Source organism: Cellulomonas olei (genome assembly GCF_039548315.1).
Classification (GTDB): domain Bacteria; phylum Actinomycetota; class Actinomycetes; order Actinomycetales; family Cellulomonadaceae; genus Cellulomonas.
In genome coordinates, this window is the sequence record NZ_JBCLVN010000046.1 from 1 (window position 1) to 56643 (window position 56643).

A 56643-nucleotide genomic window follows, 5' to 3' on the forward strand; every position below is an offset into this window, starting at 1 on the left:
CGCCCCGAGGTCGTCCGCCCGCGCCCGCCCGCGGTGCACCGGGGCGGGGCGGTCCGCCGCGGGCCGCCGGTGCCGGTGCCTGCCGCGACCGCCGCCTGACACCCCCCGGCCTGCCGCCGGGCGGGACCGGCCCCGGTCGCGTCGTCCTCGCGCGCCGCCCGTCCCGGGCGCTGCCGCGCGTCCCGTCGCACCCGGAAGGCACCACCATGTCCGCACCTCGCCCTGCCCGCGTCCGCGCGGCGTCCCTGCTCGCCTCGGCCGCCCTGGCCGGCGCGCTCGTCCTCCTGCCCGCCGCCGCCGCGTCCGCCCACGTGCGCGTCGTCCCGGAGTCCACCGCCGCGGGCGGGTGGACGGTCCTCACGTTCCGCGTGCCCAACGAGTCCCCGACGTCGGCGACCACCCGCGTCACGGTCGACCTGCCCACCGCCACGCCCCTGAGCTCGGTGTCCACGCGCCCCGTCGCCGGGTGGACCGCCACCGTGGAGGAGGGGGAGCTGCCCGAGCCCGTCGACGTCGGCGGGGCGACGCTGACCCGCGCGCCGGTGCGCGTGGTCTGGACGGCGCAGGGGGAGGGGATCGGCGACGGCGAGTTCGAGGAGTTCGAGCTCTCCGTCGGCCCGCTGCCGGAGGCGGGGACGCGACTGGTCCTGCCGGCCCACCAGGAGTACGCCGACGGCGAGGTCGTCGACTGGGACCAGGTGGCGGACGGCGACGCGGAGCCCGACCACCCGGCACCCGAGCTCACCACCACCGCCGCGGGGGAGGCGCACGGGAGCCACGACGGGGCGGGCGCGACGGCTGCCGGCGCGGACGACGCCGCGACGGCGGACGCGGACAGGGCCGCCGACGTGCCCTCCCGCGTCCTGGGCGGGCTCGGGCTCGTCGCGGGGGTCGCGGCGCTCGTCGTCGCGCTGAGCGGTCGGCGCCGGGGGAGCGCGCCGCGCTGACCCGGCCGCGGTCGGCGCGGGGCGGTGGCGTCGGGCCCCGGGGTGTCCCGGGGCCCGACGCCTGCCCCCCGGGGCAGACGGCTCGCGGCAGGTCGTCCCGGAGCGCTCGTCCCGGAGCGCTCGCCCCGGGGTGCTCGTCCAGGGGCGCTCGCCCCGGGGGGGTCAGCCCGAGACCGGGCGCTCCACGAGGTACGACCGCCCGTCCGCGCCGGCGACGCGGACGAACTCGGTGCGCAGCGCGAGGTCGCGCTCGCGGTCGGCGTCGGCGACCTCGCGGTCCGGTGCGAGCGGGTCGCCGACCTGCGCGGGGCCGAACACGCTCAGCAGCGCCGCCTCGCGCTTGTCCTGCGCCCTGCCGATGGTCGCCATCGCCGTCCCTCTTCCGTGCGTCCCCGGGTGGTGCCGGTCGTGCCGTCCGCGCACCTCCGCGCCGCGGGAGCGGCGCCCGGCCCATTGTGCCCCGGCGCGGCGTGCGACCGGCCGGGGCGTCCGGCCTCAGCCGCCGAGCGCCTGCTCGACGACGGCGCAGGGGTGCTCGTCCGGGTCGCGGTACCCGCACGCCGCCCGGCGCAGCAGGGCGCAGACGGTGCCGCGCTCGGACGGGTCCAGGGCGCCGAACACCGCGTCCTCCGCGTGGGCCACGCGCTGCTCGAGGTCGGCGAGCAGCCCCTCCGCCTCGGGGGTGGCCAGGACGCGCCGCTGGCGGCGGTCGACCTCGGCGACGCGGCGCGTGACCAGCCCGGCGCCCTCGAGGTCGTCCAGCAGGTAGGTCATCACGGTGCGGTCGATGCCGAGGCTGGCGGCGAGGGCGGCCTGGCTCGGGTGGGCCCCGCGCACCACCTCCCGCAGCACGAGGAACCCGCGGAACCCGTGCGGCACGTCCGCGAGCGCCGACGCGAGCCCGCGCTCGTACGCCCGGAGCAGCACGCCCAGCGACCAGCCGAGGTCGGACTGGCGGGTCTCGGTCCCGGTCTCGATCGCGGTCATGGTCGCCGATGGTACGCCGGTCGCGTGGTTGTGCCAATGATCTGTACGACATACGATCGTGTGAGCCGACGAGCGTCGGCGCGCGGAGGGAGCACGATGACGGACTACGGCCACGACCTGCTGTTCGGGTCGTTCATCACGCCGACGAACGCGGACCCGGACCGCGTGGTGGGCCTGGCACAGCTCTCGGAGCAGGTCGGCCTGGACCTGGCGACCTTCCAGGACCACCCGTACCAGCCCTCGTTCCTCGACACCTGGACCCTGCTGTCGTGGGTCGCCGCGCGGACGACCACCATCCGGCTCGCGCCGAACGTCGCGAACCTGCCGCTGCGCCCGCCCGCCGTGCTCGCCCGGGCCGTCGCCAGCCTGGACCTGCTGTCCGGCGGGCGCGTCGAGCTCGGGCTCGGGGCGGGCGGCTTCTGGGACGCGATCGAGGCGATGGGCGGCCGCCGGCTGACGCCGGGCCAGGGCGTCGACGCGCTGCGCGAGGCGGTCGCGGTCGTCCGGGCGCTGTGGGACACGGGCGACCGGTCGCGCGTCGACCTGCCCGGGGAGTACTGGTCCGCCGTGGGTGCGCGGCGCGGGCCGGCCCCCGCGCACCCGGTCGGCATCTGGGTCGGTGCCTACAAGCCGCGGATGCTCCGGCTCACGGGGGAGGTGGCCGACGGCTGGCTGCCGTCGCTCGCCTACCTGAGCAGCCTCCAGGACCTCGACGACGGCAACGCGCGCATCGACGAGGCCGCGCTCGCGGCCGGTCGTGAGCCCGCCGCGGTCCGCCGGCTGCTCAACGTCGGCGGCCGCCTCACGCCGCAGCCCACCGGCGAGCTGCTCGTCGGTCCGCCGCGCCAGTGGGTCGAGGAGCTCGCCGCCCTCGCGATCGAGCACGGGGTGAGCGCCTTCGTCGTCGCGGGGGACGACCCCACGCTGCTCGCCACGGTCGGCCAGGAGATTGCGCCGGCCGTCCGCGAGCTCGTGGCCGCCGAGCGCGCGCAGGCCCCCGCGCCGGGGGTGGGGGCGTGACCGCCGACCTCGGGCACCCGCTCCGGCTCGGCGTCCTGCTGCCCGTCGACCCCGCCGACCCCGGCGCGGCCGCCCGCCTCGCGGCCCGCGCCGAGGACGAGGGCCTCGACCTCGTCGTGGTGCCGGACGGGGGCGACGCGGCCCTGGAGCCGTGGACGCTGCTGGCGCACGTCGCGTCCGGGACCCGGCGCGTCGGCGTCGCGACGCTGGGCCTGCGGACCACGGGACGGCCCCCGGCGGTGCTGGCCCGCGCGGCGGCGCACCTCGACCACCTGTCGTCGGGCCGACTCGCGCTCGGCCTGGCCGCCGAGGAGGTCGACGCCGACGGGACCGACGAGGCCCTCGAGGAGGTCGCGGCCGTGCTGCGCGGGCTGTGGGACGCCGCGGACCCGCGACCGTTCGGGCTGGCGGGCCGGCACCACGTCGTCCCCGGGGCGGCGCGCGGTCCCGCCCCGGCGCACAACCTCCCGCTGTGGCTGGGCGCGCCCGGTCCCGGCCGCGCGGTGGCGTCGGCCGCGCGCGCGGCCGACGGGTGGTGGCTGTCCGCCACGTCCCCGGACGCCCTGCTCGCCGAGCAGCGCGCCCTCGACGCCGCCCTGGCCGCCGAGGGCCGCGACGCGCGGGAGGTCCGGCGCGGCGTGGTGGTCCCGGCGCCGGACGCCAGTGTCGACGCGCTGGCGGACCTGGTGCTCGAGGCCGGCGTGGGCACCGTCGTCGTCGGCGCGGCGGACGAGGCCGCCGTGTCCCGGTTCGCGGCCGAGGTGGCCGGGCCCGTGCGCGAGAGGGTCGCCGCCGTGCGGGCGGCCCGCGGCACCGTGGTGGGCACGACGCGCAGCGCCGCCGTGCGCGCCGCCCGCCGCCCGGGCATCGACTACGACGCCGTGCCCGCGGCGCTCGCGGACGCGGCGGTCGAGCCGGGCGACGCCGGCTACGCGGCGGTCCGCTCGACCTACCTGCGCGGGGGACGGCCGGGGCTCGTGCTGCGTCCGGCCGACACCGCGCAGGTGGTCGAGGCGCTGCGCTGGTCACGCACCCAGGACGTCCCGCTCGCGATCCGCTCGGGCGGGCACGGCATCAGCGGACGCTCCACCAACGACGGCGGCATCGTGCTGGACCTGTCGCGGATGTCGGCGATCGAGGTGCTCGACCACGCCGCCCGCCGGGTGCGCATCGAGCCCGGGGCCCGGTGGGGCGAGGTCGCCGCGGCGCTGCAGCCGCTCGGGTGGGCGCTCACCTCCGGCGACTACGGCGGCGTGGGGGTGGGCGGGCTCGCGACCGCGGGCGGCATCGGCTTCCTCGTGCGCGAGCACGGGCTCACGCTCGACCACCTGCGCGCCGCCGAGGTCGTGCTCGCGGACGGCTCCGTCGTGCGCGCCTCGGACGCCGAGAACCCGGACCTGTTCTGGGGACTGCGCGGGGCCGGGGGCAACCTGGGCGTCGTCACGTCCTTCGAGTTCGAGGTCGACGAGGTCGGGGACGTCGGGTTCGCGCAGCTCGTCCTGGACGCGTCCGACACGCAGCGGCTGCTCGTCGACTGGGGTGCCGCCGTCGAGGCCGCGCCGCGGGACACGACGGCGTTCCTCCTCATGGGCCCGCCGCGGGGCGGGGTGATGGTCGCGCAGGTCATGGCGATGGTCGACTCGGACGACCCGGACACGATCATCGAGCGGCTGCAGCCGTTCGCGCGGATCGCCCCGCTGCTCCAGCAGCAGGTGCAGCTCCTGCCGTACAGCGCGGTCGTGTCCGTGCCCGACCAGCGGCACACCTCCGAGGGGGAGCCCGTGACGCGCAACGCGATGGCCGAGCACCTCACCCCGGCGCTCGCGGCCGACCTCGCCCGGCTGGTGCGGAGCGGGGTCACGCCGTTCTTCCAGATCCGGGCCGCGGGCGGCGCGGTCCACGACGTCCCGCGCGACGCCACGGCGTACGCCCACCGCTCGGCGAACTTCAACCTCGCGGCGTTCGGCACCGACCGGCGCAGTCTCGACGCGGCGTGGGACGTGCTGGCGCCGCACGTGGACGGCCTGTACGTGTCGTTCGAGACCGACCCGCGGCCCGAGCGCGTCGCCGAGGCGTTCCCCGGTGCGACGCTCGAGCGCCTGCGCGAGCTCAAGCGGCGCTACGACCCGCAGGACGTGTTCCGGCACAACGTCTCGGTGGCCGACCGTCCGGCGCGCACCGTGCCCGCGCGGGACGGCGCCGCTCAGGGTGCGCCCGGGGTCGCGGAGGCGTCCGCGTAGGCGTCCGGGTGGACCCCGCGACCCCCGGTGTACGCCGTTCGTCGTACGCGAGGATACGGCGGGCGGGCGATCCGCCGAGGGGGTCCGGCGGGCCACGATGGTCGTGCCAGCCAGCCGGAACCGCAGGAGAGAGCAGCATGACCCCCCAGGTGTTGATCGTCGTCGTCGGCCTCGTGGCCGTGATCGCCGTCGTCGGCCTCGGGGACCTCGTGCAGCGCGCCCGCGGGACCCGGCACCGCGTCCACCGCTGAGGAGAACCCCGTGCCCGCACCCGTGAAGGTCGTCACCGCCATCGCCGCGACCGGCGCGCTCATCGCGCTCGGCCGCAAGATCGCCGCCTCGCGGCGCACCCCGGCCTGAGGGCCGGCACCTGACGCCCCGGCCCCGTGAGGGCCGGGGACCAGCTCGCGGCCCCGCGCCGCCGGCTCGCAGGGGGACACGGAGGGGGACCGGGCCAGGGAGGGTGGCCCGGTCCCCCTCCGCTGCGTCCGCCGATCAGCGGGGCGCGGTGACGAAGACGTCCAGCAGGTGCGGGTGGTGCGCGTGCACGAGCACCCCGAACACCACCAGGTCGAACAGCAGGTGGACCGCGAGCACGTAGGTCAGCGAGGCGCTGCGGGCGAAGATCCAGCCCTGGACGAGCGCGAACGGCACGGTCAGCAGCGGGCCCCACTCGCGGTAGCCCAGCTCCCACAGGAACGACACGAACACCGTCGCCTGCAGGACGTTCGCGGTCCAGAGCCCGAGGTGCCGGCGCAGCAGCGCGAACACGGTGCAGATGAAGAACAGCTCGTCCCAGATGCCCACGGCGTTGACGCCGACGAACAGCCGGGCGATCTCGGCGCCGCCGGTGACCTCGGGCCAGTTGCGGTATGCGCCCGACCCGATGAAGTAGAACGGCAGGATCAGGTACCCCGCGACGACGACCACGGCGAGGTAGACGAGCTGCGCCCGCGTCCACCGCCGGCCGGTCGCCACCGGGAACACGATCGTGCGCTGGCCGAACACGTACCGGGACAGCGCCCACGGCACGAGCACCGCCAGCGACAGCGCGACCGTGAACCGCGCCATGCCCGCGTCGGACAGGTCGGCCTCGAGCGAGATCGCCGAGATGATCGCCATGCCGGTCGCGACGAGGCCGAGGTCGCGCGCGAGCCCCCGGTCCACCGCCAGGGCCACCAGCACGCCGGCGACGAGCGGCACGTAGCCGAGCGGGCGGGTGTGCACCGCGAACAGCAGCACCGCCGAGCCGCAGACCAGCGCGGCGGCCAGGAGCCGGGCGGGGGAGCCGGTGTCCCAGGGGGCTCGGGCGACCGGCGCGGCCGTCGTCGTCATGCCCGCACGCTGCCACGACGGGGCGCCCCCCGCGCGCTGGACGGTCAACCCACCCAAAACGGGTGAATCGGGCGAAAGCCACCCGGTCGGCGGTCCCCGGACGCGCCGCCGCCCGCCACCCTGGCCGCTCGGCCCGCGACCCGCCGGCCCCGACCCGGAGGTGCCGATGCCCGTCCCCGCCGACGTCGACGGCCGTACCGGCACGTCGCCCGGGCGCCTCGCCGCGCTCGACGGCCTGCGCGGCGTCGCGGCGCTCGTCGTGCTCGTGCACCACTCGCTGCTGCTCGTCCCCGCGCTCATGGCGGCCTACGACGACCCGGGTGCCCCGCGCAGCGCGCTCGTCCTGGCGGTCACCGCGACGCCGCTGCACCTGCTGTGGGACGGCGAGGTGGCCGTGCAGGTGTTCTTCGTGCTCAGCGGGTTCGTGCTGACCGTCGCGGCGCAGCGCGCCCGGCACCGGTGGGGCGCCTACTACCCGCAGCGCCTGCTGCGGCTGTACCTGCCGGTGTGGGCCGCCGTGGCGCTCGCGGTCGCCCTGCGCCTCGCCGTGCCCCGGGGCGAGACCGCCGGGCTGAGCCCGTGGCTCGTGTTCCACGGGGACGTGGGCCGGGCCGGCGTGCTCGCGGACCTCACCCTGCTGGCCGGCCCCGTCGGCTCCACGATGACGGCGCTGTGGTCGCTGCGCTGGGAGGTCGTGTTCTCGCTGGCCCTGCCGCTGTTCGTGTGGCTCGCGACCCGCCTGCGCCGCCACGCCGTGGTGGCGGGTGCCGCCCTGGCCGTCGTCGCGTGGGTCGGCGCCGCGACCGGGCCCGTCGACCGGCCGTACGCGCTGGGCGCGCTGTACCAGCTGCCGCTGTTCGGCCTGGGCTGCCTGCTGGCGGCCGACCGTGAGCGGCTCGGTGCGGCGGTCGCGCGCTGGGGCGGGGTGACGCGGGCCGGGGTGCTGGCCGGGGCCGCGCTGCTCGCGAGCGGCCCGTGGCTGCTCGACCTCGGGGGGCTGCGCGCGGGGCTGCCGGTGGGGGTGCTCGCGCTCGCCCGGGTGCTCCAGGCGGGCGGCGCGGCGCTGCTGGTCGTCGCGGCGCTCGGGCCGCTCGACCGGCCGCTGCGGCACCCCGCCGTGCACTGGCTCGGCACGCGCTCGTTCAGCCTCTACCTGGTCCACGAGCCGGTCGTCGTCGCGGTCGGCTTCCTCACGGGCTGGGTGACGCCGGCCGTGCTGCTGCTGACGGTGCCGGCGTCGCTGCTGCTGGCGGAGGTGTTCTTCCGGGTCGTCGAGGGGCCGTCGCACCGGCTGTCACGCCGGGTCGGCGCCCTGGTGGGCCGGAGGCCGGGCCCGCACCGCGCCGACCGGCCGGAGGCGGCGCCCGTCCCCTGAGGCCGTCGGCGGGAGCCACCGTGGCTTCGTGGCATGATGGATCCATCAACCCATCATCCGTCGGGAGTCCGGTGCCCACCCCGCAGCCGCTCAACGAGATCAAGGCGAACCTGTTCAAGGGCCTCGCGCACCCCGTCCGCATCCGGGTGCTGGAGCTGCTCGCCGCCGCCGACGAGGTGCCCGTCGCCGAGCTCCTCGAGGAGACCGGGCTGGAGGCGTCGCACCTCTCCCAGCACCTCGCGGTGCTGCGCCGCTACCAGCTCGTCGACTCCGAGCGCCGGGGCAGCGCGGTGTCCTACCGGCTGGCCTCGCCGCACGTCGCCGAGCTGCTGCGCGTCGCCCGGGCCCTGCTCGAGGAGGTGCTGCGGACGACGCAGCGGCAGCTCTCCGAGGCTCGGGAGCAGCAGCCCGCGCTGCCGGGCGCCGCGCGGTGAGCGCGCTCGCCGGCGTCCGCTCGCTGCTGCCCTCGGCCCGGGACTACGCCGACCTGCGCACGTCCTGGCGCGGTGACCTCGTGGCCGGCGTGACCGTGGGCGTGGTCGCGCTGCCGCTGGCGCTCGCGTTCGGCGTCAGCTCGGGTGCGGGGGCGGCCGCCGGGCTCGTCACCGCGGTCGTCGCCGGCGTCGTCGCCGCGGTGTTCGGCGGTTCCCCCGTCCAGGTGTCCGGCCCCACGGGCGCGATGGTGGTGGTGCTCGCGCCGATCGTCGCGCGGTACGGGTCGGGGACGCTCGCGCTGGTGGGGCTGCTCGCCGGCGTGCTCGTCGTGCTCGCCGGGGTGCTCCGGCTCGGGCGGGCGGTCGGCCTGATCCCGTGGCCGGTGATCGAGGGGTTCACCCTCGGCATCGCCGTCATCATCGCGCTCCAGCAGGTGCCGGCGGCGCTCGGGGTCACCGCCGGCGGGCACGACGCGAACGCGGTCGTCGCGGCCTGGCAGGTGCTGCACGAGGTCAGCGGCCCGCGGGCGTCGTGGTCGCTCGCGGTGGTGGGCGCGGTCGCCGTCACGATGTCGCTGGCGCCGCGGGTCCACCGTGCGGTCCCCGGGTCGCTCGTCGCCATCGTCCTGGTGACGGTCGTCGCCTCCGCGGCCGGGCTGCCGCTCGCGACCATCGGCGAGCTGCCCGCCGGGCTGCCGGCGCCCGCCCTGCCCGCGGTGGACCTCGGCGCCCTGCCCGCCCTCGCCGCACCCGCGGTGACGGTCGCGGCGCTCGCGGCGATCGAGTCGCTGCTGTCGGCCCGCGTCGCCGCCGGCTACCCCGGAGCCGGGCCGTACGACGGCGACCGGGAGCTCGTCGGGCAAGGGCTGGCGTCCGTCGCCTCCGCCCTGTTCGGGGGCATGCCCGCGACAGGCGCGATCGCCCGGACCGCCGTCAACGTGCGCTCCGGCGCCCGGACGCGCGCGGCCGCGGTGGTGCACGCGCTGGTGCTGCTGGGCGTCGTCGCGCTGGCCGGCCCCGTGGTCGCCCGCATCCCGCTGGCCGCCCTGGCGGGGGTGCTGCTCGTGACCGCCGTGCGCATGGTGTCCGTGCGGACGGTGCGCTCGGTGCTCGGGTCGACCCGCGCGGCGGCGCTGCTGCTGGTGCTGACCGCGGTGGTCACCATCACCGTCGACCTGGTCTACGCGGTGGGGCTCGGCATGGCGGTCGCGGCCGTCATCAGCCTGCGCAGCCTCGCACGGGCCGCGGGCGTCCACCGCCTGGAGCTGCCCGGCCCGGCCGCTGCCGGCGACGAGCGCGTCGCGCTGCTGCGGGTGGAGGGCTCGCTGTTCTTCGCGGCGGCGGAGCGGGTGCTCGACCACGCGGCGTCGGTCCGCGGTGCGGACGTGGTCGTCCTCGACCTCGCGCGCGTGCACCACATCGACGCGACCGGCGCGCAGGTGCTCCAGGAGCTGGTCACCGGCCTGGAGCAGCGCGGGGTCGCGGTGCTGATCACGGGCCTGCGCGTGCACCACCGCGCCCTGGTCGGCCGGGTCGGGGTGCTCGCGGCCCTGCGCGACGAGGAGCACGCGGTGGACGACGTGGCGGTCGCGGTGAGGCGGGCGCGGGCGCTCGTGCGCCCCGCTCCCGGGGAGGACACCCGGCCCGCGCCGCAGCCGGTGCCATGATGGGCCGTCCGGCGTCCGGGACCGCCTCCTGACGCCGGTCGGTCCGGGCCTGGACCTGTTAACGTTCACTATCGTCCCGCGGGCGGGACGGCGGCCGGGGCCCGTGTCCGACCGGTGGATCGAGAGAGGTGGACGGGCGATGGAGTCCGGTGGCGCCGAGCCGCAGCGCGCCGCGACGCAGGGCGTCGTCGAGCAGGGCGCCGCGACGCAGGGCGGGCAGGTCGGGCGAGGCCGCGGCGGCAAGCCGCGCCGCCCGGGCATCCTCGACGTCGCCCAGCGCGCGGGCGTGTCCCACCAGACCGTCTCGCGCGTCCTCAACGACCACCCCAACGTCAGCGACCGCACGCGCGCGAAGGTCGAGGCCGCGATCAGCGAGCTGGGCTACCGCCGCAACTCCGTCGCCCGCGCCCTGGTCACGCGGCGTACCGGGTCGATCGGCGTGGTCACGGAGGACTCGCCGCTGCACGGCCCGACCATGACGCTGATCGCCGTCGAGAACGCGGCCCGCAGCTCCGGCATGTACGTCTCGGTCGCCACGGTGACGCAGTGGGACGTGGCGTCGGTGCGGGGCGCGCTCGGGCACTTCCTGGAGCAGGGCGTGGACGGGGCCGTGGTCATCGCGTCGCACGACGAGGCGGTGCACGCCGTGCAGGGCTTCGCGGACGAGCAGCTCCCCGTGGTCATGCTGGGGCCGTCCGACCTGGGGCCGGGCGTGTACACGGCCGCCGTGAACCAGTACGCCGGCGGCCGGATGGCGGCCCAGCACCTGCTGGACCTGGGTCACACGGACATCCTGCACGTCACCGGCCCCGAGTCCTGGCTGGACGCCCGCTCCCGGTCCCGGGGCTGGCGGGACGCGATGCGGCAGGCGGGCGTGACGCCGCGCGAGCCGGTGCCGGGGGACTGGCGCGCGAGCACCGGCTACCGGATCGGCCAGGAGCTGGTGGAGAAGTGGCGCGCGGGGGCGGAGGAGCTGCCCACGGGCGTGTTCGCCGCGAACGACCAGCTCGCGCTCGGTCTGCTGCATGCCTTCGCGGAGGCCGGGGTGCGGGTGCCGGCCGACGTCTCGGTCATCGGGTTCGACGACGTGGAGGGCTCGGCGCACTTCTTCCCGCCGCTGACCACCGTCACGCCCGACTTCGCCGAGCTGGGCCGGCGCTGCCTCGAGCAGATGGTCGCGGCCATCCAGGGCGCCCGGGCGGTGGACGGCAGTGTGGGCGCGTCCGTGCGCGTCCGGGCCAGCACGGCCGCTCCGCGACGGGGCTAGTTACCGGATTGTGATCGTTCACTCTTGACCCTCACAGTTGTGAACGATCACAATTTCGGAGCCGACACTGCCGTCGGCCCACGTGCTCAAGGAGGAGTTCATGTTCGGACGTCAGTCCCGGCGGGCCGCAGTCGGCGCCGTCTCCCTCGTGGCCGTCCTCGGCCTCGCCGCATGCGGCTCCAGCTCCGACAGCGGCAGCGGCGGCGGTGAGGACGGCGACCTCATCCGCGTCGGCTTCTCGCAGCTCGGTGCCGAGAGCGGGTGGCGCACCGCCAACACCGAGTCGGTCAAGGCGAGCCTCACCGAGGACGCCGGCTTCGACCTCAACTTCGTCGACGCCCAGCAGAAGCAGGAGAACCAGATCAAGGCCCTGCGCGACTTCGTCGCCCAGGACGTCGACGTCATCGCGTTCTCGCCCGTCATCGAGACCGGGTGGGACGAGGTGCTCCAGGAGATCAAGGACTCCGGCATCCCGGTCGTGCTCGTCGACCGCACCGTCGACACCACCGTCGAGGACCCGTACGTGACGTGGATCGGCGCCGACTTCAAGCAGGAGGGCACCACCGCGGGCGAGTGGGTCAAGGAGAACGCCCCGGACGCCAAGATCTTCGAGCTCCAGGGCACGCTCGGGTCCGGCGCGCAGGTCGACCGCGAGGAGGGCTTCGACGCCGTCGTCGGCGACCAGGTCATCGGCAAGGCCAGCGGCAACTTCACGCGCGCCGAGGGCAAGACGGCCGTCGAGGCGGCGCTGCAGGCGTACCCCGAGATGACGATGATCTTCACGCACAACGACGACATGGGCCTCGGCGCCATCGAGGCCATCGAGGCCGCCGGCAAGGTGCCGGGCGAGGACATCCAGATCGTGTCCGTCGACGGCGTGCGCGACGGCCTCCAGGCGCTCGTCGACAAGAAGTTCAACTACGTCGTCGAGTGCAACCCGGTGTTCGGCGACCAGCTCGCCGAGCTCATCACCCAGGTGGCGAACGGCGAGGACGTGCCGAAGGAGACCATCGTGGTCGACCAGGCGTTCGACCAGACCATCACCCAGGCCGACGTCGACGCCCGCGCCTACTGAGCCAGGCGGGCGGGGTGGGTTCCCGGCCCCACCCCGCCCGTCCGACAGCCGGGACCAGGAAGGACGCCGATGTCCGCAGCGACGCACGCCGACGAGCGTGCGGTGGTCCGCATGACCGGCATCACCATCACGTTCCCGGGGGTCAAGGCCCTCGACGGGGTCGACCTGATCCTGCGGGCGGGCGAGGTGCACGCCCTCATGGGCGAGAACGGGGCGGGGAAGTCGACCCTCATCAAGGCGCTCACCGGGGTGTACCGGGTGGACTCCGGGGGCATCGAGGTCGAGGGCGAGGAGTTCGTCTTCGACGGCCCGGACGAGGCGCAGCGCGCCGGCATCAGCACGGTGTACCAGGAGGTCAACCTCTGCACGAACCTCACCGTGGCGGAGAACGTCATGCTCGGCCACGAGGTCCGGCGCGGCCCGTTCATCGACTGGCGGGCCACCCGGCGCGCCGCGCGCGAGGCGCTGCAGCGGCTGAACCTCGACATCGACCCGCGCTCGCAGCTCTCCAGCCACAGCATCGCCGTCCAGCAGCTGTGCGCCATCGCCCGTGCGCTCGTCGTCGACGCCCGGGTGCTCATCCTCGACGAGCCGACGTCGTCGCTCGACAAGGCCGAGGTCGCGGAGCTGTTCCGCGTCATCGGGCGGCTGCGGGAGTCCGGCGTCGCGATCCTGTTCGTCTCGCACTTCCTGGAGCAGGTCTACGCGATCTCCGACCGCATGACCGTCCTGCGCAACGGCCGGTTCGTGGGGGAGTTCCGCACCGCCGAGCTCAGCCGGCGCGACCTGATCTCGCACATGATCGGGCGCGCCGAGGAGGACCTCGCCGGCATCGAGGAGCGCGCCCGCGACGCGGTCACCGAGCACTCCGGGCAGGAGACCCCGCTGCTGCGGGGCGTCGGCCTCGGCTCGAAGGGCGGCGTCGAGCCGTTCGACCTCAGCCTGTACCCCGGGGAGATCGTCGGCCTCGCCGGGCTGCTCGGCTCCGGGCGCACCGAGGCCGCGCGCCTGCTCACCGGCGCCGACCGGCCCGACCACGGCGAGATCGCCGTGCAGGGCGCGCCCACCCGCCTCGCGACACCCCTCGCCGCGCTCCAGCAGGGCATCGCCCTGTCGAGCGAGGACCGCAAGAAGGAGGGGATCATCGGCGACCTGACGGTGCGGGAGAACATCGCCCTCGCGCTCCAGGCCCGCCGCGGCACGCTCCGGCGGCTGCCCCGGCGCCAGCTCGACGAGCTGGTCCAGAAGTACATCGTCGCGCTCAACATCAACCCGCCGAACCCGAACGCGCTCATCAAGAACCTGTCGGGCGGCAACCAGCAGAAGGTGCTGCTCGCCCGGTGGCTGGCGACGTCGCCGCGGCTGCTGGTCCTCGACGAGCCGACGCGCGGCATCGACATCGGGGCGAAGGCCGAGATCCAGCGCCTCGTCACCGAGCTCGCGGCCGACGGCATGTCCGTGCTGTTCATCTCCTCCGAGCTCGAGGAGGTGCTGCGCCTCAGCCAGAGGATCGTCGTGATGCGCGACCGGCAGAAGGTCACCGAGCTCGAGAACGACGGGACCCTGACCACCGAGGACGTCCTGGAGACCATCGCGACCACCGGGGAGAAGGCCTCATGAGCACGCCCACCGCCACCCCGCCCCCCACCCGGGGCCTGAGCGTGCAGGCGCTGCGCCGGGTGACCGACCACGGCATCTTCTGGCCGGTCGTCGCGCTGCTCGTCCTGCTGCTCGCGTGCGGGCTCAAGAGCCCCGGGTTCCTGGACGTCACGCTGCGCGACGGGCACCTGTTCGGCCAGCTCATCGACCTGCTGCGCAACAGCGCGACCCCGCTGCTGCTCGCGCTCGGCATGTGCCTCGTCATCGCGACCGGCGGCATCGACCTGTCCGTCGGCGCCGTGATGGCGATCGCGCTCGCGGTGTCGCTCACGTACCTCGACGGGTCGCCCGACCCGGGGTCCGCCGCCACCGTCGCGGTCGCGGTCGCCCTGGGCCTCGTGGTCGGCGTCGTCGTGGGGGCGTTCAACGGGTTCATGGTCGCGGCGCTCGGCATCCAGCCGTTCATCGCGACGATGATCCTCATGGTCGCCGGGCGCGGCATCGCCATGCTCATCACGCAGGGGCAGATCACCACGGTCACGAGCCCGCCGTTCAAGTCCATCGGCTCCGGCTTCGTGCTCGGCGTCCCGACCCCGGTCGTCATCGCCGCCGTCGTGTTCGTCCTCGTCACGCTGCTGGTCCGGCGCACCGCGCTGGGCATGTTCCTCGAGTCGATCGGCATCAACGGGGAGGCCAGCCGGCTCGCCGGCGTCCGGGCCCGCACCACCACGTGGAGCGTCTACGTCATCGCGGGCGTGCTGGCCGCGCTCGCCGGGCTGGTGTACGGCGCCCCGACGATGGCCGCCGACGCCAACAACATCGGCCTGCTCAAGGAGCTCGACGCGATCATGGTCGTCGTCCTCGGCGGCACCAAGCTCGACGGCGGGCGGTTCAACCTCGGCGGGCTCATCGCCGGCGCGCTGCTGCTGTCGACGCTCGAGCGCGCGGTCATCATCTTCGAGCTCCCGTCGCAGACGACCCCGCTGTTCAAGGCCGTCGTGCTCATCGCCGTGTGCGTCGCGGCGTCGCCGTTCCTGCGTTCCCGGCTCGACGCCCGCCGGCTGCGGGCCGCGCAGCCCCGACCCGTGGAGGTCGTGCGATGACCGGCCAGCTCACCCAGGCGCCCGCCCCCGCGCCCGCCACGCCCGCGCGCCGGCCCTGGTGGCGCGCGCTCGGGAACCTCGACCGCCGGTTCCTGCCGGTGCTCGGCACGCTGCTGACGCTGGCGCTCATGCTCGGCGTCGGGCAGAGCCGCTACAGCACCTCCCGGTCCGACTTCATCAGCATGAAGCTGTTCTCCAACCTCATGGTGGACAACTCCTACCTGCTGGTGCTCGCGGTCGGCATGACGTTCGTGATCCTCACCGGCGGCATCGACCTGTCCGTCGGAGCCGTCGTCGCCCTCGTCGGCCTCGCCGTGGCCCGGCTGTTCCAGGTCGGGCTGCCGCTGCCCGTCGTGCTCGTCGTCGGCGTGCTCATCGGCACCGCCTGCGGCCTGCTCATCGGCGTGCTCGTGCAGGTGTTCGACATCCAACCGTTCATCGCCTCGCTCGCCGTCATGTTCCTGGCGCGCGGGCTCGCGAACGTCGTCAGCACCAACTCCCTCGCCATCAAGGACGAGGGGTTCGCGAGCCTCGCGTCCTGGAGCATCACGTTCGGCGAGGGACGCTCGCTGTGGCGCATCAACGCCAGCATGCTCATCGCGGTCGCCGTGCTGCTCGTCGCGGTCTACCTGCTGCACTACACGCGGTTCGGCCGCTCCGTGTACGGCCTCGGGTCCAGCGACCGCGGCGTCGCCGTCAGCCTCATGGGCCTGCGCCCCGCCCGCACCCGCATCTGGGTGTACGTCATCAGCGGCACCTGCGCCGGCATCGCCGGCATCCTCTTCGCGCTCTACACCAAGTCCGGCTACAACCTCACGGGCATCGGCATGGAGCTCGATGCGATCGCCGCGGTCGTCATCGGCGGCACCCTGCTGTCCGGCGGCGTCGGGTTCGTGCTCGGCACCGGCGCCGGCGTCCTCGTGTACGGCCTCATCCAGGTGCTCATCGCCCGCGAGGGCCTCGACTCCTGGTGGACCCGGGTGTTCATCGGGGCGGTGCTGCTGGCGTTCGTGATCCTCCAGCGGGTGATCGTGACGCGGCGGCGGTAGGGGGCGACGGGGCGGGTGCGCGTCGCCGAGCGCAGGGGGCCGGCGACGCGCACCCGTCCCGAACCGCCCGGTGACCGCGCCGTTCGGGTGACGCGGACCGGTTTGCCGCACGCTGCTGATCGCCCGCCCCTAGGTTCCTCCGCAGGCGGCTCATCCTGGAGGAACCTGTGGCGCCCTGGGGCGTTTCCGGCGTCGGCAGGCGGCGCGAGCACCAGATCTGGCCCTGGTTGACCGGCGGGGTCCTCGTCGCGGTCGTGGTCCTGCTCGCGGCCCTCGCCTGGACGGCGCTGCACGGGGGGCCGTCACCGCACCTGGCGACGCTGGAGCGGGAGCCGATGCTCGACGCACCTGTCCCCGCCACGATGCTCGGCCAGGTGTCGCAGGAGTCGTCCTGGGGTGTGGGATTCGGGCCGGACAGCGTCGCGCGCATCGTGAAGGTGTACGAGGTGGACCTCACCCCGCAGGAGGCGCTGGACGCGTGGCGGCTGGGGTACGAGGACCACTACGGTCCGCCCGATCGCGAAGAGAGCGCGGTGGTGCCGATGCTCGCCTGGTTCCCGGACGAGATGATCGTCACCGTTCGGGCCTCGGACGAGGTCGAGGACGCGGCCGCGCGTGCCGTGGTGCGTCAGCCGACCGCGGGGCGCACGGTGGTCACTGTCGCGGTCAGCGGCGCGGGCTGACGTCCCGACCACCGCTGCCCGCAGGCGACACCGTGCGTCCCGGAAGCACGACGTTCACGGCCCCGTGCTGTCACGACGGCGACACGTCCCGGCCGACGACGCCGTCTGACGTGCGTCGCCGCGGACGCAACGAAGGCCCGGCATCGGGAAGATGCCGGGCCTCGTTCTGCGTGCCCTCGATAGGATTCGAACCTACGACCTTCTGCTCCGGAGGCAGACGCTCTATCCACTGAGCTACGAGGGCGTGCGCGCGGCCGTCGGACCGGCGCGGTGCACGAGACTACCAGGCCGCGGGCGGTGTCAGTCCTCGCCGAGGAGTCCCGACAGGTACGTCGCGGTCTCGTCGACGGCGCGGCTGTCGTCGCCGGCGGCGATGGCCTCGACGAGGCCGTCGTGGTGGTCGCCGTCCTGGAGCACCTGCGCGAAGTTGAACCGGATGTTGTCGGTGATCGCGTCGATGAGGTTCTCGTACAGCGACAGCAGCACGGGGTTGCGGGCAGCGCGGGCGATGGCCCGGTGCAGCGCGAGGTCGGCGGAGACCATGCGGTCGAGCTGGCCGGACCGCCACGCCTCGGCGCGGGCGTCGCGCAGCGCGGTGATGGTGGCGACGTCGGCGGTGGTGCGGCGGCGTGCGGCGAGGCGGGCGGCCTCGACCTCGAGGCTGCGGCGCACCTCGATGACGTCGCGCTGGCGGGCGTCGGCGATCTGCCGGCCCATGCTGACCGCGAGCTCGGACGCCGACAGCACGTAGGTGCCGGAGCCCTGACGGCGCTCGACCAGGCCGGCGTGCACGAGCGACTGGACGGCCTCACGCACGGTGTTGCGGCCGACGCCGAGCATCTCGACCAGCGCGGGCTCCGGGGGGATGCGGGTGCCGACGCGCCACTCGCCGGAGGTGATCCGTGCCCGGAGCTGGGCCACCGTCGCGTCGATGAGGCCGGTGCGTCGCGTCATGCGGGGTAGTCTCCCTGGTCAGTTGTGCCGCGATTCAACACGAAGCCGGCACCCGTCCGCCAGCGCCCACCGCCGCGCGCCCTCCGCTCCCGCTCCTGAGGTCGCATGCCGTCTGCCTCCGCTCCTGTGGGTCCTGCCGCGCCGTGGCGGGGTCGCCGCGTCGTCCTGCTGGGCGTCGTCCTCGTCGCGCTCAACCTGCGCATCGCGGTCGCGTCCGTGTCGCCCATCCTCGACCTGGTGCGCGCGGACGTGGCGCTGTCCGCCACGGAGGCCGGGCTGCTCGGCACCATCCCGGTGGTGTCGTTCGCGGCGTTCGGCTCGGTGACGCCGCTGCTCGCCCGCCGCATCGGCCTGGAGCCGCTGCTGGTCCTCGCCATGCTGCTGTCGGCGACGGGCGAGGTGGTGCGCTCGGGCACGTCGACGTCGACGGGGTTCCTGGCGTGGTCGGTGATCGCGCTCGCCGGTATGGGCATGGGCAACGTCCTGCTGCCGCCGGTGGTGAAGCGCTACTTCCCGGACCGCATCGGCGTGGTGACGTCCGTGTACTCGGTGACGATGACGTTCAGCACGGCCCTGCCGGCGCTGCTCGCGGTCCCCGTGGCGGAGCGGCTCGGGTGGCGGGCGTCGCTGTCGGTGTGGTCGGCGGTCGGGGTCGTCGCCGCGCTGCCGTGGCTGGTGGTGATCGTGCGGTCCGCCGCCGCGCGGGCCGAGCTCGGCGGGCTCCTGCGGCGCGCACCGGCGACGACGCCCGCGCTGACGTCCCGGCACCGCTCCGGCGGGCGGGTCTGGCGCAGCCCCCTCGCGTGGGGGATGGCGCTGACGTTCGCCATGAACTCGCTGGACTCCTACGCGATGTTCGCCTGGCTGCCGCAGATCCTCGTGGACGGCGGCACGTCGCCGCACGCGGCGGGGGTGTGGCTGTCGGTGTTCGCGATCCTCGGGCTGCCGCCCGCGCTCGTCGCGCCGATCGCCGCGTCGCGGATGCGGAACCCCATCGGCCTCGTCGTGTTCTTCGTCGCGTGCTTCATGGCGTCCTACCTCGGCCTGCTGCTCGCACCCGGCGGCCCGGTGTGGCTCTGGATCCTGCTGGGCGGCTTCGGTCCCGGGGCGTTCCCCGTCCTGCTCGCGCTCATCAACCTGCGGACGCGGACGTCCGCCGGGGCGGCGTCGCTGTCCGGCTTCACGCAGGGCGTCGGCTACGCGATCGCCGGCACCGGCCCGCTGCTGATGGGCGTGCTCTACGACGCGACGGGCACCTGGACGGCGTCGCTGCTGTTCCTCATGGGGACTCTCGTGGTCCTGGTGGCGGCGGCGACCGTCGCCTGCCGGCCCGGGATGCTCGAGGACTCGTGGGGGCCGCGGGCTCGGGGCTGACCGCCGGGTCCTCCCCAGCGGCACCGGCCGCGCGGGCTGTGGACGACGGACGGGGCAGCGCCGGGGCGTCGCTACGCTTGTCCGGTGACCCCCGCTGAGCTCTCCGAGTCCCTGCGCGCCGCCCTCGCGGGCGCCGTCGCCGACGGGACCTTCGCCCTCGACGCCGCCGACCTGCCCGCGACCGTGCACGTGGAGCGACCCCGGCAGCGCGAGCACGGCGACTGGGCGACCAACGTCGCGCTGCAGCTCGCGAAGAAGGCCGGCACCAACCCGCGGGCCTTCGCCGAGGAGCTCGCCCGCCGGCTCGCGGACGCCCCGGGGGTCGCGAAGGTCGACGTCGCCGGTCCCGGCTTCCTCAACATCACGCTCGACACCGCCGCCGCGGGCGAGCTCGCGCGCTCGGTCGTCGAGGCCGGCACGGGGTACGGCCGCAACGAGACGCTGACCGGGCAGAGCATCAACCTGGAGTTCGTCTCCGCCAACCCGACCGGCCCGATCCACATCGGCGGCGTGCGGTGGGCCGCCGTCGGCGACAGCCTGGCCCGCGTCCTGGAGGCGTCCGGCGCCCGCGTCGGCCGCGAGTACTACTTCAACGACCACGGCGCGCAGATCGACCGGTTCGCGCGCTCGCTGCTCGCCCGCGCCCGCGGCGAGGAGGCGCCGGAGGACGGCTACGGCGGCCAGTACATCGCCGACATCGCCGACGCGGTCATCGCGCAGGCCGCCGAGGCCGGCGAGCCCGACCCCCGCACGCTGCCCGACGCGGAGGCGCAGGAGGCGTTCCGGTCCCGGGGCGTGGACCTGATGTTCGCGGAGATCAAGAAGTCGCTGCACGACTTCGGCGTCGACTTCGACGTCTACTTCCACGAGGACACGCTGCACGAGAACGGCGCGGTCGACCGGGCCGTGGCGCGCCTGCGCGAGCTCGGGCACGTCTACGAGGCCGACGGTGCCACGTGGCTGCGCACCACCGACTTCGGCGACGACAAGGACCGCGTCATCATCAAGTCCGACGGGGACGCCGCCTACATCGCCGGCGACCTCGCGTACTACCTGGACAAGCGTGAGCGCGGCTTCGACCGCGTCATCATCATGCTCGGCGCCGACCACCACGGGTACATCGGCCGGATGATGGCGATGTGCGCCGCGTTCGGCGACACCCCGCACGTCAACCTCGAGATCCTCATCGGGCAGCTGGTGAACCTCGTCAAGGACGGCACCCCGGTCCGGATGAGCAAGCGCGCGGGCACGGTCGTCACCATCGAGGACCTGGTCGAGGCCGTGGGCGTCGACGCGGCGCGCTACTCGCTGGCGCGGTCGTCGGCGGACTCCTCGATCGACCTCGACCTGGACCTGCTGAGCCGGGCGACCAACGAGAACCCCGTCTACTACGTGCAGTACGCGCACGCCCGCACCTGCTCGGTCGCCCGCAACGCCGCGGACGCCGGCGTGCGCCGGGAGGACGGCTTCGACGCCTCGCTGCTCGACCACGAGACCGAGTCCCTGCTGCTCGGCCGGATCGCCGAGATGCCGCGCGTCGTCGCGCAGGCCGCCGAGCTGCGCGAGCCGCACCGTGTCGCCCGCTACCTGGAGGAGGTCGCCGGGGCGTACCAGAAGTGGTACGAGCAGCGCCGCGTCCTGCCGTTCGGCGACGAGCCGGTCTCCGACGTGCACCGCACCCGGCTCTGGCTGAACGACGCGACCCGGCAGGTGCTCGCGAACGGCCTGGGGCTGCTCGGGGTGAGCGCGCCGGAGCGGATGTGACCGCCCACCCCGGCTCGGAGGCGGCCGCGGCCGACGCCGCGGCGCGCGACGCGGTGGCGGGTGCCGGGACCGACGGCGCCCCCGGGTCCGGCGCGCTGGGGCTGCCGTGGCCGGCGCACGCCGTGCGGGGCGCCGACGGCGCCGTGCGCGTCGCGGGCGTCGACCTGCGGGACCTCGCCGCCGAGCAGGGCACGCCGGCCTACGTCCTGGACGAGGCCGCGTTCCGGTCCCGCGCGCGGGGGGTGCGCACCGCGTTCGAGAAGGCGTTCGGGCACCTCGGCGCGGGCGTCGACGTGTACTACGCGGGCAAGGCGTTCCTGTCGGTGGCCGTGGCCCGCTGGGCGCACGAGGAGGGTCTGCGCGTCGACACGTCCACGGGTGGCGAGCTCGCGGTCGCGCTGCGCGCCGGCGTCCCGGGCGCGGAGATCGGCCTGCACGGCAACAACAAGTCGGACGCGGAGATCGCCCGGGCGCTCGACGCCGGGGTCGGCCGGATCATCGTCGACTCCCTCGGGGAGCTGGACCGCCTCGTCGCGGCCGTGCGGGCGCGCACCGCGGACGGTGCCGAGCCCGCGCCCGCCCCGGTCATGGTGCGCGTCACCACCGGCGTCCACGCGGGCGGCCACGAGTACATCTCGACCGCGCACGAGGACCAGAAGTTCGGCCTGTCCGTCGCGACCGCCGCCGACGGCACCAGCCCCGCGATGACCGCCCTCGAGCGGGTCGTCGCGGCGCCGGAGCTCCGGCTGCTCGGCATCCACTCCCACATCGGCTCGCAGATCCTCGACCCCGGGGGCTTCGCGGTCGCCGCGGGCGCGGTGCTGCGGCTGCGCGCCGAGCTCGCCGCCCGCACCGGGTACCTCGTGCCGGAGGTCGACCTCGGCGGCGGCTTCGGCATCGCGTACCTGCCGGGGGAGGTGCCCCTGGACCCCGAGCGCATCGCGAAGGACCTCGCCACGACGGTCGACGCCACCTGCGCCGAGCTCGGCACCCCGGTGCCGCGGCTGTCGTTCGAGCCCGGCCGCGCGATCGTCGGCCCGACCACGCTGACGCTCTACACGGTCGGGACGGTCAAGCCCGTCACGCTCGAGGACGGACGGGTCCGGCTGTACGTCTCCGTCGACGGCGGCATGAGCGACAACATCCGGCCCGCCCTGTACGGCGCGCCGTACCACGCGGCGGTCGTCTCCCGGACGGGCGCGGCGCGGACCGTCCTGGCTCGGGTGGTGGGCAAGCACTGCGAGAGCGGCGACATCGTCGTGCACGAGGTGCAGCTGCCGGCCGACGTCGCGCCCGGGGACCTGCTGGCCGTCGCCGCCACCGGCGCGTACGGCCGCTCGATGGCCTCCAACTACAACCACGTCCCGCGCCCGCCCGTCGTGGCGGTGCGCGACGGCGCCACCCGGGTGCTGGTCCGGCGCGAGACCGAGGACGACCTGCTGGCGCTCGACCTGGGCTGAGCGGCCGGCGCCCCGCCCTGCGGCCGGCGCCCCGCCCGGCGCCCGCGCCCCGCCCAGGGTGTGGATGCGCCCCCGGCACCCACGGCACGGCCCCTATCCTGGGGCTCGTCCCGGCGGCGACGCCCCGGGACGCACCCCACCAGGCCCGGGGCACCCGGGCGTGATCGAGAGGCGCACGCGGTGACAGCACGCGACGAGACCGTCGGACCCGCCACGCCCGCCGCCGGCGACCGTCCCGCCGTGCGGGTCGCGCTGCTCGGCTGCGGCGTCGTCGGCACGGAGGTCGTGCGGCTGCTCACGACGCAGGGCGCCGACCTGGCCGCGCGGGTCGGGGCGCCGCTGGAGCTCGTCGGCATCGCGGTGCGGGACGTCGACGCCGAGCGCGACCCGGTCGTCGACCGCGCGCTGCTCACCTCCGACGCCGAGGGGCTCGTCGCGAAGGCCGACGTCGTGGTCGAGGTGGTGGGGGGCATCGAGCCCGCGCGCTCCCTGCTGCTGCGCGCCGTCGAGCACGGCGCCGCGGTCGTCACCGCGAACAAGGCGCTGCTCGCCCAGGACGGCCCGACGCTGTACGCGGCGGCGGACGCCGCGGGCGTGGACCTGTACTTCGAGGCCGCCGTCGCCGGCGCGATCCCCCTGGTCCGGCCGGTGCGCGAGTCGCTGACCGGGGACCGCGTCCAGCGGGTGCTCGGCATCGTCAACGGCACCACCAACTACGTGCTCGACCGGATGGCCGCGGACGGCCTGGACCTCGACGCGGCCGTGGCGGAGGCGCAGGCCCTGGGGTACGCGGAGGCCGACCCGACCGCCGACGTCGAGGGCTACGACGCCGCCGCGAAGGCCGCCATCCTCGCGTCGCTGGCGTTCCACACGCGGGTCTCGCTCGACGACGTCGACCGGCAGGGCATCACGGGCGTCACCGCCGACGACGTGGCCTGGGCCGGTCGCACGGGCCACGTCATCAAGCTGCTCGCGATCGCCGAGCGCCGCACCGGCGAGGACGGCCGCGAGGGCGTGCAGGCGCGCGTGCACCCCGCGCTCGTGCCGCTGTCCCACCCCCTCGCCGGCGTCCGGGGGGCGTTCAACGCGGTGTTCGTCGAGGCCGAGGCCGCGGGCGAGCTCATGTTCTACGGCCGCGGCGCCGGCGGCGCCCCGACGGCGAGCGCCGTGCTCGGCGACGTCGTCTCGGCGGCCCGGCACCGGGTGCACGGCGGCCGCGGCCCGGCGGAGTCCTGGTACGCGGACCTGCCGGTGCTGCCGGCGCAGTCCGCCCGCACCCGCTACCAGGTGCGGCTCGAGGTCGACGACCGCCCCGGCGTGCTGGCCCAGGTCTCCGCGGTGCTGGCGGAGCACGGCGTCTCGATCGAGGCGGTCCGGCAGTCGCCCGCGGACGCCGACGCCACGCCGGGCGTCGCCCGCCTGGTCATCACCACGCACGAGGCGCCGGAGGCCGCGCTGGCCGCGACCGTCGCCGCGATCGGCGGCCTGGACTCCGTCCGCGAGGTCGTCTCCGTCCTGCGAGTCGAGGGAGCCTGATGGCACAGCAGTGGCGCGGCGTCATCCGCGAGTACGCGGACCGCCTGCCCGCGCACGTCCAGGAGCACGTCGTCACGCTCGGCGAGGGCGGCACGCCGCTCGTCGCCGCGCCGGCGCTGTCCGCGCTCACGGGGGCGGAGGTGTTCGTCAAGGTCGAGGGCATGAACCCCACGGGCTCCTTCAAGGACCGCGGCATGACGACGGCGATCTCCGCGGCCGCCGGGCGCGGCGCGCGCGCCGTCGTGTGCGCGTCGACGGGCAACACGTCGGCGTCGGCCGCGGCGTACGCCACCGCCGCGGGCATGGTCTGCGCGGTGCTCGTGCCGGACGGCAAGATCGCGATGGGCAAGCTCAGCCAGGCCGTCGCGCACGGCGCGAAGCTGCTGCAGGTCGACGGCAACTTCGACGACTGCCTCGTCGCGGCCCGCAAGCTCGCGGAGGCGTACCCGGTCGAGCTCGTGAACTCCGTGAACCCCGACCGCATCGAGGGGCAGAAGACCGGCGCGTTCGAGATCGTCGACGCCCTCGGCGACGCCCCGGACATCCACGCGCTGCCGGTCGGCAACGCCGGCAACATCACCGCCTACTGGAAGGGCTTCCGCGAGTACGCGGGGCTCGACGCCGGCGCGGACCTGCCCGCGGTCGCCACCCACACGCCGGCGATGTGGGGCTTCCAGGCCGCCGGCGCCGCGCCGATCGTGCGCGGCTACCCGGTGACGGAGCCCGAGACGATCGCCACGGCGATCCGCATCGGCAACCCGGCCTCCTGGGTGCAGGCGGAGGCGGCGCGCGACCTGTCGGGCGGCCTCATCGAGGCGGTCACGGACGACGAGATCCTCGCCGCCCACCGCGTCCTGTCCTCCCAGGTCGGCGTGTTCGTCGAGCCGGCGTCCGCGGCCGGTGTCGCCGGCATCCTGCGCCTGGCGGGAGAGGGCCGCGTGCCGGCGGGGTCGCGCATCGTCGTGACGGTCACCGGCCACGGGCTGAAGGACCCGCAGTGGGCGCTGCGCACCGCGGACGGCGGCGAGGTCGAGACCACCCGCGTGCGACCCGACGTGGTCGAGATCGCCGCGGCGCTCGGCCTGGGCTGACGACCGTGCGACTGGGTGCGGACCGGGCGCGCGTGCGCGTGCCGGCGACGAGCGCGAACCTCGGGCCGGGGTTCGACGCGCTGGGCCTGGCGCTCGCCCTGCACGACGACGTCGAGGTGCGGGCGCTGGGCTCCGCCGAGGTGGTCGTGGACGTCGTGGGGGAGGGCGAGCAGGAGGTCCCGTCGGGCGAGGACCACCTCGTGGTGCGGGCGCTGCGTCACGCGCTCGACCACGTCGGGGCGCCGCAGACCGGACTGCACCTGACGTGCCGCAACCGGATCCCGCACGGCCGGGGCCTCGGCTCGTCCGCCGGCGCGGTCGTCGCGGGCCTGCTCGCCGCTCGGGCCCTGGTCGCCGAGCCGGAGTCGCTCGACGACGACGTCGTCCTCGCGCTCGCGACGGAGCTCGAGGGCCACCCGGACAACGCCGCGCCCGCGCTGCTGGGCGGGGCGACCGTCGCGTGGTGCGACGACGCCGCCGCCGGGGGAGCGGTGCACGCGGCGCGGCTCCCGGTCGACCCCTCGATCGCCCCCGTCGTCGTCGTCCCCGGCACGCGCCTGGCGACCTCCCACGCGCGCGGCGTGCTGCCGGCGACGGTCCCGCACGGCGACGCGGCGTTCCAGGCCGGGCGGTCCGCGCTGCTGGTCGAGGCGCTCGGGCGCCGGCCGGACCTGCTGCTGCCCGCCACCGAGGACCGCCTGCACCAGGGCTACCGGCGCCCGGTGATGCGGGAGAGCATGGCGCTCGTCGACGCGCTGCGGGCCCGGGACGTGGCCGCCGTCGTGTCCGGCGCCGGCCCGACGGTGCTGGTGCTGGCGCGCTCCGAGGCGGGTCCCGGGACGCCGGCGGCGACCGACGCGGACGCGGCGCTGGCCGCCGTGTTCGGCGGCTCGATGGGCGGCTGGCGCATCGTGCGGCTGGCGATCGACACCGACGGTGCGACGTGGCGGAGACTGCCCTGACGGCACCTCCCCGGTGGTATGCTGGCGCCGTTCCCCGGACTTCGTCCTGATATCCGCTCAGCCTCATTCGGGTGCAGCGCCGCGCGTGCCAGCGCCCCGAAGGCACGGGTCCCATGAGATCCGAGACCGGGAACGCACCAGCCCACCGACGTCGACGCTTCCGCGCGACCGGTGAGGCCCCACCGACGCGACGGCCCCGACCCGAGGGCTGGACGCAGACCGCGCCCCGACGGAGGGTGGCGGTCCCCGACGAGGGGGAAGGGTCCTTCGTGACAGACACCATCGAGCCGGCCGTGAGCACCAGCTCCGGCGGTTCCGCCCGTGGCGGCGCGATCTCCGCGATGCGCATGCCCGAGCTCCAGGCCCTCGCCGCGCAGCTCGGCGTGACGGGCACCTCCCGGATGCGCAAGACCGACCTGGTCGACGCGATCCAGGCGAAGCGCTCCGGCGCGGGCACCGGCAAGGGCGCGGGTGCCGAGAACGGCGCCGCCGCCGAGCCGCGCGCCCGCCGTGCGGCGTCCCGCGCCGCCGGACGGCCCGCCGCGGCCGCCGACCCGGCCGGCGACGCGCCGACCGCGAGCACGCCGGTCGCGGACGCCCCGCCGGCGCCCACCGGGCGTGCGGGCACCGCACCCGCCGAGGCCCCGGTCGTGGACGGCGACACCCGCCGCCGCGACGGCTCCCGCCGCCCCGTGCGCGCGCAGGGCGAGCAGCGCGCCGAGGGCGAGGACGCCCCGGGGCAGCGCCCCGGCCGCGCCGTGGACGTGCTGGCGGGCCTCGAGGCCGTCGAGCGCTCGCTCGACAGCCGCCAGGGCGCCCAGCAGCACGACGTGCGCGACGACCGTGCCGCGCGCGCCGCGGACGCCGTCGGCTCCGTGACGGGCGAGCGCCGCTCGCGCCGCGCGGGCCGGGGCGCCGGCGCGCCCGCGGTCGACGTGACCCTGCCCGAGGGCCCGACCGGCGACGGCCAGCGGCAGCGCCCGCAGCAGGAGCAGCAGGGCGACCAGGACCGCGCGCGCTCCGACCGCCAGCAGGACCAGGGCGACGACGACGAGCGGGGCGGACGCCGCCGCCGCTCGCGCGACCGGTACCGCGACCGTGACCGCACCAAGCGCGGCCGCGGCCAGCGGGGCCCCGGCGACGCCGCCTACGAGGAGGTCGAGCTGAGCGAGGACGACGTCCTCGTCCCGGTCGCCGGCATCCTCGACGTGCTCGAGTCCTACGCGTTCGTGCGCACCAGCGGGTACCTGCCCGGACCGAACGACGTCTACCTGCCGCTCGGCCAGGTCCGCAAGGCGGGTCTGCGCCGCGGCGACGCGATCACCGGCGCCGTCCGCGCGCCGCGTGAGGGCGAGGCGCCGGCGCAGCAGCAGCCCGGGCGGCCGAACAAGGCGAACGCGCTCGTGCGGCTCGACACGGTCAACGGCATGGCGCCCGAGCAGGCGCGGCAGCGGCCCGAGTTCTCGAAGCTGACGCCGCTGTACCCGCAGGACCGGCTCCGCCTCGAGAACGAGTCGAACCACCTGACGCCGCGGGTCATCGACATCGTCGCCCCGATCGGCAAGGGCCAGCGCGGCCTCATCGTCGCGCCCCCGAAGGCCGGCAAGACGATCATCATGCAGCAGATCGCCAACGCGATCACCGCGAACAACCCCGAGGTCCACCTCATGGTCGTGCTCGTCGACGAGCGCCCCGAGGAGGTCACCGACATGGAGCGGACCGTGAAGGGCGAGGTCATCGCCTCGACCTTCGACCGGCCCGCCTCGGACCACACGATGGTCGCGGAGCTTGCGATCGAGCGCGCCAAGCGGCTGGTCGAGCTCGGCCAGGACGTCGTGGTGCTGCTCGACTCGCTGACCCGCCTGTCCCGCGCGTACAACCTCGCGGCCCCGGCGTCCGGGCGCATCCTGTCCGGCGGCGTCGACGCCTCGGCGCTCTACCCGCCGAAGCGGTTCTTCGGCGCGGCGCGCAACATCGAGCACGGTGGCTCGCTGACGATCCTCGCCTCGGCGCTCGTGGAGACCGGCTCCAAGATGGACGAGGTCATCTTCGAGGAGTTCAAGGGCACCGGGAACATGGAGCTCCGGCTCTCCCGGTCGCTCGCGGACAAGCGGATCTTCCCGGCGGTCGACGTCAACGCGTCCGGCACGCGCCGCGAGGAGATCCTCATCGCCCCGGACGAGCTCAAGATCATCTGGAAGCTCCGCCGCGTCATGGGTGCGCTGGACCAGCAGCAGGCCATCGAGCTGCTGCTCGGCAAGCTCCGGGAGACCCGCAGCAACGTCGAGTTCCTGCTCCAGGTCCAGAAGACGACGCCCGGGGTCGGCGCGCACGGCCACGACGAGGCCCAGACCCGCTCGATCGTCTGACGCCCGTCCCTCGACATCGCGGTAGGTGCGGGGTTCCCGACCCGGAAGCCCGCACCTACCGCGATGTGGACGACCGACGGCCCGGTCGGGTCAGGGTCGGCGGGACGCGATCGCCTGCGCGTACCAGGCCAGCGTCTGCCGGGTGATCTCCCCGGCCTCGAACCGCTGCGCCGCCGCGCGCTGCGGGCCGACGGCCGCGAGGCGAGCACCCGGGTCGTCGATCCACCGCGCGAGCGCCCGGGAGAAGGCCGCCGTGTCGCGGGGGTCCACGAGCTGCGCCTCGAGCCCGGCCATCGGCGTGCGGTAGCCCGGGTTGTCGCCGGCGAGCACGACACCGCCCGCGTCGGCGAGCGCCTCCACCACGGAGATGCCGAAGCTCTCCCCGCCGGTCGACGGCAGCGCGACCACGTCCGCGCCGGCCAGCAGGGCGGCCTTGTCCTCCTCCGCCACGAACCCGGGGAACTCGACCCGGTCGGCGATCCCGGCTGCGGCCGCACGGGCCCGCAGGTCCTCGAGCAGCGGGCCGCGCCCGGCGAGCGTCAGCCGCCACGGCCGCACGGTCGCCGGCAGCGCCGCCATCGCCGCGAGGAGCTCGCGCGGCCCCTTGCGCTCCACGAGCCGCCCGAGGAAGACCACGTGCACGGGCGCGTCGTCCGCCCGCCCGTCGCCGCCCGCCGGAGCGGCCCCCAGCTCCACGGGCCCGCCGATCACCGGCACGTCCCGCCCGTACGCCTCGCGCACCGACTCCCGAGCCGCCTCGGACAGCGCGCTGATGGCGTCGAACCGCCGCAGCCGGCGTCGCTCGGCCAGCCCGAGCGCGCGGATGCCCCACCGGGCCACGGCGTCCTGCGGGTAGATGACGAACGAGCCGACGACGGCCGTGCGGGGCGACGCCGCCGACACCACCCGCCCGGCGAGCAGCGGGCTGTACGGCATCGTCACGTGCAGCACGTCGAAGGGCACCTCCGCCAGCAGCCGCCGGATGCGCGCCCGCGACGCCGGCAGGGGGCTGCGCAGCCGGTTGCCGTTGAACCGCACCGACACGGTGCGGCCGAGCACGTGCAGGTTCGCCAGGTCCGTGCGGTCGGTGCCGGACGTCAGGTAGTGCACCTCGTGGCCGAGGTCGGCGAACCGCCGGCCGAGCGTGAGCACGATCTGCTGGACGCCGTCCGGCTTGTCGAGGCCGTCGTCGATCACCAGGCCGATGCGCATGGCCGCCATCGTAGGGACCCCCGCGGGACCGGGAAGATTTCGTCCGGGCCCGCTGTTCTGGCAGACTGTTCCGTCGGTCTGCGGTTCACGTGCGCGGCTCGCGCGCACGACCCGGAGGCCCAACCCGAGGAGAACACCTGTGAAGACTGACATCCACCCCGAGTACGTGGTGACCCAGGTGACCTGCACCTGTGGCAACACGTTCACCACGCGCTCGACCGCGACCTCCGGCGAGATCCGCGCCGACGTCTGCAGCGCCTGCCACCCGTTCTACACGGGCAAGCAGAAGATCCTCGACACCGGTGGCCGCGTGGCCCGGTTCGAGGCGCGCTACGGCAAGCGCCCGGCCAACTAGCACCCCCGACGCCGGTGACCGGCGGTCCGTCACGGACCGCGGTCACCGGCGTCGTCGCATGTCCGGACGGTGCGCGCCCGCCGCCGTCCCGGCCGCGCCGGGCCCGTGCCCGCACCTCCCGGAGGTTCCCCGCCCATGACCGACCCGTTCGCGGCGGCGCGTCCGCTGCTCGACGAGCACGCGAGCATCGAGCAGCAGCTCGCCGACCCGGCGGTGCACGCCGACCAGGCGCTCGCCCGCCGGCTGGGGCGCCGGTACGCGGAGCTGGGCCGGGTCGCGCAGGCGCACGCCGCCTGGCGCGCGGCGGCCGAGGACCTCGCCGACGCGCGCGAGCTGGCGGAGTCGGACGACGCGTTCGCGGCGGAGCTGCCCGCGCTGGCCGCGGCGGAGGCGGAGGCCGCCGAGCGGCTGCGCCGGGTGCTGGTCCCGCGGGACCCGGACGACGCCCGCGACGCGATCCTGGAGATCAAGGCGGGCGAGGGCGGCGAGGAGTCGGCGCTGTTCGCCGGCGACCTGCTGCGGATGTACCTGCGGTACGCCGAGCGGCGCGGCTGGCGGACCGAGACGCTCGAGTCCACCGAGTCGGACCTCGGCGGCTACAAGGACGTGCAGGTCGCGATCAAGGCGCGCGGCGCCGTCACCGACCCGGCGGACGGCGTGTGGGCGAGCCTCAAGTACGAGGGCGGCGTGCACCGCGTGCAGCGGGTGCCGGTGACGGAGTCCCAGGGCCGGATCCACACGTCGGCGGCGGGCGTCCTGGTCTTCCCCGAGGTGGAGGACGAGGGCGAGGTCGAGATCGACCCGAACGACCTGCGCATCGACGTGTACCGGTCGTCTGGCCCGGGTGGCCAGTCGGTGAACACCACCGACTCGGCGGTGCGGATCACGCACGTCCCCACGGGCATCGTCGTGTCGATGCAGAACGAGAAGTCGCAGCTGCAGAACCGCGAGCAGGCGATGCGCGTGCTGCGGGCGCGGCTGCTGGCGGCCCGCCAGGAGGAGGCCGCCGCGGCGGCGAGCGCGGCCCGGCGCTCCCAGGTCCGCACGGTCGACCGCTCGGAGCGGATCCGGACGTACAACTTCCCGGAGAACCGGATCGCGGACCACCGCACCGGCTACAAGGCGTACAACCTGGACGCGGTGCTCGACGGCGACCTCGGCCCGGTCGTGCAGTCGGCCGTCGACGCCGACGAGGCCGCGCGCCTGGCCGCCGCGGGGCAGTCGTGACCGAGGCCCCGGCCCCGACGGTCCGCGCGCTCGTCGAGGGCGCGACGCGCGTGCTCGCGGACGCCGGCGTCGGGTCGCCGCGGCACGACGCGGTGGCGCTGGCGGCGTACGCCCTGGGGCTGCCGCGGCTGGACCTCGTGATGGCGCCGCCCGCGCCCGACGGGTTCACCGAGGAGTACGCCGGGCTGGTGGACCGCCGCCGGCGCCGCGAGCCGCTGCAGCACATCGTCGGCTCGACGGTGTTCCGCTACCTGAGCCTGCGCGTGGAGCCGGGCGTGTTCGTGCCGCGGCCGGAGACCGAGACCGTCGCGCAGGTCGCGGTCGACGAGGCCGCGCGGCTCACGGCGGAGGGGCGGTCGCCGCTGGTGGTCGACCTGTGCTGCGGCGCCGGGGGCATCGCGCTGTCGGTCGACACCGAGGTGCCCGGTGCGCGGGTGGTCGCGGTCGACGCGTCGCCGGAGGCTGTGGCCCTGACGCGGCACAACCACGGCGCGTCGGGCTCCGGGACGATGCGCGTGGAGCTCGGCGACGTGCGGGACCCGGCGCTGCTCGCGGAGCTCGACGGCACCGTCGACGTCGTGGTGTCCAACCCGCCGTACATCCCGCCGGACGCCGTGCCGGTGGACCCGGAGGTCCGGGACCACGACCCCGACCTGGCGCTGTACGGCGGCGGCGCGGACGGCCTGGACGTCCCGCGTGCCGTGCTGGCGGCGGCCGCGCGGCTGCTCGTCCCCGGCGGCCTGCTCGTCATGGAGCACGCCGAGGTGCAGGACGCCGCCTCCCGGGCGGACGCCGAGGCGACCGGCGCGTTCGAGGCGGTCGCGACACTGCCCGACCTCACCGGCCGCCCCCGGATGCTCGTCGCCCGGCGGCGCGGCCCGGCCCCGGTGCCGCGGGAGCCGGGCGAGCCGCCTCCGGGCGCCCAGGCCGGCGTGGGAGACTCGCAGCCGTGACTGCCCACGCCCTGGACGCCACCGATCCCGCCACCTGGGGGCCGGCGCTCGACGCCGCCGTCCACACGGTCGAGCGCGGCGGGCTGGTCGTGCTGCCGACGGACACCGTGTACGGGATCGGCGCGGACGCGTTCACGCCGCCGGCGGTCGCGGCCCTGCTCGCCGCGAAGGGCCGCGGCCGGCAGATGCCGCCCCCGGTGCTCATGCCCGACGCGCGGACGCTGGACGGGCTGGCGATGGGCGTCCCGCAGGCGGCCCGCGACCTCGCGGAGGCGTTCTGGCCGGGCGGGCTCACGATCATCCTGGTGGCGCAGCCGTCGCTGGCCTGGGACCTCGGTGACACGCACGGCACGGTCGCCCTGCGGGTGCCCGACCACCCCGTCGCGCTGGCCCTGCTGCGCCGCACCGGCCCGATGGCGGTGTCGAGCGCGAACCGCACCGGTCAGCCGTCGGCCCTGGAGGTCGGCGAGGCGGTCGCCCAGCTCGGCGACCGCGTGCAGACGTACCTCGACGGCGGCCGCACGCCCGGTCAGGTCGCCTCGACCATCGTCGACGCCACCGGCGACGAGCTGCGCGTCGTCCGCGAGGGCGCCCTCTCCCTCGAGCGCCTGCGCGAGGTCGCACCCGTGGTGGGTGGACCCGGCCGGTGAGGGCGTACCTCCTGCTCCTGCTCATCGCCGCGGCGGCCACGTACCTGCTGACGCCGGTGGCGCGGTGGTGCGCGCTGCGGTGGGGCGCCATCACGGCGGTGCGGACGCGGGACGTGCACTCCATCCCGACGCCGCGGCTCGGGGGGCTCGCGATGTGGGCGGGCATCCTCGTCGGCCTGGCGATGGCGAGCCGGCTGCCGTTCCTCGACGCCGTGTTCGAGAACCCCCGGCCGATCATCGGCATCGCGGCGGCGGCGACCATCGTGTGCGCGCTCGGCGTCGCGGACGACATCTGGGACCTCGACTGGATGACGAAGCTGGTCGGCCAGGTGCTGGCCGCGTTCGTCATGGCCTCGCAGGGCGTGCAGCTCTACCAGCTGCCGATCGACGGCGTCGTGCTCGGCTCGGACCGGATCTGGCTCGGCCTGACGGTGCTGACGGTCGTCGTCGCGATGAACGCCGTGAACTTCGTCGACGGCCTCGACGGGCTGGCGGCGGGCCTCATCGCGATCGGCGGGGCGGGGTTCTTCGTCTACTCCTACCAGCTCACGCGCGAGGCCAGCCCGGGCGACTACTCGAGCCTCGCGACGCTGATCGTCGCGCTGCTCGTGGGCGCCTGCGTCGGGTTCCTGCCGCACAACTTCCACCCGGCGCGCATCTTCATGGGCGACTCCGGGTCGATGCTCATCGGCCTGGTGATCGCCGCGGCCGGCATCCGGGTCACGGGGCAGATCGACCCGGCGATGACGCGGCAGTCGTTCCCCGCGTTCCTGCCGATCCTGCTGCCGCTGGCCGTCCTGCTGCTGCCGCTGCTCGACATGGGGCTGGCCGTGGTGCGGCGGGTCGGCACCGGCAAGTCGCCGTTCCACCCGGACCGCATGCACCTGCACCACCGGATGCTGGCGATCGGCCACTCGCACCGGCGCGCGGTGATCATCCTCTACGTCTGGACCGCGCTGTTCACGGGTGCCGCGGTCGCGCTGGTGTGGTTCTCGACCACCGCGGTGCTCGTCGGCCTCGCGGCGGGCGTGCTCGTCGCGCTGGCCCTCACGCTCGGACCGCTGCGGGGGCGCAGCGGTCCCGGACCGGCCGGCACCGCGGGGCCGTCCTCCGGGCCCGTGCACCCGCACCCGGGGGAGCCGGGCACCGGACCGCACGGCGGCACCGCGCCCGCGCGCCACGCCGCCGACGCCCGCCGGCACGCCTGGCACCCCGCCGCCGACCCGGGCGGCAGCCCTCCGGTGGCGCTGCACGCCTCCCTGACCGCCCTGACCGACACCGACCCGAGGACGGACCGATGACCGACCCCACGCCCGAGACGACCCCCCGGGGCGACAGCCCGGAGGTGGCGGCCGTCTTCCGCCGCGCCCTGCGCGACATGGTGGTGCTGGTCGCGGGCGTCGCCGTGCTCGGCGTCGGCGTCGGCTGGCTCGTCGCGGGGGTGCCGGGCGTGTGGGGCGCGCTCGTCGGCGCCGCCATCGCGCTGGTGTTCTCCGGCACCACGACGCTGTCCATGCTGCGGACCTCCCACACGGCGCCCGGGAAGATGATGGCCGTCATCATGGGCACCTGGCTGGGCAAGCTCGCGGTGGTCGTCGTCGTGCTCGCGGTGCTGCGCGGCATGGACTTCTACGACCGCTACGTGCTGGCCGTCGTCGTCGCCGTGGCCGTCATCGGGTCGGCCCTGCTGGACTACCGCGCGGTGCAGCGGGGCAGGGTGCCGTACGTGTCACCCTCGGGTTCTGGGCCGAAGGTCCCGAATCGGGATGAGCCGGACGGCGACAGCCCGACGATGGGCTAGGCTTCCCCCGAACCACCCACGACGGCCGGGTCCCGGCGGAGTGACCCATACCTGGGATCGACCGCCGGCGCCTTCGACCTACAGGAGACTGCTCTGTCCAGCCTTGCGACGATCCTGCCGCTCGCTGCCGAAGGCGAGTCCGGGTTCCACAAGCCGTCGATCGCCGAGTTCTTCCCGCCGGCCATCTGGTTCGAGGGCACCGTCTTCGAGATCAACCGGATCCAGCTGGTCCGCTTCGTCGCCGTCGCGGTGCTGCTGACCCTCATGGTGATCGCGGCCCGGCGGGCGCGGCTCGTCCCGCGCCGCGGCCAGAACATGGCCGAGTTCCTGCTCGACTTCGTGCGCGTCAACGTCGCCGAGGACATCATCGGCAAGGAGAAGGCCGGCAAGTACGTCGCGCTCCTGACGACGATCTTCTTCGCGATCTTCGCCTTCAACATCACCGGCGTGATCCCCGGGCTGAACATCGCCGGGACGTCCCTCATCGGCCTGCCGGTCATGCTCGCGCTCTGGGTGTACGTCATGTACCTCGGGGCCGGCGTGAAGGCCCACGGCGTCGGCGGGTTCCTCAAGAACAGCCTGTTCCCGCCGGGCGTCCCGCCGTTCCTCTACGTGCTGCTGACGCCCGTGGAGTTCCTGCAGGTGTTCGTCCTGCGGCCCCTCACGCTGGCGATCCGGCTCATGGCCAACATGGTCGCCGGTCACCTGATGCTCGTGCTGTGCTTCTCGGCCACGCAGTTCCTGCTGTTCGAGGCCAGCGGCGGCCTGAAGCCCTTCGGGGCGCTCACCCTGGCCGGCGGCTTCGCGATCACGCTGTTCGAGGTGTTCGTCGCGGCGCTGCAGGCCTACATCTTCGTCGTCCTCACGGCCGTCTACCTCAGCCAGTCGGTCGAGGACGAGCACTGACCCTGCACCACCCCGGGCGGTCACGGACCTCCCGGCACTGAACGACCGCCGGCCGACCGGTCGGCGGCCAAACGGAAGGAACGAGCAAGCGTGTCTCTTCTCGCGGACCCCAGCGTCATCCTTGCGGCCGAGAACGCCGTCTCCGGCAACATCGCGACCGTGGGCTACGGCCTCGCGGTCCTCGGCCCGGGCATCGGCCTCGGCATCCTCATCGGCAAGACGGTCGAGGGCATGGCCCGCCAGCCCGAGGTCGCCGGCCAGCTCCGGACCACGATGTTCATCGGCATCGGCTTCGTCGAGGTGCTCGGTCTCCTCGGCCTGATCACCGGCTTCCTCTTCTCGTGAGCACCGCCGCGCTCACCGCGGCGAGCGTCCTGGCCGCGGAGACCGAGGAGGTCGAGGGCTGGCGGCTGCTGGTCCCGGCCTCGTACGACCTCCTGTGGTCCTTCGTCATCCTGGTCGTCATCGCGGTCGTCTTCTACAAGCTCGTGCTGCCGAAGTTCACGGCGGTGCTCGACGAGCGCACGGAGAAGATCGAGGGCGGGCTCGCCCAGGCGGCCCACGCCCAGGAGGAGGCTGCCGCGGCGAAGGCCGAGTACGAGCAGCAGCTCCAGGAGGCCCGGACGGAGGCCGCGCGCATCCGCGAGGACGCGCGCGCCGAGGCCGGCCAGATCGTCGCCGAGGCCCGTCAGAAGGCCACGGAGGAGCAGGCCCGCATCACGGAGACGGCCCAGCGCCAGATCGAGGCGGAGCGCCAGCAGGCCGCCGTCTCGCTGCGTGCCGACGTCGGCGCGCTGGCCACCGAGCTCGCGTCGAAGATCGTCGGCGAGTCGCTCGCGGACGAGGCGCGCCGCTCGCGCGTCGTCGAGCGGTTCCTGGACGAGCTGGACGCGCAGACCACGGCCACCGCGGGTAAGGGGAGCTGATGCGAGGGACGAGCCGGGCGTCGCTGGTCGCCGCGGAGGGCCGGTTCGAGCCGGTGCTGCGTGAGGCCGGCGCCGAGGGGCGGCTGCTCGGCGAGCAGCTGTTCGCGCTGGTGGACGCGCTGGACTCGTCCGGCTCGCTGCGGCGCACCCTCACCGACCCGTCGGCCGCGGCGGACCGCAAGGCCGCCCTGGCCGTGCGGCTGCTCACCGGCGCCGACCCGCGCGTGGTCGAGGCCGCGCAGGGGCTGGTGCGGGCGCGCTGGTCCGCCGAGGAGGACCTGGCGGACGCCGTCGAGCACCTGGCCTTCGCGGCCGTGCTCGCCTCGGCGGAGGCCGACGGCACGATCGAGCAGGTCCAGGAGGAGCTGTTCCGGCTCGGCCGGGCGCTCGCCGGCCAGCGCGAGGTGCGCCGGCTCCTGTACGAGGACTCGGTGCACGCCGAGGCCCGCGGGGAGCTCGTCGACCGCCTGCTGGGCGGACAGGGCGCTCCCGCGACGCGGGTGCTGGCCCGCCGGGCGGCCGTCGCGCCGCGCGGCCGCCGGTACGTCGCCACGCTCGGGCACCTGACCGACCTCATCGCCGAGCGGCGCCGCCGCACGGTCGCGACGGTCGTCAGCGCGGCCGAGCTGGACGGCGGCCAGCAGCGCCGGCTCGCGGAGATCCTCGGACGGGCCTACGGCCGCGAGATGCAGGTGCAGGTCCAGGTGGACCCGCACGTCCTGGGCGGCCTGCGCGTGCAGGTCGGCCCCGAGGTGATCGACGCGACCGTGCTCGCACGGCTGGCGGACGCCCGACGACGACTGGCCAGCTGACGGGCTCTGCGAGCCCGACCCGGAACCACGTGGGAGCGCACGCGGCGAGCGTGCGACACGACAGGAGAGATGCCATGAGCGAGCTGCAGATCCGGCCGGAGGACATCCGCGCCGCGCTGGACAGCTTCGTCACGACGTACGAGCCCACCGGCGCCGCGTCCGAGGAGGTCGGCCGCGTCACCCTCGCCGGCGACGGGATCGCGCAGGTCGAGGGCCTGCCCGGCGCGATGGCCAACGAGCTGCTGCGCTTCGAGGACGGCACGCTGGGCCTGGCCCTGAACCTCGACGTCCGGGAGATCGGCGTCATCGTGCTCGGTGAGTTCACCGGCATCGAGGAGGGCCAGGAGGTCCGCCGGACCGGCGAGGTGCTGTCCGTGCCCGTCGGCGACGACTACCTGGGCCGGGTCGTGGACCCGCTCGGCCAGCCGATCGACGGCCTGGGCGAGATCGCCGCGGAGGGCCGCCGCGCCCTGGAGCTGCAGGCCCCGGGCGTCATGGCCCGCAAGTCCGTGCACGAGCCGCTGCAGACCGGCATCAAGGCGATCGACTCGATGATCCCGATCGGCCGCGGTCAGCGGCAGCTCGTCATCGGCGACCGCCAGACCGGCAAGACCGCGATCGCGATCGACACGATCATCAACCAGAAGGCCAACTGGGAGTCGGGCGACCCGAACCAGCAGGTCCGCTGCATCTACGTCGCGATCGGCCAGAAGGGCTCGACGATCGCCGCGGTGCGCGGCGCGCTCGAGGAGGCCGGCGCGCTCGAGTACACGACGATCGTCGCCGCCCCCGCGTCCGACCCGGCGGGCTTCAAGTACCTGGCGCCCTACACCGGCTCGGCCATCGGCCAGCACTGGATGTACGGCGGCAAGCACGTCCTCATCGTGTTCGACGACCTGTCGAAGCAGGCCGAGGCGTACCGCGCCGTGTCCCTGCTGCTGCGCCGCCCGCCGGGCCGCGAGGCGTACCCCGGTGACGTGTTCTACCTGCACTCCCGCCTGCTGGAGCGCTGCGCGAAGCTCTCCGACGAGCTCGGCGGCGGCTCGATGACCGGTCTGCCGTTCATCGAGACCAAGGCGAACGACGTCTCGGCGTACATCCCGACGAACGTCATCTCCATCACCGACGGGCAGATCTTCCTGCAGTCGGACCTGTTCAACGCGGACCAGCGCCCCGCCGTCGACGTCGGCATCTCGGTGTCCCGCGTCGGCGGTGCCGCGCAGGTCAAGGCGATGAAGCAGGTCTCCGGCACGCTGAAGCTGGACCTCGCGCAGTTCCGGTCGCTCGAGGCGTTCGCGATGTTCGCCTCCGACCTGGACGCCGCGTCCCGCGCGCAGCTCACCCGGGGCGCCCGCCTCATGGAGCTGCTCAAGCAGCCGCAGTACTCGCCGTTCCCGGTCGAGGACCAGGTGGCGTCGATCTGGGCCGGCACCAAGGGCAAGCTCGACGACGTGCCGGTGCCGGACGTGCGCCGCTTCGAGTCCGAGCTGCTCGACCACCTGCGCCGCAACACCGACGTGCTGACCTCCATCGCGGAGACCGGCAAGCTCGGTGACGACCTGGAGGAGAAGCTCGCGGCCGCGGTCGACGAGTTCCGCCACGGGTTCCTCAAGGCCGACGGCACGCCGCTCGTCGGTGCCGAGGAGCCCGAGGAGGAGACCCCGGTCGAGCAGGAGCAGATCGTCCGCCAGAAGAAGGCCTGACGCATGGCCGGCCAGCAGCGGATCTACCGGGCCCGGATCAGGTCCACGCAGTCGCTGAAGAAGATGTTCCGCGCGCAGGAGCTGATCGCGGCCTCGCGGATCGGGCGCGCCCGTGACCGCATGGCCGCGGCGTCCCCGTACGCCCGCGCCATCACGCGGGCGGTGTCGGCCGTGGCGACCCACTCCGACGTGCGGCACCCGCTGCTCGCGGAGCGGCACGACACCAACCGGGTGGCCGTGCTGCTCATCGCGTCGGACCGCGGCATGGCGGGCGCCTACTCGGCGTCCGTGATCCGCGAGACGGAGCGGCTCGTCGAGCGCCTGGAGCAGGAGGAGGGCAAGGAGGTCGCGCTGTACGTCAGCGGCCGCCGCGCCGAGTCGTACTACCGGTTCCGGCACCGCGAGCTCGCGGGCGTCTGGACCGGCCAGTCCGACGCCCCGACGTCCGACCTCGCCGAGGAGATCGCGAGCACGCTGCTCGAGGCCTTCGCCGCGGCGCCCGAGGACGGCGGCGTGGGGGAGCTGCACATCGTGTCGACGCAGTTCGTCAACATGGTGAGCCAGCGCCCCCAGGTCATCCGGATGCTCCCGCTGGAGGTCGTCGAGGGCGTCGCGCCCGCCGGCGAGCAGGGTGCGCTGCCGCTGTACGAGTTCGAGCCGGACCCCGACCAGGTGCTGGACGCGCTGCTGCCGCGGTACGTGCGCACCCGGATCTTCGCGTGCCTCCTGCAGGCCGCGGCGTCCGAGCTCGCCGCCCGGCAGCGCGCGATGCACACCGCGACGGAGAACGCCGAGGACCTCATCCGCACCTACACGCGGCTGGCGAACCAGGCCCGCCAGGCCGAGATCACCCAGGAGATCAGCGAGATCGTGTCGGGCGCCGACGCGCTCGCCTCCTGACCCCGCCCGCAGCACGAGCACGACCCGAACCAGCCCGCCGGACACCGGCGGACGACCGAAGGCAGGCAGACATGACCGCGACCACCGTCGACGCGAAGGACACCACGGCCACGCCGGGCGTGGGCCGCGTCGCCCGTGTGATCGGGCCCGTCGTGGACATCGAGTTCCCCGCGGACCAGATCCCGGACATCTACAACGCGCTGACCGTCGAGATCGACCTGTCCGGTCAGGGCGAGGGCGAGGCCAGCGGCGGCTTCACGATGACGCTCGAGGTCGCGCAGCACCTCGGCGACTCGCTCGTGCGCGCCATCGCCCTGAAGCCGACCGACGGCCTCGTCCGCGGCGCGCTGGTGACGGACACCGGCTCCCCGATCAGCGTGCCGGTCGGCGACATCACCAAGGGCCACGTGTTCAACGTGACCGGTGAGGTGCTCAACCTGACCGAGGGCGAGACGTTCGAGGTCACGGAGCGCTGGCCGATCCACCGCAAGCCCCCGGCCTTCGACCAGCTCGAGTCGAAGACGCAGATGTTCGAGACCGGCATCAAGGTCATCGACCTGCTCACCCCGTACGTGCTCGGCGGGAAGATCGGCCTGTTCGGCGGCGCCGGCGTCGGCAAGACCGTCCTCATCCAGGAGATGATCCAGCGCGTCGCGCAGGACCACGGCGGTGTGTCGGTGTTCGCCGGCGTAGGCGAGCGCACCCGCGAGGGGAACGACCTCATCGTCGAGATGGAGGAGGCGGGCGTCTTCGACAAGACCGCCCTCGTCTTCGGCCAGATGGACGAGCCGCCGGGCACGCGTCTGCGCGTCGCCCTGTCCGCCCTGACGATGGCGGAGTACTTCCGCGACGTGCAGAAGCAGGACGTGCTGCTGTTCATCGACAACATCTTCCGGTTCACGCAGGCCGGCTCCGAGGTGTCGACGCTGCTCGGCCGCATGCCGTCCGCGGTGGGCTACCAGCCGAACCTCGCCGACGAGATGGGCCTCCTGCAGGAGCGCATCACCTCGACGCGCGGCCACTCGATCACCTCGCTGCAGGCGATCTACGTGCCGGCCGACGACTACACCGACCCGGCCCCGGCCACGACGTTCGCGCACCTCGACGCGACGACGGAGCTCTCCCGCGAGATCGCGTCCCGCGGTCTGTACCCCGCGGTGGACCCGCTGGCGTCGACGTCCCGCATCCTCGACCCGCGCTACGTGGGCCAGGAGCACTACGACGTCGCGACCCGCGTGAAGTCGATCCTGCAGCGCAACAAGGAGCTCCAGGACATCATCGCGATCCTCGGTGTCGACGAGCTGTCGGAGGAGGACAAGACGGTCGTGGCGCGGGCGCGCCGCATCCAGCAGTTCCTCTCCCAGAACACCTACATGGCCGAGAAGTTCACCGGCGTCGTCGGCTCGACGGTCCCGGTGTCCGAGACGGTCGAGGCGTTCAAGAAGATCGCGGACGGCGAGTTCGACCACATCGCCGAGCAGGCCTTCTTCAACATCGGCGGCCTCGAGGACCTCGAGCGCAACTGGGCCCGCATCCAGAAGGAGTACGGCGTCTGACCCAGGCGCCCGCCGCTCCACCCCGCCCTCGTCCCCACCCCGGAGGTTCTCGTCCCATGGCCCACCTCGAGGTCGACCTCGTCGACACCGACGGCACCATCTGGTCCGGTGAGGCGCGCATCGTCAGCGCGCCCGCCTCGGACGGCGAGATCGGCATCCTGGCCGGGCACACCCCGGTCCTCTCCGTGCTCCGGCACGGGGAGGTCCGGGTGACCGAGACCGGGGGCACCGTCCACCGGTGGACGGTCGAGGGCGGCTTCCTGTCCGTGGACGCCGACCAGGTGACGGTCGTGGTCGACGCTGCCGAGGCGGTGGCCTCCGGCGCCTCCGCGCGCTGACGGGCCGGCGGTGAGCGGGACCCAGGTCGCCCTCGTCGCGCTGCTCGTCGTCCTCGCGGGGTTCGTCGTGCTGGGGCTGGGGCTGTCGCGGTGGCACTCCCTGACCCGGCGGGTCGGCTCGTTCCGCTGCTCGCTGCGGGTGCGCGGCCGCTGGACCCGCGGCATCGCGCACTACGGGGCCCGGCACCTGTACTGGTGGCGGCTGCAGTCGCTCGCGCCGCGCCCGGAGCACGTCTGGCCGCGCGGCGGCATCGAGGTCGTCGAGCGCACCGCAGCGGACCCGGCGTCCCCGGGCGGGGCGTACCTCGTGCGCTGCCGCGTCGGGTCCGGACCGGGTCCGCGCCCCGAGGTGGAGCTGCTCATGACCCCCGAGGCCTACGCGGGTCTCACCTCGTGGCTCGAGGCCGCGCCGCCCGTGCCGCACCACGTCATCTGACGCACAGCACCGAAGGACGTCCCCCATGCGCCTGCTCGTCGCGCGCTGCTCGGCCCGGTACAGCGGGCGGCTGAACGCCCACCTGCCGCTGGCGACCCGGCTGGTGGTGGTCAAGGCCGACGGCTCGGTGCTGTTGCACTCCGACGGCGGCTCGTACAAGCCGCTGAACTGGATGAGCCCGCCGTGCACGCTGCGCACCGAGGACGCCGCCGGCGAGGCCGCCGAGCGCGGGGTGCGGCAGGTGTGGACCGTGCAGCACACCAAGAGCGACGACCGCCTGGTGATCGAGGTGCACGACGTGCTGCACGACTCGGAGCACGACCTGGGCGTCGACCCCGGCCTCGTGAAGGACGGCGTCGAGGCGCACCTGCAGGAGCTCATGGCCGCGCAGATCGAGGTGCTCGGCGCCGGGCACACGCTGGTACGCCGGGAGTTCCCGACGGCGATCGGCCCGGTCGACATCCTCGCGCGGGACGCCTCGGGGTCGACGGTGGCGGTGGAGATCAAGCGCCGCGGCGACATCGACGGGGTCGAGCAGCTCACCCGCTACCTGGAGCTGCTGAACCGGGACCCGCTGCTCGCCCCGGTGCGCGGGGTGTTCGCGGCGCAGGAGATCAAGCCGCAGGCGCGCGTGCTCGCGACCGACCGCGGCATCGCCTGCCTCGTGCTCGACTACGACGCGATGCGCGGCGTCGACGACGTGGACTCCCGCCTGTTCTGAGTGCGCCATGATGGGGGTCGTGACCACCGCCGAGACCGCCCCCGCCGACGTCGTCCTGCGGGGGGAGGTCGTGACCCCCGCGGAGGTCCTCCCGGACGGCGTGGTCGTCCTGTCGGGCGGCTCGATCGCCTGGGTGGGACCGGCCGCGCAGCTCCCGGGCACGTGGGCGGACGAGCTGCCGCCGGTGCCGGCTCCGGGGACGACCCTGCTGCCCGGGCTGGTCGACGTGCACGACCACGGCGGCGGCGGGTCCAGCTTCCCGGACGCGACGACGCGCGAGGAGGCCCTGGTCGCGGCGCGCGAGCACCTGCGCCACGGCACGACGAGCCTGGTCGCGTCGCTCGTGACCGCGCCCCGTGACGTGCTGCTGGAGCGTGCGGCGCTGCTGGCCGACCTGGTGGAGTCCGGGGACCTCGTGGGCATCCACGCCGAGGGGCCGTTCCTGTCGGCCGCGCGCTGCGGCGCCCAGAACCCGCAGGACATGCTCGCGGGCGACCCCGTCCTGGTGACGGACCTCGCGGCGGCGGCCCGGGGCCATCTCGTGACGATGACCGTCGCGCCCGAGGTGCCGGGTGTCGCGGACGGCCACGGGCGCGGCGACGACGGGGAGCCGGCCGACGACGTGCTCGCGGCGCTGGTGCGCGCGGGTGCGGTGCCGTCGGTCGGGCACACGGACGCGTCCGCCGAGCAGGTGGACGCCGCCGTCGCCCGCGCGCGGGCGCTGCTCGGGGGCGGCCGCCGGTCCGCGGCCGCCGGCGGGGGAGCGGGCGCGGGACGGTCCGCGCGACCGACCGCGACGCACCTGTTCAACGGCATGCGCCCCCTGCACCACCGCGACCCCGGGCCGGTCGCGGCGTGCCTGGCGGCGGCGGCCCGGGGCGAGCTCGTCGTCGAGCTCGTCGCCGACGGCACCCACCTCGCCGACGGCACGGTGCGGGCGGTGTTCGACCTCGTCGGGGCCGGCTCGATCGCGCTGGTGACCGACGCGATGGCCGCGGCCGGCATGGCGGACGGCGACTACCAGCTCGGGCCGATGGCGGTGCGCGTGGGCGAGGGCGTGGCGCGCCTGCGCGACGAGGACGGCACGGCCGGCGCCATCGCCGGCGGCACCGCGCACCTGCTGGACGTCGTGCGCAGCGTCGTGTCCGCGGGCGTCGGCCTCGTCGCCGCCGTGCGGTCGGCGTCCGCGACCCCCGCCGAGGTGCTGGGGCGGCCGGACCTCGGCGCGCTGGCCGTCGGCCGGCGCGGGGACGTCGTCGTGACGGACGGCGACCTCGCGTGCGTGGCGGTCTACCGCGGCGGGGCGCTCGTCGAGGTGTGACCCGGCAGCGGTACGGTGCGATCGTGCCGCCCGTGCCCCCTGCCCGCCGGTTCCGCCCCGCCGGCCCCGCGGCCCGCGCCCGCTACGCGAAGCGCCGGCAGCGCCGGCTCTCCCGCGTGGAGAACGACCTCACGTCCGCGCAGTGGGCTGCTCTGCTCGCGGCGTGGGACGGGTGCGCGTACTGCCGCGCGCCGGGTCCGGGGCTCCAGCGGGACTGCGTGATGCCGGTCGCGCGCGGCGGCCGGTACACGGTCGAGAACGTGGTCCCGGCCTGCGCCTCCTGCAACGCGAGCAAGCACGACGACGAGGTCACCGGGTGGCTGCGGCGCAAGAAGCTGGACGAGCAGGCGTTCCTGCTCCGGCACGCGCTGGTGCTGCGGTCGCTGCGCGCGGCGACGGCCGATGCGGCGGCTGCGGACGAGCCGGGAGCAGCGGGGGAAGACGGGTCCGTGGCCGGCGGGAGCGCCGTCGCCGGCTAGTGCGGTGGCGACATCGCGCGCTACGGCGTCTCGGCTCGGCCCCCGCTCGGCGGTGGCGGTGTGCCGTGCTCGTGCGAGCGGCGAGGTGGCCGCGTCAGACGGCCGCGACGCTGCCGTGGTCCGTGTACGCGGGGGCGACGAGCCGGGTCTCGGCGAGGTCCTCGCCGGCGAGGCGGGCCATCGCCATCTCGACCGCGAGCCGGCCGATGCGGTTCCCGGGAACCTCGATGATCGAGACGGGGACGGGCAGGGCGGCGGCGACGTCGGCGGGGCTGACGGCGACGACGGACAGGTCCTCCGGGATCCGCAGCCCCCGGTCGGCGGCGCGCGCCAGCACGCCGCCGAGCGCCGCCTCGTTGTGGACGACCAGCCCGGTGGTGCCGGGGTGCTCGTCGAGCACGCGGTCGAGGGCCTGCGCGCCGCCGGTGAAGGTCGGCTCGGCGGGCACGACCGCGACGTCGGCGCCGCTGGTGGCGGCCTGCTCGAGCACGCCGTGGCGCATGCGGACCGCGTAGTTCGCACGGTGGTCGAGGCGGTCCTGCGACGCGGCGACGAGTGCCAGCCGACGGTGCCCGTGCCGGGCGAGCTCCCGCACCGCGAGCCGGCCGGCCCCGGCGAAGTCGAGGTCCACGCAGCTCAGGCCCGTGGTGTCGTCGGGCACACCGATGAGGATGCTCGGCAGCGTGAGCGACCGCAGCGCCGGCAGGCGGGCGTCGTCCGCCTCGATGTCCATGACGATGAGCGCGTCGGCGGTCGAGCTCGCGGCGATGCGGGTCATGCCCTGCGGGTCGTCCTGCGTGAGCACCAGCACGTCGTGGTCGTGCTCACGGGCGGTCGTGACAACCCCTCCGACGAACTGCATGATGATCTGCACGTTGATGCCGGGCCGGAACGGGACCATCAGCGCGAGGACGTTGCTGCGGCTGGAGGCCAGGGCGCGCGCGCCGGCGTGGGGGCGGTAGCCGAGGTCGGAGATCGCCTGCTGCACCCGCTCGCGCGTGGGGGCGGAGATGGTGCGCTTGCCGCTCAGCACGTAGCTGACGGTCGAGACCGAGACCCCCGCCGCCCGGGCCACGTCCCCGATGGTCGCCATGCAGCACAGGGTAGTGGCGTGCCGGTGCGGGGCGTGCCGACCGGCCCTCCGGGGTGCGGCCGGCGCGTGCTCGAGGTGGTCGAACACGCAGGTCAGAAGACGTTCTCCATTGGGTGAAGCGCTTCGACTGTCGTGGATCGCCGAGGGGCGACCGAGGTCCGATCTGCCCGCCCACCCTGGGCGCACAGCCGCATGAACACCGCCGCCACGACATCGAATCGCTTCGACCCGTTCCGTGACCATTTCGATATCTCCACCCCTGGACGCCGCCGCCCCCGGCTGCCTAGAGTGACGACCGCGCGAAGCGCTTCGACTCTCATCGACGAGAGTCACCGCTCGAGGAGGAGGGGAGACCGGTGGTCGTGACGATGCAGGACGTCGCACGCCGGGCCGGCGTCGCCCTGTCGACCGTCTCCGCGACGCTCACCTCCGCCCGGCCGGTCTCCGCGGCCACCCGGGCGCGGGTGCAGGCGGCGATGGACGAGCTCGGCTACCGCCCGAACGCCCTCGCCCGCGGCCTCGCGTCGCGCCACAGCCGCGTGCTCGCCCTCACGTACCCCGTCGGGGCCTCCGGCCTGAGCAGGACGTCCGCCGAGTTCGTGCTCGGCGCCGCGGCCGGTGCCCAGGAGCGCGGGTACCAGCTCGTGCTCTGGCCGTTCGCGGTGGACGACGAGGCCGGCGTGCTGGAGGTAACGCGGCAGGGCCTGGCCGAGGGCGTGCTCGTCATGGAGGTGCACCTGGAGGACGCCCGGGTGCGCGGCCTGCGCGCCGCCGGCGTGCCGACGGCGCTCATCGGGCGGACGGCCGGCGACACCGACCTGCCGTCCGTCGACGTGGACTTCGAGGCCACCCTGCACGACGCGGTGGAGCACCTCGCCGCGCTCGGCCACCGCCGCATCGCGTTCGTCAACCACGCGGCGCACCGGGTGGCGGAGGGGCACGGGCCGACCGTGCGCGCCGCGGCCGCCTACGAGCGCGCGATGCGGCTGCGCGGGCTGACGTCCCGGCAGGTGCACGCCGACGAGTCCGTGACGGGCGGGCGGGTCGCCGTCCGGCTCCTGCTGGCCGACGCCGAGGCGCCCACCGCCGTGGTCACCATGAACGAGGACGCCACCTTCGGCGTCGTCGCCGAGCTCGGCGCGCGCGGCGCCGCGGTCCCGGGCGACGTGTCCGTGCTCGCGGTCGTGTCGTCGCCCGCCGTGACGGGCCAGTCGGTCCCGCCGCTGACGACGCTGCACGCGCCGGGTGCCGAGCTCGGTCGCGCCGGCGTGGACGTGCTGCTCGCGCTGCTCGGCGTCGGCACGCCCCCGCCCCCGGCGGTGCTGGCCTGCCGGCTCGTGGACTGCGGCAGCACCGGCCCCGCGCCCACGGGGACGCCGGCCCGCCCGGTCGGCGTCGTCGCCCCGGCGGTCGCGGCCGCCGCCCCCTAGACCCACCCGAACGGGCCGGCGACCGCCGCGCCCGGACAGCACGGAGCAGGAACTCGACGAGGAGGACGTGTGATGGCAGTGCAGCGGAAGACGGTCGTGGCGGGTGCCCTGGCGCTCGCCCTGCCGCTCGCCCTGGCGGCGTGCGGCGGTGACAGCAGCGGTGGGGGCGGCGGTTCCGACGCCGACACCCTCACGATCTGGCACTACGAGAACGACGACTCGGCCATGGGCCAGGCGTGGAACAAGGCCATCGAGATCTTCGAGGACGAGCACCCCGACGTCACCGTGAACGTCGAGAACCAGACGTTCGAGCAGATCCAGAAGAACGCCAAGATCTTCCTGACCGGCGACGACGTGCCGGACGTCATGGAGTACAACAAGGGCAACGCCACGGCCGGGCAGCTCGCGTCGCAGGGCCTCATCACGCCGCTGACGGAGGAGGCCGAGTCGCGCGGCTGGGACTCGACGCTCCCGGCGTCCATCCAGACCACGGCGCGCTACGACGAGCAGGGCCTCATGGGCTCCGGCGACTGGTACGGGGTGCCGAACTACGGCGAGTTCGTCGGCGTGTACTTCAACCAGGACATGCTCGACGAGTACGGCATCGCCGTGCCGACCACGTTCGACGAGTTCGAGGCCGCGCTCGCGACGTTCCAGGAGAACGGCGTCACCCCGCTCGCCGAGGCCGGCGCGGAGTACCCGATGGGCCAGCTCTGGTACGAGCTCGTGCTCCACTACGCGGACCGCGAGCTGGTCGACGACTACCAGCTGTTCTCGGCCGACGTGGACTTCCACGGCGACGCCTTCACGCAGGCGACCGAGAAGCTCGACGAGTGGATCAAGGCCGGCTACGTCGCCGCGGACTCCGCCGCGCTGACCGCGGAGGACATGGGCGTGTCGTTCATCAACGGCACGTACCCGTTCATGGTCTCGGGCTCCTGGTGGTTCGGGCGCCTGACCGAGGAGATCCCGTTCACCTGGGGCCAGACGCTGTTCCCGGAGAACACGATGCACCCGGGCTCCTCGGGCAACCTCTGGGTCGTCCCGGAGAACGCGGTCGCGAAGGACCTGGCGTACGACTTCATCGACATCACCCTGCGCCCCGAGGTGCAGGAGGTGCTCGGCCAGGCCGGCGGCCTGCCGGTCGCCGGTGACTCGTCCGCGATCACCGACCCGAAGACGAAGGAGCTCACGGAGAACTTCGAGGCGATCCTCGACGACGACGGCCTGGCCTACTACCCCGACTGGCCGGTGCCGGGCTTCTACGACGTGCTGGTCTCGGAGTTCCAGTCGCTGATCAACCAGTCGAAGACCCCGTCCGAGGTGCTCGACGGCCTGTCCTCGGCGTACGAGTCGGGCAAGACGGACCTCCTCGAGGGCTGACCCCGACCGCCCGGCCGGCGCCCCGCGTCCCCCTGCGGGGCGCCGGCCGGGACCCTCCCGCCGCCTTCACCGAGGAGCCGCTGTGACCACCGTCGATCGACCGCGGGTACGCAACCGCCGCTCGCGCGACTGGCTCGGGTATCTCCCGTACCTCGTGCCCGGCCTCGTCGCGTTCACCGTCGTCATCCTCATCCCGTTCGGGATGAACATCTACTACAGCCTGCACAAGTGGAAGGGCGGCAACGCCCCGCTGCGCTGGTACGGGCTCGGCAACTACACCGACCTGCTGGCCGACGAGCAGTTCTGGACGTCGTTCCGCAACTCCGTCGCGATGATCGTCGCGATGGTGCTGGTGCCGACCGTGATCGGCCTGCTGCTCGCCACCACGCTGTTCGACGTGCTCGGCAAGCGGTTCGGGCCGCGCGTCGCCTCGGTGCTGCGCGCCTCGTACTACCTGCCGCAGATCCTCCCCGTCGCCGTCGCGGGCGTGCTGTGGAACTGGATCCTCAACTCCCAGACGGGCGCCCTCAACGTGCTGCTGCGGGAGGTCGGCGTGACGGACCCGCCGAACTGGCTGGGCTCGACGTCGACCGCGCTGCCGACCGTGATGCTCGTGCTGATCTGGATCCAGATCGGGTACCCGGTGGTCATCTTCATGTCCGCGCTGCAGCGGGTCGACCCGGAGCTGTACGAGGCCGCCGAGCTGGACGGCGCGGGCTGGTGGCACCGGTTCCGGGCCATCACGATCCCGCAGATCAAGCCGGAGACGTTCGTCATCACGCTGACCTGCACGGTGGCCGCGCTCAAGGTCTTCGGGCCCATCTACGTGCTCACCCGCGGCGGCCCCGAGTCGTCGACGCTCGTGCCGAGCTACTACTCGTACCTGAACTTCTTCGACAAGTCGAAGGTCGGCTACGGCGCCGCGATCGCCAACGTCCTGACGGTCCTCATCATCGTGGTGGCCGTCGTGATCATGGTGCTGCAGGCCCGCAGCGCCCGCCGTGAGGAGGAGGGTCGCTGATGGCCGCCCCGATCGAGACGCTGCCGACGCCCGTCGCCGCCGGCCGGCCGCCGCGCCCGCCGCGCGCCCGGGCCACGGACACCGACCGCCGGCACCGCCGCGGCACCGCCCGCTGGTTCGTGCTCGCCGCCGCGGTCCTGGTGGCCGTGCTCATGCTCGTGCCGTTCGTCATCATGGTGCTCAACGCGTTCAAGGCGCCGGCGGACTACTCGCAGAACGGCCCGCTGTCGTGGCCGGCGGAGTTCTACACCGAGGGTCTGCGGAGCTTCTGGACCCGCGTGAACTTCCCGGAGAAGCTGGTCAACTCGGTCTGGATCTCCGGCACCGTGGCCGTGTTCGGCGTGACGCTGTCGCTGCTGTCGGCGTACGCCCTCGGCGTCGGGCGGGTCAGGGGCCGGATGTGGGTCGTCACGCTGTTCCTGCTGGCGAACATGCTCCCGCAGGAGGTGCTCGTCTACCCGCTGTTCCAGATGGCGCAGGAGGTGGGCCTGTCCAACAACCAGTGGTCGGTCATCATCATCTTCACCGTCATCCAGGCGGCCTTCGGCACGTACCTGCTGTCGTCGGTGCTCGGCACGTTCCCGCGGGCCCTGCTCGAGGCGGCGTCGCTCGACGGTGCGGGCCGGTGGCGCACGCTGTGGGGCGTGGTGTTCCCGGTGGTGCGGCCCACGCTGAGCGTCCTGCTCATCTTCTTCTTCATCTGGACGTGGAACGAGTTCTTCATCCCGCTGGTCATGCTCACGACCAACGCCACCCAGACGATCCCCGTCGCGCTCGCCTCCCTGCAGGGCGACCGCATGATGGACGCGCCCACCACGAACGCGGGCGCGCTCGTCTCGATGGTCCCCGCGATCATCTTCTTCCTGATCTTCCAGCGGACCCTCACCCGCGGCATCACCGCGGGCGCGGTCAAGTAAGGGCAGCGCATCCATGAAGTTCACCGACGGCTACTGGCAGAACCTGCCCGGGGTCGACATCCTGCGTCCGCGAGCGGTCGACGAGGTCGTGGTCGGCGAGCGGGGTCTGACCGCGTACGCCGGCGTGCGCCGGCTGGAGACCCGCGGCGACTCGCTCAACCACCCGCTCGTCACGATCACGCTCGACTCGCCCGCCGAGGGGGTGCTGGGGGTGACCATCGAGCACCACCAGGGCGGGGTGGAGCGCGGCCCGGCGTTCGCGGTCGCGGACGCCCGCCCGGACGTCGTCGTCACCGGGCCCACCGCGGACGACCCGCGCGCCGCCCTCACCACCGGCAACCTCACGGCCCGTGTCGCGACGACGGGGGAGTGGGCGCTCGACGTCGAGGTGGACGGGCGCGTCGTCACGGGGGCGACCTCCCGCGGCGTCGGGATCGTCACGGACGCCGACGGCCGGCAGTTCGTGCGCGAGCAGCTCGCCCTCGGGGTCCGCGACCACGTCTACGGCCTGGGGGAGCGGTTCACCGCGTTCGTGAAGAACGGGCAGGCGGTCGACGTCTGGAACGCCGACGGCGGGACGTCGTCCGAGCAGGCGTACAAGAACGTGCCGTTCTACCTGACCGACGCCGGGTACGGCGTGTTCGTGGACCACCCGGGCCACGTCTCGTTCGAGGTCGGGTCCGAGGTCGTCTCGCGCACGCAGTTCAGCGTCGAGGGGCAGCGGATGCGCTACTACGTCATCGCCGGGCCCGACCCGAAGGACGTGCTGCGCCGGTACACCGCCCTGACCGGACGGCCCGCGCGGGTCCCGGACTGGTCGTACGGCCTGTGGCTCTCGACGTCGTTCACCACCGACTACGACGAGCAGACGGTGACGTCGTTCGTCGACGGCATGGCCGAGCGCGGCATCCCGCTGTCGGTGTTCCACTTCGACTGCTTCTGGATGCGCCGGTTCCACTGGAGCGACTTCGTGTGGGACCCGGCGACGTTCCCGGACCCCGAGGGGATGCTGGCGCGGCTGCACGAGCGGGGCCTGCGGGTGTGCGTGTGGATCAACCCGTACATCGCGCAGCGGTCGCACCTGTTCGCCGAGGGTCGCGAGCGCGGGTACCTCGTGACCCGCGCGGACGGCTCGGTGTGGCAGTGGGACCTGTGGCAGGCCGGCATGGCGCTCGTGGACTTCACGAACCCGGACGCCGTCGCCTGGTACCAGGGCGAGCTCCGGGCGCTGCTCGACATGGGCGTCGACTGCTTCAAGACCGACTTCGGCGAGCGGATCCCCACGGACGTCGTCTGGCACGACGGCTCGGACCCGGAGCGGATGCACAACTACTACACGCACCTGTACAACAAGGCGGTCTTCGACCTGCTGACCGAGGTGCGCGGCGAGGGCGAGGCGGTGCTGTTCGCCCGCTCGGCGACGGCGGGCGGCCAGCAGTTCCCCGTGCACTGGGGCGGCGACTGCGAGTCGACGTTCGTCTCGATGGCCGAGTCGCTGCGGGGCGGGCTGTCGCTCGCGTCGTCGGGCTTCGGGTTCTGGTCGCACGACATCGGCGGGTTCGAGGGGACGCCGGACGCCGCGGTGTTCAAGCGCTGGCTGGCGTTCGGGATGCTCTCCTCGCACTCGCGGCTGCACGGGTCCGGGTCGTACCGGGTGCCGTGGGCGTTCGACGAGGAGTCCGTCAAGGTCACCCAGCGGTTCACGGAGCTCAAGCTCTCGCTGATGCCGTACCTGTCGGCGGTCGGCCGCGAGGCGCACACCGACGGGCTGCCCGCGATGCGCCCGATGGTGCTGGAGTTCCCGGACGACCCGGGTGCGGCGACCGTCGACACCCAGTACCTGCTGGGGTCGTCGGTGCTCGTCGCGCCGGTGTTCTCGGCGGAGGGCGACGTGGACGTGTACGTGCCGGAGGGGGAGTGGACCTCGCTGCTCGACGGGTCGCGGGTCCGCGGCCCGCGCTGGCACCGCCAGCGCCACGGGTTCGACTCCCTGCCGGTGCTGGTCCGGCCGGGCACGGTGCTGCCGGTCGGCGCCCGCACGGACCGGCCCGACTACGACCACGCCGAGGGCGTCACCCTGCGGCTGTTCGGGCTGGCCGACGGGCACGAGTCGGTCACGCGGGTGGCGCGCCCGTCGGGCCGCGAGGCGGTGTTCCGGGTGACCCGCTCGGGCGACCGCGTCCGCGCGGAGGCCACCGGCGACGTGCCCGGTGCGTGGGCCGTGGCCCACGGGCTGGGTGCGCCGGTCGCGGCCTCCGGCGCCGTGCTGGAGGTCCCCGCGACCTGACCGCCGCCCCGCCGTCCGGCGGCGGGGCGTGGCCGGCTCGCCGCGCCCCGCCACCGGGAGCACCCGGACGGCGTCGACCCGCCCGTCCCGCGGCAGGAGTCGCGGGAGCGCTCCCACACCGTGTATCGTATCGATTCGACAGGGTTGTCCCCGGACGGCCCGCCACCCGACCCCCGAGGACAGCCATGCCGACCACCCGTCCGTCCGGACGACAGTTCCCCGCCGACTTCCTGTGGGGCTCCGCCACCGCCTCCTACCAGATCGAGGGCGCCGCCAGCGAGGGCGGGCGCGGCCCGTCCATCTGGGACACGTTCTCCGCGCGCCCCGGCGCCGTGCTGAACGGCGACACCGGCGACGTCGCCGCCGACCACTACCACCGGGTGCCCGAGGACGTCGCGCTCATGCAGCAGCTCGGCCTCCAGGCGTACCGCCTGTCCATCGCCTGGCCGCGCGTCCAGCCGGACGGCTCCGGCGCGTGGAACGACGAGGGCATCGCGTTCTACGTCGACCTGGTGGACCGTCTCGTCGAGGCCGGGATCGCCCCCGTCGTGACCCTGTACCACTGGGACCTGCCGCAGGCCCTCGAGGACGCCGGCGGCTGGGGCAACCGCGAGACCGCCTACCGGTTCGCCGAGTACGCCCGGAAGATGGCCGAGGTGCTCGGCGACAAGGTCACGGTCTGGACGACGCTCAACGAGCCGTGGTGCTCGTCCTACCTCGGCTACGCCTCCGGCGTCCACGCCCCGGGCCGCACCGAGCCGGCCACCGCGCTCGCCGCGGTGCACCACCTCAACCTCGCGCACGGCCTCGCCGCGCGCGCCGTGCGGGACGTGCTCGGCGACGCCGCGCAGATCTCCATCACCCTGAACCTCCACGTGACCCGCGCGGCCTCCGACGCCCCCGAGGACGTCGCCGCCAAGCGCCAGGTCGACCTGGTGGCCAACGAGGTGTTCCTGCAGCCGCTGCTCGAGGGCCGCTACCCGCAGGAGGTCCTGCCCCAGACCGCGCACCTCACCGACTGGTCGTTCGTGCAGGACGGCGACCTGGAGCTGATCCGCGTGCCCATCGACCTGCTGGGCGTCAACTACTACTCCACCGGCAAGGTGCAGCGCCTCCAGGGCGAGCCGGTCGTCGGCGACGGCACCCCCGGCCCCGACGGCCACAAGTCCTCGGTCGTCAGCCCGTGGGTCGGCTGCGACGACGTCGAGTGGCTGCCGCTGCCCGGCCCGCACACGGCCATGGGCTGGAACATCGAGCCCGAGGGCCTCACCGAGCTGCTGCTCGACCTGCACCGCCGCTACCCGGGCCTGCCCATGGCGGTCACCGAGAACGGCGCCGCGTTCTACGACGAGGTGTCCGCCGACGGCCGGGTGCACGACCTGCCGCGCGTCGAGTACCTGCACGACCACATCGACGCCGTGGGCGCCGCGATGGACGCCGGCGCCGACGTGCGCGGGTACTTCGTCTGGTCGCTGATGGACAACTTCGAGTGGGCGTACGGCTACGACCGCCGGTTCGGCATCATCCGCGTCGACTACCCGACGGGCGAGCGCACCCTGAAGGACTCCGCGCTCTGGTACCGCGACCTCGTCGCGACCCGGACGATCGCGCCGGCGGAGACGGCCGCCACCCTGTCCTGACCCACGCCGCCGCGCCGGGGGCGGTCACCGCGAGGTCGGTGGCCGCCCCCGGGCGCGTCCGGGATCATGGGGACGTGCCCTCGACCCGTCGCTCCGGCAAGCGCCCGTACACCGCCGAGCACGTCCCGCTCGACCTCGAGCGCGTGCGCGGCGGGCGCACGTCCGAGGAGGGCCCCGACGGCACCTGGACGGTGCAGCGCGTCGCCGGGTCCGAGCGCACGTACCGCTGCCCGGGCTGCGACCAGGAGATCGCGCCCGGCACGCCGCACGTCGTCGCCTGGGCCGCCGACGGGATGTTCGGGCCGGACGCGGCGCTCGCCGACCGGCGGCACTGGCACGCGGCGTGCTGGTCGGCGCGGGGACGCCGCAGGCCCACCCGGCGCTGACGGCCGGACCGCACGCCCCCGGACTACGCTCGACGGCGATGACCACCGACGCCGCCTCCACCGCCATCCGCTCGCTGACCGTCCTGCCCGCCCACCGCGAGGACGTCGAGCTGCACACCGCCGACGGCCTCACGCTCGTCGGCGAGCTCGCCCTCCCCGTCCACCCCGACGGGACCCCCAGGACGCCCGCCGCGACGCTGGTCACCCTGCACCCGCTGCCGACCCACGGCGGCTACATGGACTCGCACGTGCTGCGCAAGGCCGCCTGGCGCCTGCCGGCGCTCGCGGACATCGCGGTGCTGCGGTTCAACACCCGCGGCACGTCCAGCCCCCGGGGCACCTCGCAGGGGTCCTTCGACGAGGGCCGGTCGGAGAAGCTCGACGTGCACGCCGCCATCGAGCTCGCCGAGTTCCGCGACCTGCCGCACCCCTGGCTCGTCGGGTGGTCCTTCGGCACGGAGCTCGCGCTCATGCACGGCCTCGACCCGGCGGTCGAGGGCGCCGTGCTGCTGTCCCCGCCGCTGCACCGCGCCACCGACGCGGACCTCGACGCCTGGGACGCCGACGGCAAGCCGCTCGTCGTCCTGGTGCCCGAGCACGACGACTACCTGCGCCCCGCCGAGGCCCGCGAGCGGTTCGCGCGCGTGCACCAGGCCGAGGTCATCGGCGTCGACGGCGCGAAGCACCTGTGGGTGGGGGAGGCGTACGTCCGCCGCGTGCTCGACGAGGTCGTCCGGCACGTCCGGCCCGGCTTCCCCGTGCCCCTGCCGACCACGTGGGACGGCCCGAGCGAGCAGGCCGCCACCGGCGCCCCCGAGGAGGACGCATGACGCACACCCCGCGCGCGACCGCCGTCGTCCACGCGCTGCGACCCGGGACCGGCCTGCCGCTGGTCCTGCTGCACGCCTTCCCGCTCGACCACCGGATGTGGGAGGACGCCGCCGCGCTGCTGCCCGGCGCCCCGCACGGTGCCGCCGCGCAGCCCGTGCTCGCGCTCGACCTGCCGGGCCTCGGCGCCGCGCAGGGCGTGCCGCTGCCCGACCCGTCGCTCGACGCGTCCGCCGACGCCGTCGCCGCGGCGCTCGCCCGGGCCGGTCACGACCGCGCCGTGGTCGCCGGCCTGTCGATGGGCGGCTACGTCGCCCTGGCGGTCCTCGAGCGGCACCCCGGCCTGGTCGCCGGGCTCGGGCTGCTCGACACCAAGGCCGGCGCCGACACCGAGGAGGCCCGCGCCAACCGGCTGCGCGTCGCCGACGCCGTCGAGTCCGCGGGGACGGTCGACGAGGTGCTCCCCATGGCCGACGCGCTGCTCGGGCGGGCCGCCCGGGACCGCGGGACGGCGGACCGGGTGCGCGCGTGGATCGGGGCCCAGCCTCCGGCCGGTGTCGCGTGGTCCCAGCGGGCGATGGCGGCCCGCCCCGACCGGACGGCGCTGCTCGAGGAGTTCACGGGGCCGGCCCTCGTGCTGGTCGGCGAGGAGGACCAGCCGACGCCCGTGGCCGAGGCGCGCCGGACCGCGGGGCTCCTCGGCGTCGAGCCCGTCGTCGTCCCGGCAGCCGGGCACCTGACGGCGGTCGAGACCCCCGGCGCGGTCGCGGCCGCCCTCGCGGAGCTCCTCGCACGGGCGGCCGCCGGGCGCTGAGGCCGCGACGGGCGCGCCGGTGCCCGGCCGGCGCGCGACCGTGCCGGCGTCGGTGGGGTCAGGCGGGTCCGGGGGCGTCACCCAGGGCGCGGGCGAGCGCGACGGGCAGGTCCAGCGACTCGCCGTCCTTGCCGCCCGCACCGAGCACGAGCGGCGGGTCCTGCGGCTCGGGCTGCACCCCGCGCAGCCTCGCGCCGATCGACGGCGGCACGGTCAGCACGTAGAACCCGCCGTCGGTCCCCACCGCGACCGTGCGA

General features: G+C 74.7%; 53 protein-coding genes and 1 tRNA gene (1 of these 54 only partly in view). 46 read left to right on the forward strand and 8 right to left on the reverse strand.

The window, feature by feature from the left end; genetic code table 11:
• The first annotated feature begins 206 nt into the window (after positions 1-206).
• The gene (locus AAHH18_RS13705; RefSeq protein ID WP_343301997.1) at positions 207-947 is read left to right on the forward strand and encodes a YcnI family copper-binding membrane protein; all 741 of its coding nucleotides are present in this window, start codon (positions 207-209) and stop codon (positions 945-947) included.
• A gap of 162 nt (positions 948-1109) precedes the next feature.
• Here the strand turns inward: AAHH18_RS13705 and AAHH18_RS13710 are convergent, their stop codons facing one another.
• Positions 1110-1316 carry a hypothetical protein gene (locus tag AAHH18_RS13710; protein ID WP_283321043.1) on the reverse strand — a complete coding sequence of 69 codons (207 nt, stop codon included), beginning with the start codon at positions 1314-1316 and terminating at the stop codon, positions 1110-1112.
• Positions 1317-1442: 126 nt separating this feature from the next.
• Positions 1443-1934: a MarR family winged helix-turn-helix transcriptional regulator gene (locus tag AAHH18_RS13715; protein WP_283321042.1), complete on the reverse strand. Its 492-nt coding sequence runs from the start codon at positions 1932-1934 to the stop codon at positions 1443-1445.
• A gap of 96 nt (positions 1935-2030) precedes the next feature.
• Between AAHH18_RS13715 and AAHH18_RS13720 the strand changes: the two genes are divergently transcribed.
• Positions 2031-2954 carry an LLM class flavin-dependent oxidoreductase gene (locus AAHH18_RS13720; protein ID WP_343301998.1) on the forward strand — a complete coding sequence of 308 codons (924 nt, stop codon included), beginning with the start codon at positions 2031-2033 and terminating at the stop codon, positions 2952-2954.
• Positions 2951-5194: an LLM class flavin-dependent oxidoreductase gene (locus AAHH18_RS13725; protein ID WP_343301999.1), complete on the forward strand. Its 2244-nt coding sequence runs from the start codon at positions 2951-2953 to the stop codon at positions 5192-5194. Before AAHH18_RS13720 ends, AAHH18_RS13725 begins: the two co-directional genes overlap by 4 nt.
• A gap of 495 nt (positions 5195-5689) precedes the next feature.
• On the opposite strand, the gene AAHH18_RS13730 is transcribed toward AAHH18_RS13725, so the two are convergent.
• Positions 5690-6529, reverse strand: coding sequence for a CPBP family intramembrane glutamic endopeptidase (locus tag AAHH18_RS13730; RefSeq protein ID WP_343302000.1), 840 nt, complete (start codon positions 6527-6529; stop codon positions 5690-5692).
• A gap of 166 nt (positions 6530-6695) precedes the next feature.
• On the opposite strand from AAHH18_RS13730, the gene AAHH18_RS13735 reads away from it, so the two are divergent.
• The 9 genes from AAHH18_RS13735 (at position 6696) to AAHH18_RS13775 (ending at position 16781) form a co-directional block, all read left to right on the forward strand.
• Positions 6696-7904 carry an acyltransferase family protein gene (locus tag AAHH18_RS13735; RefSeq protein ID WP_343302001.1) on the forward strand — a complete coding sequence of 403 codons (1209 nt, stop codon included), beginning with the start codon at positions 6696-6698 and terminating at the stop codon, positions 7902-7904.
• Between the two features lie 71 nt (positions 7905-7975).
• Positions 7976-8338, forward strand: coding sequence for an ArsR/SmtB family transcription factor (locus AAHH18_RS13740; RefSeq protein WP_343302002.1), 363 nt, complete (start codon positions 7976-7978; stop codon positions 8336-8338).
• On the forward strand, positions 8335-10005 hold the full coding sequence (locus AAHH18_RS13745) for a SulP family inorganic anion transporter (protein WP_343302003.1): 1671 nt from the start codon (positions 8335-8337) through the stop codon (positions 10003-10005). The genes AAHH18_RS13740 and AAHH18_RS13745 overlap by 4 nt, the downstream gene beginning before the upstream one ends.
• A 139-nt stretch (positions 10006-10144) precedes the next feature.
• Positions 10145-11272: a LacI family DNA-binding transcriptional regulator gene (locus AAHH18_RS13750; protein WP_343302004.1), complete on the forward strand. Its 1128-nt coding sequence runs from the start codon at positions 10145-10147 to the stop codon at positions 11270-11272.
• Between the two features lie 100 nt (positions 11273-11372).
• Complete coding sequence (locus AAHH18_RS13755; protein ID WP_343302005.1) at positions 11373-12347, forward strand: ABC transporter substrate-binding protein; 975 nt, start codon at positions 11373-11375, stop codon at positions 12345-12347.
• A gap of 69 nt (positions 12348-12416) precedes the next feature.
• Positions 12417-13967: a sugar ABC transporter ATP-binding protein gene (locus tag AAHH18_RS13760; protein WP_343302006.1), complete on the forward strand. Its 1551-nt coding sequence runs from the start codon at positions 12417-12419 to the stop codon at positions 13965-13967.
• Positions 13964-15049: an ABC transporter permease gene (locus tag AAHH18_RS13765; protein ID WP_283321032.1), complete on the forward strand. Its 1086-nt coding sequence runs from the start codon at positions 13964-13966 to the stop codon at positions 15047-15049. The genes AAHH18_RS13760 and AAHH18_RS13765 overlap by 4 nt, the downstream gene beginning before the upstream one ends.
• Positions 15046-16098, forward strand: coding sequence for an ABC transporter permease subunit (locus AAHH18_RS13770; RefSeq protein WP_343302007.1), 1053 nt, complete (start codon positions 15046-15048; stop codon positions 16096-16098). The genes AAHH18_RS13765 and AAHH18_RS13770 overlap by 4 nt, the downstream gene beginning before the upstream one ends.
• Positions 16099-16265: 167 nt before the next feature.
• Entirely contained in the window at positions 16266-16781 is a 516-nt protein-coding gene (locus tag AAHH18_RS13775) for a hypothetical protein (RefSeq protein WP_343302008.1), read from the forward strand.
• A 171-nt stretch (positions 16782-16952) separates the two neighbouring features.
• Here AAHH18_RS13775 and AAHH18_RS13780 read toward each other — a convergent pair.
• Positions 16953-17025: transfer RNA gene (locus tag AAHH18_RS13780), tRNA-Arg, on the reverse strand.
• 56 nt (positions 17026-17081) lie between these two features.
• Positions 17082-17735 carry a FadR/GntR family transcriptional regulator gene (locus AAHH18_RS13785; protein WP_283321029.1) on the reverse strand — a complete coding sequence of 218 codons (654 nt, stop codon included), beginning with the start codon at positions 17733-17735 and terminating at the stop codon, positions 17082-17084.
• Between the two features lie 105 nt (positions 17736-17840).
• On the opposite strand from AAHH18_RS13785, the gene AAHH18_RS13790 reads away from it, so the two are divergent.
• The 7 genes from AAHH18_RS13790 to rho all read left to right on the forward strand — a co-directional run bounded on the left by AAHH18_RS13790 (position 17841) and on the right by rho (position 28291).
• A complete protein-coding gene (locus AAHH18_RS13790; RefSeq protein WP_343302009.1) occupies positions 17841-19109 on the forward strand; it encodes an MFS transporter in 1269 nt (422 codons plus the stop codon).
• 84 nt (positions 19110-19193) lie between these two features.
• Positions 19194-20873, forward strand: a complete 1680-nt coding sequence (gene argS, locus AAHH18_RS13795) for an arginine--tRNA ligase (RefSeq protein ID WP_343302010.1) — start codon at positions 19194-19196, stop codon at positions 20871-20873.
• Positions 20874-20926: 53 nt separating this feature from the next.
• Positions 20927-22333: a diaminopimelate decarboxylase gene (lysA, locus tag AAHH18_RS13800; protein WP_459349137.1), complete on the forward strand. Its 1407-nt coding sequence runs from the start codon at positions 20927-20929 to the stop codon at positions 22331-22333.
• A gap of 180 nt (positions 22334-22513) precedes the next feature.
• On the forward strand, positions 22514-23869 hold the full coding sequence (locus AAHH18_RS13805; RefSeq protein WP_343302011.1) for a homoserine dehydrogenase: 1356 nt from the start codon (positions 22514-22516) through the stop codon (positions 23867-23869).
• On the forward strand, positions 23869-24960 hold the full coding sequence (thrC, locus tag AAHH18_RS13810) for a threonine synthase (protein WP_283321025.1): 1092 nt from the start codon (positions 23869-23871) through the stop codon (positions 24958-24960). The genes AAHH18_RS13805 and thrC overlap by 1 nt, the downstream gene beginning before the upstream one ends.
• Before the next feature lie 5 nt (positions 24961-24965).
• On the forward strand, positions 24966-25922 hold the full coding sequence (gene thrB, locus AAHH18_RS13815) for a homoserine kinase (protein WP_283321024.1): 957 nt from the start codon (positions 24966-24968) through the stop codon (positions 25920-25922).
• A 341-nt stretch (positions 25923-26263) separates the two neighbouring features.
• Positions 26264-28291 carry a transcription termination factor Rho gene (rho, locus tag AAHH18_RS13820; RefSeq protein WP_459349138.1) on the forward strand — a complete coding sequence of 676 codons (2028 nt, stop codon included), beginning with the start codon at positions 26264-26266 and terminating at the stop codon, positions 28289-28291.
• 90 nt (positions 28292-28381) lie between these two features.
• Here rho and AAHH18_RS13825 read toward each other — a convergent pair whose 3' ends face one another.
• Positions 28382-29503 carry a glycosyltransferase family 4 protein gene (locus tag AAHH18_RS13825; RefSeq protein ID WP_343302013.1) on the reverse strand — a complete coding sequence of 374 codons (1122 nt, stop codon included), beginning with the start codon at positions 29501-29503 and terminating at the stop codon, positions 28382-28384.
• 139 nt (positions 29504-29642) lie between these two features.
• On the opposite strand from AAHH18_RS13825, the gene rpmE reads away from it, so the two are divergent.
• The 18 genes from rpmE (at position 29643) to AAHH18_RS13915 (ending at position 44587) form a co-directional block, all read left to right on the forward strand.
• Positions 29643-29858, forward strand: coding sequence for a 50S ribosomal protein L31 (rpmE, locus tag AAHH18_RS13830; protein ID WP_222171692.1), 216 nt, complete (start codon positions 29643-29645; stop codon positions 29856-29858).
• Positions 29859-29993: 135 nt separating this feature from the next.
• Complete coding sequence (prfA, locus tag AAHH18_RS13835) at positions 29994-31085, forward strand: peptide chain release factor 1 (RefSeq protein WP_283321021.1); 1092 nt, start codon at positions 29994-29996, stop codon at positions 31083-31085.
• Positions 31082-32038, forward strand: a complete 957-nt coding sequence (prmC, locus tag AAHH18_RS13840) for a peptide chain release factor N(5)-glutamine methyltransferase (protein WP_343302014.1) — start codon at positions 31082-31084, stop codon at positions 32036-32038. The genes prfA and prmC overlap by 4 nt, the downstream gene beginning before the upstream one ends.
• Complete coding sequence (locus AAHH18_RS13845; protein WP_283321019.1) at positions 32035-32688, forward strand: L-threonylcarbamoyladenylate synthase; 654 nt, start codon at positions 32035-32037, stop codon at positions 32686-32688. Before prmC ends, AAHH18_RS13845 begins: the two co-directional genes overlap by 4 nt.
• Positions 32685-33989 carry an MraY family glycosyltransferase gene (locus AAHH18_RS13850; protein ID WP_343302015.1) on the forward strand — a complete coding sequence of 435 codons (1305 nt, stop codon included), beginning with the start codon at positions 32685-32687 and terminating at the stop codon, positions 33987-33989. Before AAHH18_RS13845 ends, AAHH18_RS13850 begins: the two co-directional genes overlap by 4 nt.
• Positions 33986-34489: a hypothetical protein gene (locus AAHH18_RS13855; RefSeq protein ID WP_283321018.1), complete on the forward strand. Its 504-nt coding sequence runs from the start codon at positions 33986-33988 to the stop codon at positions 34487-34489. Before AAHH18_RS13850 ends, AAHH18_RS13855 begins: the two co-directional genes overlap by 4 nt.
• A 114-nt stretch (positions 34490-34603) precedes the next feature.
• Positions 34604-35395, forward strand: a complete 792-nt coding sequence (gene atpB / locus AAHH18_RS13860; protein ID WP_283321864.1) for a F0F1 ATP synthase subunit A — start codon at positions 34604-34606, stop codon at positions 35393-35395.
• A gap of 90 nt (positions 35396-35485) precedes the next feature.
• Positions 35486-35740: an ATP synthase F0 subunit C gene (atpE, locus tag AAHH18_RS13865; protein ID WP_283321017.1), complete on the forward strand. Its 255-nt coding sequence runs from the start codon at positions 35486-35488 to the stop codon at positions 35738-35740.
• A complete protein-coding gene (locus AAHH18_RS13870; protein ID WP_283321016.1) occupies positions 35737-36321 on the forward strand; it encodes a F0F1 ATP synthase subunit B in 585 nt (194 codons plus the stop codon). Before atpE ends, AAHH18_RS13870 begins: the two co-directional genes overlap by 4 nt.
• Positions 36321-37133, forward strand: a complete 813-nt coding sequence (locus AAHH18_RS13875; protein WP_343302016.1) for a F0F1 ATP synthase subunit delta — start codon at positions 36321-36323, stop codon at positions 37131-37133. The genes AAHH18_RS13870 and AAHH18_RS13875 overlap by 1 nt, the downstream gene beginning before the upstream one ends.
• Positions 37134-37207: 74 nt before the next feature.
• The gene (gene atpA / locus AAHH18_RS13880) at positions 37208-38836 is read left to right on the forward strand and encodes a F0F1 ATP synthase subunit alpha (RefSeq protein WP_283321014.1); all 1629 of its coding nucleotides are present in this window, start codon (positions 37208-37210) and stop codon (positions 38834-38836) included.
• Between the two features lie 3 nt (positions 38837-38839).
• Positions 38840-39736 carry a F0F1 ATP synthase subunit gamma gene (locus AAHH18_RS13885; RefSeq protein WP_222171701.1) on the forward strand — a complete coding sequence of 299 codons (897 nt, stop codon included), beginning with the start codon at positions 38840-38842 and terminating at the stop codon, positions 39734-39736.
• 71 nt (positions 39737-39807) lie between these two features.
• On the forward strand, positions 39808-41292 hold the full coding sequence (atpD, locus tag AAHH18_RS13890; protein ID WP_283321013.1) for a F0F1 ATP synthase subunit beta: 1485 nt from the start codon (positions 39808-39810) through the stop codon (positions 41290-41292).
• 56 nt (positions 41293-41348) lie between these two features.
• Positions 41349-41630: a F0F1 ATP synthase subunit epsilon gene (locus AAHH18_RS13895; RefSeq protein ID WP_283321012.1), complete on the forward strand. Its 282-nt coding sequence runs from the start codon at positions 41349-41351 to the stop codon at positions 41628-41630.
• Positions 41631-41640: 10 nt separating this feature from the next.
• The gene (locus AAHH18_RS13900) at positions 41641-42066 is read left to right on the forward strand and encodes a DUF2550 domain-containing protein (RefSeq protein ID WP_343302017.1); all 426 of its coding nucleotides are present in this window, start codon (positions 41641-41643) and stop codon (positions 42064-42066) included.
• A 25-nt stretch (positions 42067-42091) separates the two neighbouring features.
• On the forward strand, positions 42092-42787 hold the full coding sequence (gene nucS, locus AAHH18_RS13905; protein WP_222171705.1) for an endonuclease NucS: 696 nt from the start codon (positions 42092-42094) through the stop codon (positions 42785-42787).
• Positions 42788-42797: 10 nt separating this feature from the next.
• Positions 42798-44108 carry an N-acetylglucosamine-6-phosphate deacetylase gene (locus AAHH18_RS13910; protein WP_343302028.1) on the forward strand — a complete coding sequence of 437 codons (1311 nt, stop codon included), beginning with the start codon at positions 42798-42800 and terminating at the stop codon, positions 44106-44108.
• Positions 44109-44131: 23 nt separating this feature from the next.
• Positions 44132-44587: an HNH endonuclease gene (locus AAHH18_RS13915; protein WP_343302018.1), complete on the forward strand. Its 456-nt coding sequence runs from the start codon at positions 44132-44134 to the stop codon at positions 44585-44587.
• Positions 44588-44681: 94 nt separating this feature from the next.
• On the opposite strand, the gene AAHH18_RS13920 is transcribed toward AAHH18_RS13915, so the two are convergent.
• Positions 44682-45680, reverse strand: coding sequence for a LacI family DNA-binding transcriptional regulator (locus AAHH18_RS13920; RefSeq protein WP_222171708.1), 999 nt, complete (start codon positions 45678-45680; stop codon positions 44682-44684).
• 368 nt (positions 45681-46048) lie between these two features.
• Between AAHH18_RS13920 and AAHH18_RS13925 the strand changes: the two genes are divergently transcribed.
• From AAHH18_RS13925 to AAHH18_RS13965, 9 genes are all read left to right on the forward strand, one after another.
• Positions 46049-47110: a LacI family DNA-binding transcriptional regulator gene (locus AAHH18_RS13925; RefSeq protein WP_343302029.1), complete on the forward strand. Its 1062-nt coding sequence runs from the start codon at positions 46049-46051 to the stop codon at positions 47108-47110.
• A 72-nt stretch (positions 47111-47182) separates the two neighbouring features.
• On the forward strand, positions 47183-48493 hold the full coding sequence (locus AAHH18_RS13930; RefSeq protein WP_283321010.1) for an ABC transporter substrate-binding protein: 1311 nt from the start codon (positions 47183-47185) through the stop codon (positions 48491-48493).
• An 82-nt stretch (positions 48494-48575) separates the two neighbouring features.
• A complete protein-coding gene (locus tag AAHH18_RS13935; protein ID WP_343302019.1) occupies positions 48576-49514 on the forward strand; it encodes a carbohydrate ABC transporter permease in 939 nt (312 codons plus the stop codon).
• Positions 49514-50431 carry a carbohydrate ABC transporter permease gene (locus AAHH18_RS13940; protein ID WP_343302020.1) on the forward strand — a complete coding sequence of 306 codons (918 nt, stop codon included), beginning with the start codon at positions 49514-49516 and terminating at the stop codon, positions 50429-50431. Before AAHH18_RS13935 ends, AAHH18_RS13940 begins: the two co-directional genes overlap by 1 nt.
• 13 nt (positions 50432-50444) lie before the next feature.
• The gene (gene yicI, locus AAHH18_RS13945) at positions 50445-52718 is read left to right on the forward strand and encodes an alpha-xylosidase (RefSeq protein ID WP_343302021.1); all 2274 of its coding nucleotides are present in this window, start codon (positions 50445-50447) and stop codon (positions 52716-52718) included.
• Between the two features lie 185 nt (positions 52719-52903).
• Positions 52904-54358 carry a GH1 family beta-glucosidase gene (locus AAHH18_RS13950; RefSeq protein WP_343302022.1) on the forward strand — a complete coding sequence of 485 codons (1455 nt, stop codon included), beginning with the start codon at positions 52904-52906 and terminating at the stop codon, positions 54356-54358.
• Between the two features lie 74 nt (positions 54359-54432).
• Entirely contained in the window at positions 54433-54744 is a 312-nt protein-coding gene (locus AAHH18_RS13955) for a hypothetical protein (protein ID WP_283321005.1), read from the forward strand.
• A gap of 38 nt (positions 54745-54782) precedes the next feature.
• Positions 54783-55574, forward strand: a complete 792-nt coding sequence (locus AAHH18_RS13960) for an alpha/beta hydrolase (protein ID WP_283321004.1) — start codon at positions 54783-54785, stop codon at positions 55572-55574.
• The gene (locus AAHH18_RS13965) at positions 55571-56386 is read left to right on the forward strand and encodes an alpha/beta fold hydrolase (protein WP_343302023.1); all 816 of its coding nucleotides are present in this window, start codon (positions 55571-55573) and stop codon (positions 56384-56386) included. Before AAHH18_RS13960 ends, AAHH18_RS13965 begins: the two co-directional genes overlap by 4 nt.
• Positions 56387-56444: 58 nt before the next feature.
• Here AAHH18_RS13965 and AAHH18_RS13970 read toward each other — a convergent pair whose 3' ends face one another.
• A protein-coding gene (locus AAHH18_RS13970) for a hypothetical protein (RefSeq protein WP_343302024.1) crosses the window boundary here: on the reverse strand, positions 56445-56643 show its 3' end. It continues 275 nt past the right edge of the window; 199 of the gene's 474 nt are visible here — the last part of the coding sequence; the start codon falls outside the window, past its right edge; it ends in the stop codon at positions 56445-56447.

Bases quoted from the DNA above. Each gene is read 5' to 3' on its own strand.
- AAHH18_RS13930 (WP_283321010.1), top strand. From the start codon at position 47,183: ATGGCAGTGCAGCGGAAGACGGTCGTGGCGGGTGCCCTGGCGCTCGCC.
- AAHH18_RS13765 (WP_283321032.1), top strand. From the start codon at position 13,964: ATGAGCACGCCCACCGCCACCCCGCCCCCCACCCGGGGCCTGAGCGTG.
- AAHH18_RS13960 (WP_283321004.1), top strand. From the start codon at position 54,783: ATGACCACCGACGCCGCCTCCACCGCCATCCGCTCGCTGACCGTCCTG.
- AAHH18_RS13715 (WP_283321042.1), bottom strand. From the start codon at position 1,934: ATGACCGCGATCGAGACCGGGACCGAGACCCGCCAGTCCGACCTCGGC.
- thrC (WP_283321025.1), top strand. From the start codon at position 23,869: ATGGCACAGCAGTGGCGCGGCGTCATCCGCGAGTACGCGGACCGCCTG.
- atpA (WP_283321014.1), top strand. From the start codon at position 37,208: ATGAGCGAGCTGCAGATCCGGCCGGAGGACATCCGCGCCGCGCTGGAC.
- AAHH18_RS13885 (WP_222171701.1), top strand. From the start codon at position 38,840: ATGGCCGGCCAGCAGCGGATCTACCGGGCCCGGATCAGGTCCACGCAG.
- AAHH18_RS13825 (WP_343302013.1), bottom strand. From the start codon at position 29,503: ATGCGCATCGGCCTGGTGATCGACGACGGCCTCGACAAGCCGGACGGC.
- AAHH18_RS13710 (WP_283321043.1), bottom strand. From the start codon at position 1,316: ATGGCGACCATCGGCAGGGCGCAGGACAAGCGCGAGGCGGCGCTGCTG.
- AAHH18_RS13855 (WP_283321018.1), top strand. From the start codon at position 33,986: ATGACCGACCCCACGCCCGAGACGACCCCCCGGGGCGACAGCCCGGAG.
- rho (WP_459349138.1), top strand. From the start codon at position 26,264: ATGCGCATGCCCGAGCTCCAGGCCCTCGCCGCGCAGCTCGGCGTGACG.
- AAHH18_RS13785 (WP_283321029.1), bottom strand. From the start codon at position 17,735: ATGACGCGACGCACCGGCCTCATCGACGCGACGGTGGCCCAGCTCCGG.
- AAHH18_RS13750 (WP_343302004.1), top strand. From the start codon at position 10,145: ATGGAGTCCGGTGGCGCCGAGCCGCAGCGCGCCGCGACGCAGGGCGTC.
- AAHH18_RS13910 (WP_343302028.1), top strand. From the start codon at position 42,798: ATGGGGGTCGTGACCACCGCCGAGACCGCCCCCGCCGACGTCGTCCTG.
- AAHH18_RS13940 (WP_343302020.1), top strand. From the start codon at position 49,514: ATGGCCGCCCCGATCGAGACGCTGCCGACGCCCGTCGCCGCCGGCCGG.
- AAHH18_RS13895 (WP_283321012.1), top strand. From the start codon at position 41,349: ATGGCCCACCTCGAGGTCGACCTCGTCGACACCGACGGCACCATCTGG.
- AAHH18_RS13735 (WP_343302001.1), top strand. From the start codon at position 6,696: ATGCCCGTCCCCGCCGACGTCGACGGCCGTACCGGCACGTCGCCCGGG.
- AAHH18_RS13730 (WP_343302000.1), bottom strand. From the start codon at position 6,529: ATGACGACGACGGCCGCGCCGGTCGCCCGAGCCCCCTGGGACACCGGC.
- yicI (WP_343302021.1), top strand. From the start codon at position 50,445: ATGAAGTTCACCGACGGCTACTGGCAGAACCTGCCCGGGGTCGACATC.
- prfA (WP_283321021.1), top strand. From the start codon at position 29,994: ATGACCGACCCGTTCGCGGCGGCGCGTCCGCTGCTCGACGAGCACGCG.
- AAHH18_RS13925 (WP_343302029.1), top strand. From the start codon at position 46,049: ATGCAGGACGTCGCACGCCGGGCCGGCGTCGCCCTGTCGACCGTCTCC.
- AAHH18_RS13720 (WP_343301998.1), top strand. From the start codon at position 2,031: ATGACGGACTACGGCCACGACCTGCTGTTCGGGTCGTTCATCACGCCG.
- AAHH18_RS13790 (WP_343302009.1), top strand. From the start codon at position 17,841: ATGCCGTCTGCCTCCGCTCCTGTGGGTCCTGCCGCGCCGTGGCGGGGT.
- atpD (WP_283321013.1), top strand. From the start codon at position 39,808: ATGACCGCGACCACCGTCGACGCGAAGGACACCACGGCCACGCCGGGC.
- AAHH18_RS13965 (WP_343302023.1), top strand. From the start codon at position 55,571: ATGACGCACACCCCGCGCGCGACCGCCGTCGTCCACGCGCTGCGACCC.
- AAHH18_RS13920 (WP_222171708.1), bottom strand. From the start codon at position 45,680: ATGGCGACCATCGGGGACGTGGCCCGGGCGGCGGGGGTCTCGGTCTCG.
- AAHH18_RS13760 (WP_343302006.1), top strand. From the start codon at position 12,417: ATGTCCGCAGCGACGCACGCCGACGAGCGTGCGGTGGTCCGCATGACC.
- nucS (WP_222171705.1), top strand. From the start codon at position 42,092: ATGCGCCTGCTCGTCGCGCGCTGCTCGGCCCGGTACAGCGGGCGGCTG.
- AAHH18_RS13950 (WP_343302022.1), top strand. From the start codon at position 52,904: ATGCCGACCACCCGTCCGTCCGGACGACAGTTCCCCGCCGACTTCCTG.
- AAHH18_RS13705 (WP_343301997.1), top strand. From the start codon at position 207: ATGTCCGCACCTCGCCCTGCCCGCGTCCGCGCGGCGTCCCTGCTCGCC.
- AAHH18_RS13755 (WP_343302005.1), top strand. From the start codon at position 11,373: ATGTTCGGACGTCAGTCCCGGCGGGCCGCAGTCGGCGCCGTCTCCCTC.
- AAHH18_RS13770 (WP_343302007.1), top strand. From the start codon at position 15,046: ATGACCGGCCAGCTCACCCAGGCGCCCGCCCCCGCGCCCGCCACGCCC.
- AAHH18_RS13875 (WP_343302016.1), top strand. From the start codon at position 36,321: ATGCGAGGGACGAGCCGGGCGTCGCTGGTCGCCGCGGAGGGCCGGTTC.